Origin of the sequence: Planktotalea sp., assembly GCF_018607965.1 — a bacterium.
Lineage (GTDB): Bacteria > Pseudomonadota > Alphaproteobacteria > Rhodobacterales > Rhodobacteraceae > Planktotalea.
Map to the genome: position 1 here is coordinate 1 of NZ_JABBAM010000081.1, position 42326 is coordinate 42326.

Genomic DNA, 42326 nt, shown 5'->3' on the forward strand with positions numbered 1-42326 from the left:
GGGCAGAAAAAGCTGTTGGAACTGGGTCGTACCATGATGGTCGATGCACGGATCGTGTTTCTGGACGAGGTTGGCGCGGGTGTGTACCGCGCGTTGTTGAACACTGTTGGCGACGCGATCCTGCGTTTGAACCAAGAACGCGGTTATACGTTTTGCATGATCGAGCATGACATGGATTTCATTGGGCGCCTCTGCGATCCAGTCATTGTTATGGCTGAGGGCAAAGAACTTGCTACGGGCACGATTGACGAGATCAAAGCCAATGAGCAAGTCATCGAAACCTATCTTGGTACTGGCTTGAAGAATAAGGAAACCGCTTGATGTTTGATTGGGATGTTGGCCCCACCTCTACTGCGCGCGCGCTAGGTATTTAAGAATCAAAAAAGGAATGGAACATTGGCTGAGCCGTTTCTAATTGGTGAGAACATGACAGGTGGTTATGGTACAGGTGCGGACATTTTGCACGACTGTACGATTGCTGTCGAAAGAGGCCAGATCGCTGTGATTGTTGGACCAAATGGTGCTGGCAAATCGACGGCGATGAAGGCTGTGTTTGGCATGCTGAACCTGCGCAAAGGCGGGGTTCGTTTAAACGGCGAAGACATTACCAATGTTTACACCGCAAGCGCGTGTTGCCAAGGGTATGGGCTTTGTTCCACAGACCTCGAATATTTTCACAACGCTGACCGTGGAATAGAACCTTGAGATGGGTGCCTTCATTCGCAAAGACGATTTCGCGGATACATTGGCGCAGGTCTATGAGTTGTTCCCGATCTTGAAAGAGAAGCGTTTGCAAGCGGCCGACGAATTGTCCGGCGGGCAACGTCAGCAGGTTGCTGTTGGACGGGCCCTGATGACACAGCCACAGGTTCTGATGCTGGATGAGCCTACTGCTGGTGTTTCCCCCATCGTGATGGACGAACTGTTTGATCGGATCATCGAGGTTGCGTGCACAGGCATTTCAATCCTGATGGTTGAGCAAAACGCGATACAAGTGCTTGAAATTGCTGATAAAGAATATGTTCTGGTACAAGGCGCGAACGGGTTTACCGATACGGGACAAGCGCTGTTGCACAATCCCGAAGTCCGCAGAAGTTTCTTGGGGGGATGAGCATGCATCTTTTGAAACCCGCAGCTTTCATATGTGCCGCAGTCGTACTCGCACCACCACTTCTGGCGCAGAACATGCTCCAAACCGAAGACAGCTTCACCTTAGAAATAGCCCCCGTAAAAGTGACATTCACGCTGCAATGCGTTTTTAAGACAGAGTGTTTCGAGGGCGAGGCCTGCGCTGAAACCAACTTTGGCGCGCAATTGAATGTTGTCGCGGGCGGTTTGACGGAAACAGATATGGTCGTTCAATCAGACCTTGTGTCTGACGCGGGTGATGCAACGTTGCTCGGCGTCAGCTCCGGCAAAGCAATGTCGCTTGCGCGTGGTGGGTTTGACGCCCGTCATCTGCTGACCATCGCACAGGACGGCGCGGCGCGCTACACGGTTCACTACGCGGATGGCCCCATGTTCATTAACTACCTTGGAGCCTGCAAATGATCGATCTTCTTAACGCGATTGTCGCGCTCTCTAACTTCGTGATTGTTCCCGCGATTGCTTACGGCAGCCAACTCGCGCTTGGGGCGCTTGGTGTGACGCTGATTTATAGCATCTTGCGGTTTTCCAACTTTGCACACAGTGACACAATGGCGTCTGGGGCAATGTTCACAATTTTCGTGACGTGGTGGATGCAATCGGCTGGCATTAACCTTGGACCGCTTCCAACCGCATTGCTGGCGTTGCCTTTTGGTATCCTTGGCTGCATGGCGCTTTTGCTCATAACGGACCGTCTCGTATATCGCTTGTACCGTCAACAAAAAGCCAAACCTGTGATCCTTGTCATTGTCTCCATGGGGGTAATGTTCATCATGAACGGCCTTGTGCAGTTTGCGATTAGACCGGGCGAACAACGCTTTTCAGATGGCGAGCGTTTCATCATTAATGCACGTGAATTCAAAGAGATGACAGGCCTTCGCGAAGGTTTGGCGATCAAGACATCCCAAGGCATTACGGTAATAACGGCTGTTGTCGTGGTTATCGCTTTGTTCTGGTTCTTGAACCGCACGCGCACAGGCAAGTCCATGCGCGCCTACTCTGACAACGAAGATCTTGCGCTGCTCTCGGGTATTAATCCAGAACGTGTCGTGACCTATACTTGGTTAATTGTCGCGGTGCTGTGTACCATTGCTGGTGTCCTTTACGGCCTCGACAAAAGCTTTAAACCGTTTACGTATTTCCAGCTACTTTTGCCTATTTTTGCATCGGCCATTGTTGGCGGACTTGGAAGTCCCGTAGGTGCGATTGCGGGTGGTTTTGTGATCGCTTTCTCGGAGATCACAATCACATACGCATGGAAAAAAGTGCTGTCTAGATGATGCCAGAGTCGCTAGAACCATTTATCCTCGTTCAACTGCTCAGCACCGACTATAAATTCGCGGTATCCTTCGTGATCTTGCTCATTGTTCTCCTGTTCAAACCAACAGGTCTCTTTTCGGGGAAATCGGTATGACTTTACCTTGAAAAAACATTGGTCTCTTCGTTTGCATGGCGGATCTTGTTGATCTTCACGGGCGTGACCGAAAGCCGGAACACGTCGCTGGGCATCATCAACTACTGTTTGATCTTCTCGATCTTGTCGCTGGGAGTGAACCTGCAATGGGGCTACGCGGGCCTGTTCAACGTTGGCGTCATGGGTTTTGTGGCGCTTGGCGGTTTGGCGGCGGTCTTAGTTTCGCACGCGCCTGTTGGTGATGCGTGGAAAGCGGGCGGTCTTGGCCTAATCGTGTCGCTCCTTATGGGGATTGCAACAATCGTGTTGGCGGCGCAGGTCATGAAACGCAAACCGCATAGCAGAACACGCACAATGGTGCTTTTGATGGTGCTCGTCGGTGGTTTCATGCTGTTTCGTGCCATCTTTGATCCTTCGGTTCTGGCGATTGAAAAGATGAATCCAGCCTCAGCAGGCTTCTTAGGCGGTCTTGGACTGCCGATCATCCTGTCATGGCCTATTGGTGGCCTGCTCGCGGCAGGCGCGGCTTGGGTGATTGGCAAGACGGCTCTAGGTTTGCGCTCTGACTAATCGGCGATCGCGACACTGGGCATCGCTGAAATCATCATCGCGATCATCAAAAACGAAGACTGGATGACATGCGGTGTGAAAAACGTTCAATCAGGGCTCGGACGGATTGTCCCACGCGAGATTGATCTACAAAGCAGTGAGACGTTCCTTGAGCGTGCGGGCAGCCTCGGTGTTGATCCTGTCGTAGCTTCAACCTTGTTTGTGAAGCTCAACTATTCTTTGATCTTCTCAATCGTTCTGGTCGTACTGGTCGTCATGCTGCAACTCGCGCTCAACAGCCCTTGGGGTCGCATGCTGCGCGCAATCCGCGATAATGAGGTCGCGGCAGAGGCGATGGGTAAAGACGTCACAGCGCGCCATTTGCAGGTCTTCATCATCGGCAGCGCGATCTGTGGACTCGCGGGTGCCATGATGATCACGCTAGAGGGCCAGTTCATCCCCGGAACCTACCAACCCTTGCGTTTCACATTCCTTGTATGGGTCATGGTGATCGTCGGGGGATCTGGTAACAACTTCAGCGCAATCCTTGGCGGTTTCTTGATTTGGTTCCTCTACGTCCAAGTGGAACCTCTAGGGCATTGGCTCATGGGCATTATTACCTCTGGAATGGCGGAGGGCAGCGCGCTCAAAGCGCATCTGCTCGAAAGTGCCGCACATATGCGCCTCCTAACGATGGGCCTGGTGCTTCTCCTTGTTCTCAGGTTCAGCCCACGTGGATTGATCCCTGAAAAATAACTTGGATCTTCATCTTTCCAAATAAACTTAAACGACGAACGCCGGCCCAATTGGATCGGCGTTCGTATTTCAAGGATCCTGATTTTTCTAGAAAAATCGCAGCGCGCTCAGCTCAAAGCGCAGTCCAACCCCCGTCCACTGAAATCGTGGTTCCCGTGATTTGTGCCGCCGCGTCAGACGCAAGGAACACAGCCGTTCCACCAAGCTGCTCAACGGTTGCGAACTCTTTGGACGGTTGACGCTTTAGCATCACGTACTTGATCACGTCTTCGCGCGACATATCATATTCCCGCATCGTATCGGGGATCTGTGCCTCGACCAAAGGCGTCAACACATACCCTGGGCAGATCGCATTGGCTGTTATCGGTTCTTGAGCGGTCTCAAGCGCAACGGACTTCGTCATACCCACAACGCCATGCTTGGCAGCGATATAGGCCGATTTGAACGGTGAGGCTGTTAGGCCGTGTGCCGAGGCGATGTTGATAACCCTGCCCCATCCCGCCTTGCGCATCATTGGCAAAGCAGCGGCTGTTGTGTGAAACGCCGAGGACATGTTGATCGCGATGATCGCGTCCCACTTATCAACGGGAAACTCGTTAATTGGTGCAACATGCTGGATGCCTGCGTTGTTCATCAAGATATCGCAAACCCCTGCCTTCTCGATCAATGCACGGCATTGATCGCCTTTGGACATATCCGCCTGAATATAACGCGCCTCGACGCCATACTCTTTGGCGATGCTCTCGGCCAATGCATGATCTTCATCGCGGTCTGAAAAAGAATTCAGCACCACATTGGCCCCCGCCTTGGCCATTTCATGGGCGATTCCCAAGCCGATTCCCGAATTGGAACCTGTGATGACGGCGGTTTTATCTGCTAGTGACATAACCCACTCTTCCTTACGTTGTTGTTTGTTTGAATTCCTGCCCTCCATATCATGCTGCGATAGCAAAATAAGGGGTTAAACGGGGTTTTTCGACATCGGACATACAGATGTGAAGACCCTGCTCAGGTTCGCAAAAGCCAAAAAAAAACCCCAGCACGAAGCTGGGGTGTAGTTATTGAGGCAGGTTTCATACAGGCAAGAAACCTATCGAGCAGTGGGTAATCTATAAGCCTTAAGCCGCCGTACTCCAAGCAAAAAGTTTGATAAGCTGTGAAAGCTTCGTTACTAATTTTATCCACAGGCTAAGCACATAAGGGATTGTTTACCAAATGAGATCACTGTTTTTCGCACCTCGCATCAGACGCATCGCTTACATGCTATCGCTCTGCGCGTTGCCCATCCCAAGCTTCGCACAGCCTGCGCATGGCATAGCTATGTATGGCGACCCCGCGCTTCCACCTGATTTTGTGTCGCTCCCTTATGCGAACGCAAATGCGCCCAAAGGCGGCGACATCAATTTTGGCGAAGTCGGAGGATTTGATTCTCTGAACCCACACATTCGAAAAGGCTCGGTTCCGTGGCAATTAAGATCCTTGGCCTATGAAAGTTTAATGGGCCGTTCATACGCCGAACCCTTCTCACTTTACGGACTTTTGGCCGAATCGGTCGAAACTGGCGCGAATCGGGAGTGGGTTGAATTCACCCTGCGCGCAGAGGCCGCTTTCTCGGATGGCAGCCCTGTGACGACGGATGATGTGATTTGGTCTTACGAAACCCTCGGCACCATCGGTCACCCGCGCTATCGTGGGTTTTGGTCCAAGATCGAAAAGATCGAAGCAACAGGTCCACGTTCCGTTCGCTTAACATTCAATGAAGACAACCGTGAACTCGCACTGATCGCGGGTCTGCGTCCAATCTTGAAGAAAGCACAATGGGACGGCAAAGATTTCGCGCAATCCACATTGGATGACATCCCGATCGCGACCTCGCCATATGTGATCGCAGAATTTGATGCGGGTCGCTCTGTCACGCTACGCCGCAACCCCGATTATTGGGGCAAGGATGTGCCGTTTCGCAAAGGCACCATGAACCTTGATGAAATCAAAATGGAATACTACGGCGACGGCGCTGTCTTGTTCGAGGCGTTCAAAGCGGGCGAATTGAAGATGATGCGCGAAAACAATGCCGAGAAATGGGAAACGCAGTATGACTTCCCAGCGGTCCAGCGCGGTGATGTCGTCAAATCCTCGATCCCACATCAACGCCCCACAGGCATGACGGGTTTCGTGATGAACACACGTCGCGCGCCCTTTGATGACTGGCGCGTGCGCGATGCAATGATCCATGCCTTCAACTTTGAATTCGTGAACGACACGCTGACGGGTGGTCGCCAGCCGCGTATTAGTTCGTATTTCTCCAATTCGGTTTTGGGGATGGAAGAAGGTCCCGCAACGGGCAAAGTGGCAAACTTGCTTGAACCCTACAAAGGCGACCTGCTGGCAGGCGCGCTTGAGGGGTATACCTTGCCCGAGTCTGACGGCTCTGCGCGCAATCGCAAGAACATCCGCAAAGCGATGAAGCTGCTCGAAGAGGCTGGATATACAGTCCAAGATGGCAAGATGATGGGCCGCGATGGCAAACAGCTGACGTTCGAAGTCTTACTGCGCCAAGGCAACCAAGAAAACCAATCCATCATGGATATCTACGTCAACGCGCTGGAACGCATTGGTGTGAAGGCCGTGATCTCAGCCACCGATGATGCGCAGTTCACCGAACGCACCGCGACCTATGATTTCGACATGACTTACTATCGCATCGGTCTGTCCCTAAGTCCGGGTAATGAGCAGTATCTCTATTGGGGCTCTGAGGGCGTTGAAGCCCCCGGTCGTCGCAATTGGATGGGTATGAACGTGCCTGCCGCCGAAGCCATGGTCGACAACATTCTAGGCGCACGGACCCAAGAGGATTTCATCGCCGCAACACGTGCGCTGGACCGCATCTTGATTTCAGGGCGGTACTTTATCCCGCTCTATCAGTGGCCCTTCAGCAATGTCGCCCATGCCAAAGATCTCAAATTTTCTGAGACCTTGCCGATCTACGGCGATTGGAGCGGTTTTTTGCCAGAGGTGTGGTGGTCCGAAGCAGACTAGGCTCTGATCATCCTTACCAAGTTTGAAATAGGGGGGCGCAGTTCTGCTGCGGCCCCCTTGCTCTTTAGTACTCCTGTGCGATACCCAAATCTAACATGATTGATCTGTCGCACCCCCCTTGCCCGTCACCGTTTAACCTCGCCCAATATGTTTTAGCGGCTGGTCTAAAGACACCTGATAAACTCGCCTTAGAGGTGCTTGGAACGACGCTTGAGACATGGACTTACGCACGCCTTACAAAGGCTGTTCTTGGGGTCGCGACCGGGTTGTTAGATGCGGGTTTCAAGCCCACAGACATCGTTATGCTGCGCCTTGGCAATACGGCTGATTTTCCCATTGCTTACCTTGGTGCAATTGCGGCTGGGATGGTGGCCGTGCCAACGTCCTCTGCACTGACCAAAAGCGAAATCACGAAAATGGCAGCGCGCATTTCACCCTCTGTGATCTTGCAAGACCCTGAGATCACCGCACCCGAATTGGCAGACACACCAAGTATCGCGCTCACCCGATTGCGTTCGATGTATGACCGTCCCGCTGCACCGTTTCACATGGGTGATCCAGAGCGCTCCGCTTATATCGTGTTCACGTCTGGCACGTCCAGTTCGCCGCGCGCTGTGATGCATGCGCACCGCGCGATCTGGGCACGCAGGATGATGCATAACGGCTGGTATGATCTAAACCAGAACGACCGTCTCTTGCATGCAGGCGCGTTTAACTGGACCTTCACATTAGGCACAGGCTTGATGGACCCTTGGACCCTAGGCGCGACGGCCCTGATCCCAGAAAACGCAACGCCCGTTGAAAAATTACCAAACCTGCTGGCGCAGCACAACGCCACGATGTTCGCCACCGCACCGGGCGTGTTTCGCAAAATCTTGCGGTGTGATCTGCCCGAATTTCCACATCTGCGACACGCGTTAAGCGCGGGTGAAAAGATGTCAGAAACTCTGCACAGGGAGTGGAACGCAGCCACAGGTCTAAAAGTGTATGAGGCATTTGGCATGTCGGAATGCTCGACCTTTATTTCTTCAAGCCCCAACAGTCCCACGATTCCATCATCACTTGGCACGCCCCAAAGGGGTCGAAACGTGGCCTTGCTAGACGACGCAGGTCAGCCCATCCAACACGGCGAGATCGGCACAATCGCGATCCATAAATCTGACGCGGGCCTTATGCTGGGCTATCTGAACGCGCCCGAAGAAACCGCTGCAAAATTCAGCGGCGCGTGGTTCCTTACAGGGGATCAAGGTCGCCGCGATGAAACAGGTGCGATCCACTATGTGGGGCGCGCGGATGACATGATGAACGCAGGTGGTTTTCGGGTTTCCCCGCTTGAGGTCGAAGCGGCGTTCCTTGGCGAGGGCGCCATAACCCAATGCGCTGCGACAGAGATCACGCTCAAAGACGGCGTTCAAGTAATCGCCCTGTGTTACATCGCCGAGACGGACATTGATCAAAGCGCACTGCAAGCTCTGGCAACTGCCAAACTTGCGCGCTACAAACAGCCTCGAATTTATCATCCATGCGACACGTTCCCAAGCAGCGCCAATGGCAAGTTGCTGCGCCGTGTTTTGCGCAGCCAAATAGAGGCCCACTATGGTCAAGCTTGATATCATTTCCGATCCGATTTGCCCGTGGTGCTTTATCGGCAAAACCCTGCTGGATCGCGCATTGGAATCCGAACCAGAACATCCCTTTGAAATCGAATGGCATCCGTTCCAGTTGAACCCTGACATGCCGCTGGAGGGCATGGATCGTCGCGCCTATCTTGAGGGCAAGTTCGGCGGCAAGGCCCAAGCCGTCAAAGTCTACGGACAGATAGATGAACACGCGCGCGGAGTCGGGCTTGACCTGAACCTTGGCGACATCAAACGCACGCCCAACACTTTGAACGCGCACCGTTTGATCCACTGGGCAGGCATTGAAGAACGCCAATCGATGGTCGTGTCCGCAATGTTTCGCGCCTATTTCAAAGAAGGTCGCGACATAGGCGACAGTGAAGTCCTTACCGATATCGCGGATGAGTGCAGCATGGATGCCGCCCTTGTTCAGCGCCTTTTGGCAACTGGTGAGGATCTGGACGGCATTCGTGAAAAGGATGCATCTTTTCGAAAGATGGGCGTAAGTTCTGTGCCGACATTCATCATTGCAGGTCAGCATGCTGTGCCGGGCGCGCAGTCTGTCGACGTCTGGAAAAGCATCATCACCGACATAAAGGCGCAGATCGACAAAGGCGCATGATGCAATCCACCAAAGTCACACCTGAAACGATGCGCATGGGCACTGTTGAGTTCATCGCATTCTCTGCGATGCTCGCAGCAACGATTGCCTTTTCTATCGACTCTATGCTGCCCGGCCTGCCCGAAATCGCGGACGCACTTAGTCCAGATGACCCCAACAAAGTTCAGCTTGTTTTGACCAGTTTTGTTTTGGGCATGGGGCTTGGTACATTTGTGGTTGGCCCATTGTCAGACAGTTTTGGGCGCCGTTCTATCATGCTGATTGGCGCAATCCTGTATTGCATTGGTGCCTTCATTGCATGGCGCGCCGCCACCCTAGAGGTCCTGCTTGGCGCGCGCATGTTGCAAGGACTTGGCGCTGCTGGTCCGCGTATCGTGTCGATGGCCGTCATCCGCGACCTTTATTCGGGCCGTGAAATGGCGCGCATTATGTCCTTTGTGATGATGGTGTTCACCTTAGTGCCTGCGGTTGGTCCGTTGATTGGCGCTGGAATCATTGCAATTTCTGATTGGCGCAGAATCTTCGTTGCATTCATGTGTTTCTCAGCGATCTCTATGATGTGGATGGGTGCGCGCTTGCCCGAAACCCTAGAACGCGCTCAACGTCGCCCGTTTCGTATCAAAGCCCTGATCCATGCCACCAAAGAGCTGTTCAGCCACCGTAGTATTCGCATCTCTATTGCCTGCCAATCGATGATGTTCGCACTTTTGTTTGGCATGCTCTCCATGGTGCACCCAATCTATGACATCACTTTTGATCGCGCCTATAGTTTTCCCTATTGGTTTGCGTTGATTTCAATTCTTGCAGGCACCGCATCGCTTTTGAATGCCAACATCGTGGTTCGCTTTGGGATGCGCAGCGTCGTAACCATCAGTTTCGCCGTTCAAATCCTGCTGTCAGTCATCATGCTTGCCTTTAGTCTCTGGCCACCCTCAGACGGGCTTTACTTCGCCGTTTTCATGATCTGGCAAACCTCTGTCTTCTTTCTTGCGGGCATGACATTTGGCAATCTCAACGCACTCGCAATGGAACCCGTTGGACATATTGCGGGCTTGGCTGCATCTATCCTTGGCGGTGTCGCAACCTTGGTGGGCACGCTGTTTGCGATCCCCATTGGCCTGATGTTTTCTGGCACACCTGTCCCCCTCGCCGCCGCGAGCATTGGTCTTTGCACGATCGCAACGTTCCTTTTGCTTTGGCTTCGCTCGAAAGAAACGGACGTCGCATCCCTAAACTGATATGTTATTCCCCTGTTAACACTTCTGGGATAGAGACGTCGCAACACTATGTTTAAAAGGTATATCCCATGAGCAAGATCAAAGTAGGCAATCCGATCGTTGAAATGGACGGCGATGAAATGACCCGCATCATCTGGGATTTCATCAAAAAGAAACTGATTGAGCCGTATTTGGACATCGATCTGCTTTATTACGACCTGAGCATTCAAGAGCGCGATCGCACCGAAGACCAGATCACGATTGATGCGGCCGAAAAGACGAAAAGAAGTCGGCGTAGCAGTCAAATGTGCAACCATCACAACTGACGAAGCCCGCGTCGAAGAGTTCGGTCTTAAGAAGATGTGGAAATCGCCCAACGGCACGATCCGCAACATTCTGGGCGGCGTGATTTTTCGCCAACCAATCATTTGCTCAAACGTTCCCCGCCTTGTCCCCGGCTGGACCAAACCCATCGTTGTGGGCCGTCACGCATTTGGCGATCAATATAAAGCGACCGATATGAAATTCCCCGGTGCGGGAACGCTAACGATGAAATTCGTCGGCGAAGACGGCACAGAGATCGAACACGAGGTCTACAAAGCCGACAGCGCGGGCGTGTTCATGTCCACGTATAACATCGACAAGTCGATTTATGATTTCGCGCGCGCGTCTTTGAACTATGGTTTGAACCTTGGCTGGCCTGTGTATCTGTCCACCAAGAACACGATCCTGAAACAATACGACCGGCGTTTCTTAGAAATCTTCCAAGAAGTGTATGACGCCGAATTCGCGGATGCGTTCAAAGAAAAAGGCATCTGGTACGAACACCGCCTGATCGACGATATGGTTGCCTGCGCGATCAAATGGAACGGCGGCTTCGTTTGGGCCTGTAAAAACTACGACGGCGATGTGCAATCAGATGTTGTCGCGCGGGGCTTTGGATCCCTTGGCATGATGGCGTCCCAGTTGATGACCCCCGATGGCAAGATCGTCGAAGCCGAGGCTGCGCACGGAACCGTCACACGCCACTACCGTCAGCACCAAGCAGGTGAATCCACCTCCACCAACTCTATCGCGTCGATATATGCTTGGACAGGTGGCCTAAAGCACCGCGCAAAACTAGACAGCAACGACGCGCTGATGGGTTTTGCCGAAACACTGGAAAAGGTCATCGTTGATATGGTTGAGGCCGGTCATATGACCAAAGATCTCGCGCTTTTGGTTGGGCCAGATCAAGGCTGGCTGACAACGATGGGCTTCCTTGAAAAGGTCGATGAAAACCTGAGCGCCGCATTGGCAGGCTAAGTCCCCAATAAATTCAATTGCAACGGCGCTTTTCGAAGCGCCGTTTTGCATTCAAAAGCTATTTTTCCACACTCAGACCAAACGCAAATGATCGCCAAAAAAACGTCATAAGCGTCAACAAAACCTTAAGCGCAGTGCACATCTACGAACTCGTCTAAGTCCTTCGGTTTCTCAAGTGGATCTAAACACACATCGAAGACCTCATGTGTGACGGTGTCTGTGCGAAAGGTAGAAAAACTGTTTGGTGCGACACTTTTCCAATCATCCTGAGGCTGCAAAGGTTCAGACACGACAATCCACCCGTTGCCTGCATCGTTGCGACGATAATATAGCGACGGTGGATGGGCATCTGTCGCGTAACGCACTGTGTACAACGTTTCCCCATCACTGAAAGCAAGTGCCATGCGCAAGCGTGGCGTTACGTTCTGCGACACAGCAATATCATGCAATATACGCACGGCTTTTTGCATTGCTAGTTTGGGCGCAAGGTCAAGCCCCTGACCCAGTGCAATCAAAAATATTGCCTCGCTGTCAGTTGCACCTTTGCGCGCATGATACAGCGCGTCAGGTATGGCCATATCCGCTGATTTTCGCAAACGATCAAACTGTCCGATCTGACCGTTGTGCATAAAACTCCAGGTTCCACTGGCAAACGGATGACAGTTATTGCGGCTAATCGCAGTTCCGGTTGAAGCGCGCACATGCGCTAGAAACATCGGCGATTTCACTTGATCGGCCAAGGCTTTTAAGTTCGGATCAGACCAAGCCGGATATACATCACGGTAAAGCCCGGGTTCAGAACGATGCGCATACCAAGCAACCCCAAACCCATCCGCATTTACCGCCGTTTTGCATTTCTGAGAAGACCGCGCTTGTTCAATCAAGGAATGTTCTGGCGCACTGATCAACTCAGATAGGAAAATCGGTGCACCAATATGCGCGGCCCAGCGACACACAGCGCCTAAGTCCCGCGGTTGTGCGTACGTGCATATAGCGTTGCAATAATTTTGCTCGCTGTTTTTTCGCAAGCAGCAGGTATGAACGCGTGGATCAACGCAGCACCCGCAGCCAGTATTAAACACCCCGCAAACCGAAGTGCAAAGGCCATGTGCTCAAAGTATCTCTCGTCAACGCTTTCGGGATGATCCATAAAAATTCGACGTAGCATGTACAACTCTCTTCGGTGTTTGATCTTGATACCCTTGAAGGACAGAACCAAATCCCAAAATGTTATAAAGTTTGATGTTTTATTGTGAAAATATCCCACGTATAATGTTTATTATGGAAATGGATCAAACAGACCGTCGAATACTGCAACAAATGCAACTTAACAGTGATCTTTCGTTGGATGCGTTGGGGGAAGCTGTCAGCCTATCGCGCAATGCGTGCTGGCGCCGAATAAAACTGCTAACCGAAGCAGGCATCATCAAACGCAAGGTCGCACTACTGGATGCAGAAGCGGTTGGCCTGCCCTTATCAGTCATAATCCAAGTGCGCACTGATCAGCATGACACAAATTGGTCCGCAAAATTCGCCAAAGCAACACGATCTATCCCCCAGATCCAAGGGGTTTACCGCATGTCGGGTGATCTTGATTATCTGATCCGCGCACGCGTGGCAGATATGAAAGATTACGACAGGCTCTATCAAAAGCTAACAGCATCTGTTTCACTTGCAGATGTCTCGGCCAGTTTTGTGATGGAAGAGATCAAGGAAACGACAGCCCTTCCGCTTTAAAGGACAACACACGTGCCAATTCACTTCATCGTTTTGTTAGTTGCAGTCGCGTGCGAAACGATCGGCACCGTGGCCCTACAAGCCAGTGAGCAATTCTCCAAATTCTGGCCGTCTGTTATCGTTGTCATTGCATATGGGATCAGTTTTTACATGCTCGCACTCGCGCTACGTTCGCTCCCACTTGGCATAGCTTACGCGCTCTGGTCTGCGCTTGGCATCGTCTTGATCGCGGGCATCGGGTATTTGGTTTACGGGCAGAAACTCGACCTGCCCGCAATCCTTGGTATTGGAATGATCCTTAGCGGAATCGTTGTGATCCATCTTTTCTCAAACACTTCAACGCACTAGCGTAGATTTAGCCCATTGCGCGCAAACGCTTGAGCAGGCTCGACGTATCCCAGCGTCCCCCACCCAGCTTTTGCACGTCCTTATAAAACTGATCGACCAAAGCGGTTACAGGTAGGCTCGCCCCGACTTCATCGGCGGCATCCAGGCAAATGCCCAGGTCTTTACGCATCCAATCGACCGCAAAGCCGTGCTCGAATTCACCGTCGATCATCGTCTCATAGCGGTTCACCATTTGCCACGATCCAGCGGCACCTTGCGAAATCACTTCAACCACTGAACGCCCATCAAGACCCGCTTTTTCTGCAAAATGCAGCGCCTCGGACAGACCTTGCACCAAACCCGCAATTGCAATTTGGTTGCACATCTTAGTCATTTGACCGGCACCACTGTCGCCAATGCGACGACACATCTTGGAATAGACCTTCAAAATAGGTTCAGCGCGCGCATAGGCACCTGCATCACCGCCGCACATGATCGACAACGCACCGTTTTCGGCACCCGCTTGGCCACCCGAAATAGGCGCGTCTACAAAACTGATTTGTGCCGCGTCCGCCGCTTTATAAAGCTCTGCTGTCACTTCGGCTGAGACTGTCGTGTGGTCGACAAACACAGATCCGCTGGCCATGCCCGCGAAGGCGCCATCTGGACCAAGGCAAACAGAGCGTAGATCATCGTCATTGCCAACACATGACATAACGAGATCCGCGCCTGTAACAGCCTCGCGTGGGGTTAGCGCAGATGCACCACCATGCGCGTCGGCCCACGCCTTCGCTTTCGCGCCAGTCCGGTTATAAACCGTAACCTCATGTCCCGCTTTCGCAAGATGCCCTGCCATCGGATATCCCATGACACCAAGCCCTAAGAATGCACATTTTGCCATCGGCTTTTCCCTCTCATTCAATTACCCTAAACAAGTGCCGAGTCTGCGACACAAAGACAAGAAGTTTGCTGATCTCTTCCGGCAAGGCTCAAGCGACACGCAACGGGGTGACTAAAAATGCTGATGATCTTTCAGTGGGCGTTACGCCTGACGGGTGGCGCAATTGTTGCGGCCGTTCTCGTCACGTTGATGGCCTATTTCCTCGCCGCGCGGTCGCTTCCAAATTACATGAAAACACTTGAAGTAACGGGTATCAGCGAACCTGTTGAGATCGTGCGCGACAATGCCAATGTTCCCCATATCTTTGGTGAAACGGACGGCGACGTTTTCTATGGCCTGGGCTATGCACATGCCCAAGATCGCTTGTGGCAAATGACTATGCTGCGTCGCACGGCCCAAGGGCGATTGTCAGAAGTCTTTGGCAGCCGCACAGTCAGCATCGACACTCTGATGCGCCGCTTGGATATTTACCGCCTTGCCAGCCTCTCGACTGGCAGCCAAGACGCGCGCACGACCCAAGCCCTAGAGGCCTACGCCGCTGGTGTAAATATGCGCATTAATGAAATTAACGAAAGCGCATTGGGACGTGGCGCACCCGAAATGTTCTTGTTCGGATCGGCCATTTCCCCTTGGCGTCCTGCAGATTCACTTGCTGTGACAAAGCTTATGGCGTTGCAACTATCAGGTCATTTGCAAGACGAAGTTTTACGCGCGCGCACCTCTCTCATTCTCCCAGATGAAGCGCGATTGTCTGATATCCTTCCCGAGATGCCCGGAACAGGTGTCGCGGCACTGCCGAAATACGCATCCCTGATCGACGGCCCTCTCCCACGTTACGCCGCAGTTACAGATCGCCGAGACCCTCTGCATCCAGCGCCTCAGCGCGGCCTTGCAGGGGCATCAAACGCGTGGGCCGCAGCGCCCGAACGGTCGGCTTCGGGGGGGACGCTGATGGCAAACGACCCCCATCTTGGATTCACAGCCCCAGCGATTTGGTACCTGACGCGTCTTGAGTTGGCCGCAGGCGGTGTCATCGGTGGAACCATCCCAGGCATGCCGGTTGTCCTCGCAGGGCGTAGCGCCTCAATTGGCTGGGGGATCACATCATCCTACCTTGATGATCAGGATCTCTACATTGAAAGACTGAACCCTGAAAACCCAGAAGAATATGACACGCCAGACGGTTTCAAACCGTTCGTGACACGCAAATCAATCATAAACATCAAAGACGCCGATCCGATCACAATCACCCTGCGTTGGACAGACAATGGGCCCGTTCTATTAGGCAGTGATTTTAATTTGGCGACGATCACACCGCAGGGCCATGTGGCCTCGCTCGCATGGACTGCCCTTAGCGCGCGCGACACGTCAATGAGTGCTGCAATGGGCATTATGCAATCAGCCGACGTCCAAAGTGCACTGGTCAGCGCCGAGTCTTATATAGCGCCGTCCCAAAACCTGACCTTGGTGGACAAAGACAAAATCGCGTTGAAATTAATCGGCGCAATGCCCGAACGTGACCAAAACCATCAAAGCAAAGGCCGCCTACCCAGCCCGGGATGGATCGCCGCCAATCGCTGGAAAGGCATGTTTCCCGTCGAAACCAATCCTGAATTCAAAGACCCCGAAGGTGGAATTCTCGGCAACACCAACAACAAACTCGTCCAGCGCCCGTTCCCCGTTCACGTCAGCTATGAGTGGGGTGACAGCCAGCGCATTCAGCGTTGGAAATTGTTGATGCAAAACCGCCAAGTCCACACGCGTGACAGCTTTATTGAAGCACAACTGGACACGGTTAGCTTCACAGCGCGCACGATGTTGCCTCTGATCGGAGCCGATTTGTGGTTCACAGGCGAAGCAACACCAAACGGCACACCAGAGCGTAAACGCCAAATCGCTCTTGAATTATTGGCCAACTGGACCGGCGAGATGAACGAACACCTGCCTGAGCCATTAATCTATTCCGCATGGCTGCGCGCGTTGCAGGATCGCTTGATCAAAGACGAACTTGGCCCCCTCGCAAGCGAATTCAAACATGTGGAACCTTTGTTCATCGAGCGCGTTTTCCGCGATATCGACGGCGCGGCCGAGTGGTGCGATATCCTGCAATCGTCCCCAAAAGAAACGTGCGCCGATATTGCGCGCCTCTCACTCGATGCGGCAATCCTGTGGCTAGAGGAAAACTTCACAACCGATCTCGCCTCTTTGCGCTGGGGCGATGCACACCAAGCGACCCATGATCATGCTGTACTGGGCGACGTGCCTGTGCTGCGCTATTTTGTGAACATCCGCCAATCTACATCAGGGGGTGACAACACGCTCATGCGGGGGCGTACCAAGGGCGGTCCAGCCAAAGATGCGTTCAACAACGTGCATGGTGCTGGCTATCGTGGTGTCTATGATTTTACGGATCCTGACAGTTCACTGTTTATCACGTCCACAGGCCAGTCAGGCCATCTTTTCTCTCGTCACTACGATGATCTCGGCGCACTTTGGCGTCGCGGTGAATACATCCCAATGTCACTTGATGAAGGCCTCGCGCGCGCCGCAGCAGTCGGCATCACTACTCTCATACCCAACGAAAACGAACGATGACCCTCGTTTCCTCTCTCTAAAAATATCCCCGCCGGAGGCAAAAATACTTTAAAAAGACTGAAACTGCGCGCGGTTTTTAGCTTTCCAGCGCAGGTCCAATTCGAACCCGTGCTCGGTCTGACGTTCTGCCTCAACAAAAGAACGCTCAAATAACCAAGCCCGCTTTTTACCATCTGAGTACGGCAGCACCATCGTTTCCACGATGATGTCACCTTCCAACGCCTCTTCAACAGCCGCAATAAATTCTGGGATGCCATTGCCTGTGATGGACGAAATCGCCAACACATCATCGTGACGCGCTGCACGCGCGAGAACTCCGTCTTGCGCATCTGCGTCAAGCAAATCAATCTTGTTCCAAACCTCGATCTGCTTGGCGTTTTCGCCAACACCCAAGGACGTTAAGATCGTACGCACATCCGCGGCTTGCTCTTCGGTGCCCTCATGCGAAATATCACGCACGTGGATAATCAGATCAGCGGCCAGAACTTCCTCTAGCGTCGCGCGGAAAGAGGCGACCAATTCAGTCGGCAGATCAGAAATAAATCCAACCGTGTCAGACATGATCACATGCGGACCATCGGGCAGCTCGACCGCGCGCATTGTCGGATCAAGCGTAGCAAACAACATGTCTTTGGCAAAAACGTCCGCACCTGTCAGGCGATTGAACAAGGTCGATTTACCCGCATTGGTATAGCCAACAAGCGCAACAATCGGAAACGGCACTTTTGCGCGCGCATCACGATGCAGGGCACGAGTTTTGACAACTTTAGAAAGCTTACGACGCAAACGCACCAGTTGGTCATCAATCGCGCGGCGATCGGATTCGATTTGCGTCTCACCTGGGCCACCAACAAATCCAAGTCCGCCACGTTGGCGTTCAAGATGGGTCCAAGCCCGCACCAAGCGCGTGCGCTGATAGCTAAGGGCGGCCATCTCGACCTGCAAAACACCTTCGCTGGTGCGCGCACGGTCCGAGAAAATCTCGAGGATCAACCCTGTGCGATCGAGCACTTTAACGCCCCACGCTTTTTCAAGGTTACGTTGTTGAACGGGTGTGACGGGACCATCGATCAGCACAAGATCAATCTCGTGCTCATCAAAAATCTGATGCATCTCTTCGATCTTGCCCTTGCCAAACAACATGCCCGCATGGGCCTTTGGCAAACGCACAATTGTGTCACTGAAAACGTCTAGACCCGGCAACGCTTCAGCCAAGGCGACAGCCTCTGCCAACGCCGGCTCAGGGAGACGCCGATCATTGTTGCTTTTGATGTCCGGATGTAGGACCCAAGTTCGGGTTACGATTGGATCATGATCCATCAATTAGCGTCTTCACCCTCGTAGAGGCTGATAGGCTGGCTGGGCATAATCGTTGAAATAGCATGCTTGTAGACCAACTGAGATTGTCCATCGCGGCGCAAAAGAACGCAGAAGTTGTCAAACCAAGTAATAACACCCTGCAATTTCACACCGTTAATGAGGAAAACTGTGACGGGGACTTTGGTTTTACGAACATGATTCAGAAATGCGTCTTGTAGGTTTTGTCTATCGTTGGCCAATGGGGCATGCCTTTATTCTTGTGTGTTTTTTTAGGGCGCAGCAGAATGCCCTGTGATCAGAGCATTACTTAGTTTCAAAAGTATGTAGGCAAGCGGCTGGAGTTTCCAGCGGTTTTTTCAACCCGTCCGCCATTTAACGCAGGCGTGTTCTATCTGCGCCAAAGTTCTGGCGTCATAAGTGCGATGATTGCGAGCGTCTCGAGACGTCCTAGAACGGTCGCAGCCGCAAAGCAAAGCTTTGCCGCAACAGGTAAATCCGTCAGTAAAATAGGCTCTGCACCTGCTGCATTCAGCAAAGGCCCTGTTGTCGACAGAGCAGCGACAGACATCACCAAGGCGTCTGAAAAACTAGCCCCGAATGCGGTCAGCGCAAGGGTTACAAAGGCCAGTGAAAGCGCGAACAACATAAAGAAAATCCATGCTGTATACGCACCTTGGCGCCGAATACGCCGATTCCCTGCCCCTTTTCCACTAACAGATGACGGATGGATTAATTTCTGCATCTCACGCAAGCCGTTCAAATATAGGGTGAAAACCCGCAACAGCTTGACACCACCCGCCGTCGTCGCAACACCACCGCCCATCAAAGCAAGGCCCATCAGGATCATCCCCGGTGTGGACAAGCCAGACCACCCCTGTGCCGCGTCCCATTCAGAACTGACAAACCCCGTTGTGGTGAGGAAGGACAAAACGGTGAACATTCCACCCCAAAGGGCTTTCAGCGCCAGCAACAGGTTTTCTTCTTCATCAACCTCAAACGCACCAAGCCAGTGACGTATGAACAACAGGAACGGCACTCCCAGCACCAATATCAGGCCAATGCGGAACTCTGCGTCTTCATGCAAACCGCGGGTGTTGCCCCTAATTGTATCCGTCGAAAACGTGAGGCGAGACAGTGCAAAAAGCAAAAAAACGAAGATCAGGAATTCTGAAGCGACGCCGACAGTGCTTTCTTGAATGCCTCCGACGGCAGAAATTCCGCTGGTCGACAGCGTCGCCATCGCATGCATCGAACTGCTGAGAGGAGTTTCCCCTGTCAGGATCAAACAAAACCAAAGCGCCACCGTCAGAATTACGTAGATCGGAAACAGGCTTTTGGTTGCACGGATCAAACGCTGACCTGGCGAGGCCGCGCGCATATCATAGCGGCGCAAACCACCCTGCCCGGGTTCTGCGCTGGTCGTGACTTCAAACCCCCCAAGGTTCAACGGCGCTAGGATCGCAGCCGCCGCAATCCACATCAACAACCCTCCTGACCATGCAACAATCCCGCGCCAAAGATGCAAGCTAGGGTGCAAACGATCAGGGTCCGGGAACAATGTCGCGCCTGTTGTTGTCAGCGACGACACCATTTCGAAATAAGCATTCACAAAGCTGGTCGTTTGCACCGCTTCATAAAATGGAACGGCAAGAACGATTGGTAAAATCGAGAAAACGGCAAACAATGCGAGCAAATGTTCAAGCGCGTTATGATGCGATGGTCGTCCAGACATCGCGATCCCAATCAGCGCACATAAGATCAACCCAAGCGTCGCAGAATAAAAGAAACTACGCGCGATATGGAAGGCCTCTAGTGTCAGGGCGTGTATCGCAGGAACATACATCGCCGCACAGGCCATCATAACGAAAAGCAGAAAAACAGGCAGATCAAGGATACGCGCAAGCATTACGTCAACTCAAAAGAAATCGATGGAGACTTGCAGCAATCGCTCTACTTCAGGAACATCTGCGGTCATTGCAAAGAGCGCAATCACATCGCCTTCTTCGATCCGCAATTTACCCGTTGGCCGTTGAACTTTTCCATCTTTCAAGATCGCACCAACAAGCACACCTTCTGGAAACGCGATGTCGCGGATCAACTGCCCTGCAAGCGGAGAGGTCGACAGCACTTCCGCTTCGATCAATTCTGCCTCGGCATCACCGATAGAATAGACCGCACGAACACGGCCATGGCGGATGTGACGCAAGATTGAACTTACAGTTGTTGCCCGGGGGTTGATGTAGGCATCAATTCCCAATGGTCCCATAAGCTGCACAAGAGACGGGTCATTGATCAAAGCCACGGCCATCGGACACCCAGCCGCCTTTGCGCGCACAGCAGCAAGCATGTTGGTCTTGTCGTCGTCAGTCACCGCCAAAACAGCGTCCGCGCGGTTAATATTGGCCTCTGCCAACAAAGCGGCGTCTAAGCCATCGCCATGAAGAACAATTGTACGCTCTAAAACATCTGCCGCGTGTTCCGCAATTTCACGGTTCTTCTCAATAACTTTCGCGCGCACCCGCGTCGTGCGCTTTTCTAATGCCTCAGCGACGGCCAAACCAACATTACCACCGCCAATCAGAACAACACGTTCTTGGACCTTATGGGTCTTGCCGAAAATTTCCATCGTGCGGCCAACGTCTTCGACGTGGCAAAAGACATAACATTCATCGCCCACAAAGAGTTGATCGCCCGCTTCTGGCGCAAACAACGTACCCTCTCGTCGAATGCCAACAACGATTGAACGCAGCGTCGAAAACAGATCAGTCAGCTGACGCAGGGGCGTGTTGACGATGGGGCAGTTTTCGCCAATCGACAATCCAAGTAGCTGCGCTTTCCCGTCTAGAAACTTTTCAGTGTCAAAAGCAGATGGCGCAGAAAGACGTTGCAAAGCTGCATCCGCGACCTCTTTTTCAGGGCTGATAACCACGTCAATCGGCATGTGGTCTCGACGATAAAGATCAGAGTAGATCGCATCCAAATAGGACTGACCGCGCAGACGCGCAATCTTGCGTGGGATCGCAAACACCGAATGCGCCACTTGGCACGTGACCATGTTCACTTCATCTGAATGGGTCGCAGCGATGATCATATCTGCATCACGCGCGCCGGCTTTTGACAGGACATCGGGATAGCTGGCAAAACCAGCAATGCCCTGCACATCAAGCGAATCCGTAGCACGGCGCACCAGCTCGGGGTTGTTATCAACCACCGTTACGTCGTTACGCTCACCTGAAAGATGTCGTGCAATCTGCCAACCCACTTGGCCAGCGCCACAAATAATGACCTTCATGATTGGCCTCTGCTAAAATCACGTTTCGCTTGAATGACAGAGCCGCCCGAGCTGGTCAATGGTAGCCACAATCCCTGCAAGCTTCACCCAGCCTTCGCAGCCTCATCCTCTTCGACCTGAGCGATCCGCGCACCTGCCTTGTTTGTTGTGACAACGCCCAAAGATTTCAGTTTGCGGTGTAACGCAGAGCGTTCCATTCCAACAAAATTCGCCGTTCTTGAAATATTGCCGCCAAAGCGATTGATCTGTGTCAGTAGATATTCGCGTTCAAATGCTTCGCGCGCCTCGCGCAGTGGAAGTGTTGCAAGTGAACCTGACAGCACAACACGGCCCTCTTCATCGCTGCTTGCAGGTTCATTGGGCAATTCACGCGCCTCAATCGGGCCAGTGTTATCCCCAAGGATCAGAACGCGTTCAACGAGGTTCTTCAACTGGCGTACGTTGCCTGGCCAAACCATCGTTTGCATCAACGCCGCCGCTTCATCTGAAAACGCGCGCGCAGTCAGACCTTGGCTTTTGTTGCACTCTTCAACGAACTGGGCCGCAAGCAATGGGATATCTTCACGACGTTCTTCCAAGGATGGGACTGGGATCGGCACGACGTTCAAACGATGGAACAGCTCTTGGCGGAACCGCTCGGCTTCGATTTCGGCTTCTAAATCACGGCTGGTTGATGAGATAACACGCAGGTCAACCTTCACCTTTTCAGCGCCACCAACCCGCGCGAATTGCTGGTCCACGAGAACACGAAGAATTTTGCCCTGTGTTCCTAGCGGCAAGTCAGCGACTTCATCAAAATAGATGATACCCCCGTTGGCTTGCTCAAGCAGGCCAGGTTCAATTCCTTGATCCTTTCCCTCACGCCCAAACAACATTTCTTCCATGCGATCAGGTTCAACACCCGCACAGTTCACCGTCACAAAGGGCGCGTCAACACGACCAGAGTTGGCATGAATATAGCGCGCTGCAACTTCTTTTCCCGATCCCGCAGGGCCCCGCAGCAAAACCCGTCCATTAGATTTCGTGACCTTATCAAGTTGGGAAATGAGCGTTCTATAGGACGCGCTGTCACCGATCATTTCGGTGCTTGGTGCGTCGCGACGCTTCAGCGTTTGGTTCTCACGACGCAAGTGCGATGTTTCCATTGCCCGTCGTATCACTACCAAAAGCTGGTCAATATTGAACGGCTTTTCGATGAAATCATAGGCACCTTGCTTAATCGCAGCGACGGCAATTTCAATATTGCCATGGCCGGAAATGATGACGACAGGCACATCGGGGTAATCTTTTTTGATGACTTTCAGGATATCAATCCCGTCCATCGCACTGTCTTTTAGCCAGATGTCGAGGATCATTAACGCCGGTTGCTCTGCCGCGACTTGTGCCATGCACTCGTCTGAGGTTCCCGCAAGCCGCGTCGTAAAGCCTTCGTCTTTCAAAATATCCGAAACAAGCTCACGAATATCGCGTTCGTCGTCTACTATAAGAATGTCGCCCATCATTCACTCCACCAATTAACTTTCAATGTTATCAAGGCCCGCATCACCCGTGCCGAGTAGCGGTAAACGTACCACTGCCATCGCACCGGGGCGTCCTTGCCCATTCGTCAGCGGCGCATCAGTTAAAATCAATGTGCCCCCATGTTCTTCGATAATTTTCTTCACGATCGGCAGGCCTAGTCCCGTGCCTTTGTCGCGTGTTGTTACGTACGGTTCAAACAAACGCCCACGATCCTCGGGCAGTCCAATCCCGCTATCAGCAATCGTAATAAGAGCCGCGCCCGCGTCCGCACTAAGTGCAATCGCAACTTCGCGAACCATGCTGTCAGATCCGAATTTTTCTTCATAGCTTTCGATGGCTTCGCCCGCGTTCTTAATAAGGTTGGTCAAAGCTTGCGAAATCATCGTCGCGTCGAATTCCGCAACCAATTCACCCTCTGGCAAACTGCTTGAGAACACGACATCCGGCTGACCCGCTTCCTGCAACAGGACGGCATCGCGAACCATTGCAATCAGATCACCTGTTCGGCGATCAGGTTCAGGCATGCGCGCAAACTTGCTGAACTCATCCACAATGCGACGCAGATCACCCGTTTGGCGAATAATAACACCAGTCATCTGATCTAGCTTCTCAGCGTCATCGCCAACAAGTGGCGTAAACTTGCGTTTGATCCGCTCCGCAGAGAGCTGAATGGGTGTCAAAGGGTTCTTAATTTCATGGGCAATACGGCGCGCGACATCGCCCCAAGCAGCCATGCGCTGCGCAGTCACAAGGTCCGTTACATCGTCAAACGCAACAACATAGCCCTCAAGGGTGCCATCTTCGCGCCGTCTGCGAGACATGCGCACAAGCAAATTCTCTAACTGACCATCGCGACTTACTTTTACTTCGTTTTGCAAAGTTCCCATCTGGCCATTGCGCAACTTTTCCAAAAGCGGCCCAAATTCAGGAACCGCAACGGATAGATCGACGTCCTGTTTGTCTTGATGCCAGCCCAGCAAACGTTCCGCAGAGCGGTTCACAAACGACACCCGCCCTTCGGGATCAAGGCCAACCACGCCCGAGGTCACAGACGACAGAACGGAATCAAACATACGACGGCGACGATCAATCTGACGGTTGTTTTCCATCAACGTGTCGCGCTGCCTCTTCAATTGTCGCGTCATTTGGTTGAAATAACGCCCCAGCATCGCAATCTCGTCGTCACCTTCTTCTTCCAGAACTTGCACATCAAGATTGCCCGAACCTACCCGTTGCGCCGCACCCGCCAAACGCCCAACGGGACGTGACAGACGCTCGGCAAACCAAAGGCCAAGCCAGACTGCGGCCAGAATTAAGATCAAAGCAAAGCCGATATAGACCAAACCAAATTCGAACAACCGCCGGCCTCGTTCGCTTTCTTGTTGTTGATAGAACAGTGCGGTCTCTTGCGTTTCATCAAGCAATTGCAAAAGAGACCCATCCACATCACGGCTTACATAAAGGTATCGATCCAAATACCCATCTAGATTAACAACGGCTCGGAACTCATTGTTTTTCCAGTCTTCAATCATGTGGATCTTATTCACACGTGCTGACTCAATCTCGATTGGCGCAAGGGCCTCAAAATCAAACATATACGAACGTTCACCCCTTTCGCGGATCGCACCTGTTCCATCGATGACAAACGCCTCGCGCAATCCCCTTTGGATTTGCAACTGCCCTTCTCGCAAGACCTGTCGCAGACCAATCGACCCCGCAAAGCGCACTTCATTACCGCGAAAATTCAGGTATGCCGCCAAAGCCATTGCATCTTCTCGAAGATCGGCACGTTGTTCGTTTTCATAGGCCTCTGCGGCAGCAAGCGAATTTCCGACAACGCGCTGAACACGCTGCGAAAACCAAGCCTCTAAGCCCATGTTAATGGTCAAACCCGCAAATATAGCGACGGTCACAGTAGGTATAAGCGCCATCAGTGCAAAAACGCCCGTCAAACGCAGGTGCAATCTAGATCCAGCAGAGCGCGCCCGCCGAGCGGCGACCATCTGCGCGACACGCTGCAAAACCAAGGCGGCAACAACGAGAACGTAAACAAGATCCAGCAACAAAACCAAACGTAGACCCGGGCCACCGACATTTTGATCAAGCGGTCCAAGAACAAGGAACGTCGCAAAGGCCAAGGCGGGACCAAGCACGACGACACCCAAAGTAATCGCATTTTGGACCCGTCGCTGTCGGCGCAGATACGACAAGCGCGCCCACAAGGATACTTTGCTGCGCCACGCAAATCTAGCGGGCTCAGGTTGTGCTACAGGCTGGCTCACGCGCTGCCCTCGATCTATGGGAGCAAGTGCTCCACCGCCAAATACTGTGGCTCTCGTTTAGGAAATCGCAAAGCGATGCCATTGGGCCACGTTTATGTTGCGGTTTTACATCAACTTGCGCCGCCTTGTCACGCTAATATCGAGGTCAGTTATCTTCTTACGCAAAGTATTGCGGTTAATACCTAATAAATCGGCACATTTAGCCTGATTTCCACCTGTCGCTTCAAGTGAAATTTCTATCAAAGGTTGCTCGAACTCGCGTAAAATACGCATATAAATCCCTGCTGGCGGCAAAGCACCGCCGTGCAAATCGAAATATCGACGCAAATGGCGCTCTACTGAGGCCGACAATTTTTCGGTTGTGGTCCCCCCTGTGAGAATTGGTTCGAGGTCTGGTTGGTTGCCCAAGATCATCGCAATCTCAGCGCGCGTGATGACGTCCGTTCGCGTGCCAAGTCCCAAACGGCGCATCGCATTTTCAAGCTGACGCACATTTCCCGGCCAGCTGTAATCGTGGATCAGTTTGGCCGCCTCGGGCGACAAAGGGCGCGCAGAGGTTCCGTGCGCCTCCGCCTTGCCCAGAAAATAGTGCGCGAGCAATTCAATATCCTCAACGCGTTCGCGCAGCGCCGGCACCGTCAACATCGCACCATCCAAGCGGTAGTAAAGGTCCTGACGCAGCGCCCCACTTTCCAAGCGACTAGCCAAATCGACCAGCGAAGTCGCCAAGAAGCGCGGCACGTGATCACCGGGTGCATCCATCATCCGCACCAAGCGCGCTTGCGCCTCCAGATCAATGTCCGCGATCTCTTCGATCAACAGCGTGCCACCTTTAACCCGCGCAAGAACACGCGCAGGTCCTTCGATATCTTGCAGATCAGCCGTGGTGACGGTGACAAACGGCAACGTGCGTCTATCCGAAAAGTCATGGATTGCACGCGCAATAACCGTTTTTCCCGTGCCAGATTCGCCCGTGATCAAGACTGGAATATCCGTATTCATCACCCGCGCCATCAACGTATAGAGCGCTTGCATGACAGGTGTTTGACCCACCAACGGCAGTTCATCACCCGCCGCCGCGCCATCATCGCGTGCAGGCTTGGCACGCACGCTGTGCGAATCCAGCGCGCGCGCCGTGCGTTTCATCAGATCAGGTAGGTCGAAAGGTTTGGGCAAATAGTCATGTGCCCCCGCCTCATTGGCCTTGATCGCCGTCATGATCGTATTTTGTGCTGAAATGATAATCACAGGCAACCCGGGGCGATCTTCTTGGATCTTGGGGAGCATTTCCAAACCGTTGCCATCGGGCATCATCACGTCTGAAATCACCACATCACCACGCCCCTCAGCGACCCATCGCATCAAAGTTGTCAGCGAAGAGGTCGCGTGCACCTTGCACCCTGCGCGCGTTAACGCTTGGGTCAGAACCGTTCGAATTGTGCGATCATCATCAGCGACCAGAACCGTACCATCCATCAGAGATCATCCTTGTTTTTATGTGCGCCATTGGGTGCATCTGTGGGTGCGTCTGTGGGTGCGTCTGCTGGCGCCACAGGTAGTGAAATTCTAAACACCGTTTTACCGGGAACCGAATCTACGGACATCCAGCCGTCGTGGTCAGAAATTATCTTGGACACGAGCGCGAGGCCAAGCCCTGTGCCATTCTCACGCCCTGACACAAATGGCTCAAACACGTCCTCGGCCAGTTCAGGCGGAAACCCGGGTCCATCGTCGATCACTTCGATTTGCAACGGCAAGGCTTGGCCCAACGCCCCCGCGCGGCGCAAGCGGAACGAGTGTTCATAGAACGTACGCAGCCAGACTGTACCACCCTTTTGCCCCGCAGCTTCAGCCGCGTTTTTGAGCAAATTCAAGATGACTTGTAGCAATTGATCCCCGTCCACATGCGCGTGCGGCAAGGACGGGTCATAGTTTTCGACAATCTTCATTTGTGTGCCCGCACCCAGCAGTGTCGAGCGGCGCGCACGATCAAGCACATCATGAATATTCACCGCGCTCATATCAGGTGCGCGCAGGTTTCCGAATTGTTCGACCTGTTCGAGAAGCTTCACAATGCGACGCGATTCCTCAACGATCAGATCGGTCAGTTCCAAATCCTCAGAGGCAAGGTTCATCGACAGCAATTGCGCAGCACCCGTGATCCCCGCCAAAGGATTCTTGATTTCATGCGCCAACATTTCCGCCATGCCAATCGCGGACTTTGCAGAGGATTTCACCCCTTGGCTTTGATTGATCCGCCCCGCCAATTCACGCGGGGAAATCATCAAAACCATCGTGCCGGGGTGATCTAACAATGGCGCGATTTGCAGGTTGCATTGAACAGGCGCGCGATCCCCTGTGCCGATGTCCACATCGTTCACAAACAAGGGCGATGAATTGCGGCGCGCACGTGCGACAGCGTCCCCGATCGGGGCATCCACCGCCAGTCTGTCCCAGATCGGCGCGCCGTTCAGCGCTTTGGCTGAAGAATTGAAAAACCCTTCAGCCGCAGGATTAATGTCGGTGATTTTGTCATCCGCATCGATCAAAACCGTCGGAACCGGCAGCGACATCCAAATCGTCGTGTTGCTGTTCATGCCGCCACCTCTTGGTTTTGTACGGGGTCCAGCGCGCGCCCGAGCAGCGTTTGCACATCGGACGGATCACGCGCGGTCAAGACCGCTTTGCGCAACACAGTCGACGTTCCAGCGCTGTCCATATACCAACCCAAATGTTTGCGCGCGACGCGGCTGCCAAGCACGCTGCCATAAAAATCAAGCATGGCGCTGTAGTGATTTTGCACCATTTCTATCAAGTCTGCGCCGTGGGGGATCGTTGGTTTAGCGGTGCCATAAAGCTCAGCGGAAATGTCCGCCAACGCCCAAGGACGACCTTGGGCACCACGCCCAATCATCACACCGTCCGCACCGCTTTGCGACAACGCTTGGCGCGCAGTGGTCGCATCAACGATATCGCCATTGGCAATCACCGGAATGCGCACCGTGTCCTTAATGGCGCGGATCGCACGCCAATTCGCATGGCCTTTATAAAACTGACAGCGCGTACGCCCGTGGATCGTGATCATCTGAACGCCCGCATTTTCCGCGCGCCCCGCAAGCTCAGCTGCATTCAAAAGCGCGTCATCCCATCCAAGACGGGTTTTCAACGTCACAGGTACATCTACCGCGTCCACAACTGCCTCGATCAAGCCAAGCGCATGATCAAGGTCTTTCAGCAAAGCCGAACCAGAATAGCCGCTTGTCACCTTCTTGGCAGGACAGCCCATATTAATGTCGATAATCTTGGCACCGTTGCCCGCCGCAAGGCGCGCCGCTTCGGCCATCCAATAGGCTTCACGCCCTGCGATCTGCACAGATGTATGCGACGCCCCGAATCCAAGCTCTGCACGCTCGCGCACACCAGGTTTTGCTTGCACCATTTCTTGGCTGGCAACCATTTCACTGACCACAAGCCCCGCACCGAAAGAACTAACCAAATCGCGAAACGGCAAATCTGTGATACCTGCCAAAGGGGCAAGTAAAACAGGGGGCGAAAGAGAGACGTCGCCAATATGAAGTGTGGATGTCATGCTGTTTCATACTAAGCCTATGCAGTAGGCTCAATGAAGAGATGTGTAAAAAGGCAGCAATTCTGAAAAGTCGCACATTATTTAGGCATACGCCCTTTGATTGCGCCAAGGGCGTTGCAGGTTTATGCATCTCTCATGAGCACACAGAACCCAGATATGCGCATCGGCGCAGTGATTGTTGCCGCAGGACGCGGAACCCGTGCTGGCGGTGATTTACCCAAGCAATGGCAGGTGATCGCAGGCGCACGCGTTGCAGCATGGACCTGTGCGCGTTTTACAGCGCGTAGTGACATTGCAGAAGTCATCTTGGTGGTTCATCCCGATGATCAAGCGTTTGCGCAAGAAATTGCTGGCGTGCGTATCGTCCATGGCGGTGCAAGCCGTGATTCATCTGTGCGCCTTGGTCTAAAGGCGCTGGGGAACGATTTGACCCATGTTCTGATCCACGATGTTGCGCGTTGCACGGTCCCCACGCAAGTGATCGATGATGTGATTGCCGCCCTAAATCGCAGCGATGCCGCCGCACCTGCGCTTGCCGTCACAGATGCGCTTTGGATCGCCAAAGACGGCAGCGTCAGCGGCACACAGGATCGCACAGGACTGTACCGCGCACAAACGCCACAAGGGTTTGCCCTGCCTGCGATCCTGAACGCCCATACCAAACACACAGGCGGTGCTGCGGATGATGTGGAAGTCGCGCGCGCCGCAAGACTTGACGTTGTGATCACCGGGGGCGATGAGGCTAATCTAAAGATCACCACCCCCGTCGATTTCGCGCGGGCGCAAACCCTACTGGAGCAATCTATGGATATTCGCCTTGGCAACGGTTTTGATGTGCATGCGTTTGAGGACGGTGATCATGTGATCCTATGCGGCGTTCATGTGCCCCATGACAAAGCGCTCAAAGGGCATTCGGATGCCGATGTTGGCATGCACGCAGTTACAGATGCGATCTACGGCGCACTGGCGGACGGCGACATCGGCCAACACTTCCCGCCCTCAGATCCGCAATGGAAAGGGGCCGCAAGCGAGATTTTCTTGAAGCACGCTGTCGCTTTGGCGCAGTCACGTGGGTTCACAATTTCAAACATCGATTGCACGTTGATTTGCGAACACCCAAAGATCGGCCCACATGCAGGCACAATGAAGGCAACGATGGCCGAATTGATGGGGCTGGACGCGGATCGTGTGTCTGTCAAAGCAACCACCAGCGAACGCCTTGGATTTACAGGACGCGAGGAAGGCATTGCCGCCCTCGCAACAGCAACATTGGTGAAACTATGAACTTTCTTGCGCGCATCATCGGCACGGTTTTCTTCGTTGGTAATCTTCGATCTGCGCCTGGAACATGGGGGTCTTTTGCAGCCCTCCCTTTCGCCTATTTTTTCTATCAGGTCGGTGGGGTTTATCTGTTCCTCACAGCGATCGTTGTTGGCTTTTTTAAAGGCTGGTGGGCGACCGCGCAAATGACCAAAGGCGCCGCTGACCATGATCCATCCGAAATCGTGATCGACGAAGTCATCGGCCAATGGATCGCATTGTTACCTATACTCTACGCGGCGCGGTCGTTGGAGATAAATCCAATGGTGCTTTGGCCCGGATGGATCGCCGCTTTCATTCTGTTTCGTGCCTTTGACATTCTGAAGCCAGGTCCAATCGGTTGGGCGGACAAGCGCGATGATGCGTTTGGTGTCATGTTAGATGATGTCCTTGCGGGCGTGTTTGCAGCCATTGGCGTCGTCGCTTTGGCAGCCTTCTTTCACTTTGTACTGATGTGAGCACTGTCGCCCGAATTCTGGAAGTGAGCCGTGCGCAAAGCGTCATGATCGCGACTGCAGAAAGCTGCACCGCAGGCATGATTGCAGCCGCTTTAACCGATCTAGCTGGCAGCTCGAACATGTTTGAGCGTGGCTTTGTGACCTATACTAACGCCGCCAAGCACGAGATGTTGGGCGTGAAGCCAGAAACGCTCGATGCTTTTGGCGCAGTCAGTGAAGACGTGGCGCAGGAAATGGCACAGGGCGCGCTGAAACACTCCAAAGCACAACTCGCCTTGTCAGTAACGGGCATTGCAGGCCCGGGTGGATCAGATTTCAAACCCGAGGGTCGTGTGTGTTTCACGATTGCACAGGCTGGCATCTGTCACACGCAAACCATCGAATTCGGGGCCTTGGGGCGTGACGCGGTACGCAAAGCAGCGCGCGATCATGGGTTAGATATGATTCTTAAGGCGCTTTTGCAAAACGCCTAAATTTCAGGCAACCCGCATCCTCCAACGCTCATTCATCGGGCAGTTCTCAAATAGCATGTCCTTTGGGCGCTCAGAACCAAACCCGCCTCTTTTTTGAACATGCTTTGCGCGTCACTAACTGCGCGACAGTTTCTCATTGAAAGGAGGCCCGCCATGAACGGTGCCGATACAGCTTGGATTATGGTGGCCACCGCGTTGGTCTTGTTTATGACCCTTCCCGGTCTTGCGCTTTTTTACGGTGGTCTCGTGCGCGCGCGCAACGTGTTGAGTGTTTTCATGCACTGCTACGCGATTGCGTGCTTGATGAGCGTGCTCTGGCTCGCGTTTGGTTATTCCATCGCATTCGGTGACGCCAATGCCTATTGGGGCGGATTGGGGAAGATGTTCTTGATCGGTGTAACCGCTGACACTTTGGCGGGTACAATCCCAGAAGTTCTGTTTTTTGCGTTCCAAATGACCTTCGCGATCATTACGCCCGCACTAATTGTGGGTGCCTATGTTGAGCGCGTTGGCTTTGGTTTTGTCATGCTCTTTTCTGGCCTTTGGATGCTTCTTTGCTATGCACCTGTAGTGCATTGGATCTGGGACGGTGGCTTCCTCTCCGACGGTGGTATCTTCGGTGAGACTGGCGTGAAGGACTTCGCGGGCGGTATCGTTGTTCACCAAACAGCGGCAATCGCAGCGCTGCTGATTGCAGTCTTCCTTGGACCACGCAAAAACCAGACAACACCGCCGCACAACCCCGGCTTCGTGATGATCGGTGCCGCGATGCTTTGGGTTGGTTGGTTCGGCTTTAACGGTGGATCTCAATTGGCCGCAGACGGTGGCGCTGCAATGGCGATCACGGTCACGCATATCTCTGCCGCAACGGCATCCCTGACATGGGCGCTTTGGGAAAAGATCAAGTTCGGAAAAGCCTCTCTTGTGGGGATTGTCACAGGCACGATTGCAGGTCTGGCCTCTATCACGCCAGCCTCTGGTTTTGTTGGCCCCGTTGAGGCAATGATCATCGGCGCGATCGCGGGCGTGCTGTGCCAAGAAGCGGTCGTCTTGATCCGCAACAAGCTGAAGATTGACGACACACTCGACGTGTTCGCGGTTCACGGTGTTGGTGGTATCTTTGGAACAATCATGATTGCGGTCTTTGGTGCAGGCACATGGGCAGCACAGCTTGGCGGCTTGACCGTTGTCGGTGTCTACACGGTCGTCGTAACGGTTGTTCTGATTTATGTTGTGAAGGCTATTTCGCCCCTGCGCGTCGATCTGGAAACAGAAACCAGCGGTCTTGATCTGGTGGTTCACGGTGAACGCGCTTATGATATGTCGTCGTAATCGTTCAACATTTCTATGTTTTAGGCGGGTCCAATGCGGCCCGTCTTTTTTATTGCCCTCGGCTTAATTTTCCCACTGCGCCACACGCGGATCCATGATGCGACGCCACAGCGGCGGCATCAGAGCGATGATCGCCATCATGGGCAAGGGATAGGGAAGCATGGGTATCGTTCCCTCTACAAGTTGTAGCGCGGGGTAGTGACGTTGTGGATGCGTGTGATGATCCGAATGGCGCGGAGCGTTCAACATCATAGCCCCAGAAAAGCAGTGCGGCGTGTTCCAGCTGTGTTGCGGACCCACAGGTTCAAATTTGTCATTATCGGACATTTTGCGTCTTAAACCATAGTGTTGCACATAGTCGCTTAGGAAGATTTGCAGCTGCGCATAGAGCCCAATCGCGATGCAGATCACCACGCCCAAGAGTCCACCAATGGCGAAAGCCCCCAGCAGAGTACACGCCGCACCAAGATGATAGGACGTGTAGGGATGACGGCCCTGCCCCTTCATGCGCTAAGCCTCGGCTGCGTATCCTGCGCGGTAGGATCCTATCCAAGCACGTGCAAAGAAACGCCAAAATCCACGACCCTTCGGCGCGGACACAGGATCGCGTGACGTGCCGCAATGGACGTGATGCACCAAAGGATGGGCAGACGCGTGATGCCCCATAAGGATCGACATATAAAGCGCTTTACCCAGACGGCGCAGGTTACGGTTCGGGCGATGGATCAATGCATGCGCATTTGGGTGACCGATCTGGCCTGCAAAAAGCGCTGTTGCGATGAACAATGCGACCTTCTGCGCGGGCCCGATGTCAGGGTTGGATGCCAGCACATAAATCACCACGCCCAGCACTATGAAATGAGCGATGGCAAGACCGGCACTAAGAGTATCAGACGCTGGAAATTCCACGTCTGGGTCAGCATTGCCATCGGCCAAGGGCCAAGACGGTCAAACCCATAGGCAAAGACAGTGATGTAGATCAGCGCGGCCCATATCCACACACCGCCAAGCAATGCACCCGCAAGTAAAAGCACGACGATCATCAGCGTTGCGATGGTAAATTTCAGCATACTTAAGGCCGATAGATAAACACGTGGGCCGTGTACCACTAACCCTTCGGTGAATATAGCTCGTCAGCGCGGCCTTCAAATGCGCGCACGATACGTTGCATGGCCTCGTTGAATACCAATCCAATGATGCCTTGGAGGATAGCGTTCTTGAATTCGAAATCCACGAAGAATTTCGCCGTGCATCCCCCGCCCGCGACATCCTCAAACGCCCAATTGGATTTCATGTACTTGAACGGCCCATCCAGATATTCGGTGTCGATCTTCTTTTCGTGTGCAAACAACACAACGCGGCTGCCGAACTTTTCGCGAAACACTTTGAAGCTGATGACCAGATCGGCCAACATTTCCTCTGACGCGCCATGATCCGTGCTCGACCGAATGCGCGCAGCAGCGCACCATGGCAAAAACTGCGGATACGAGGCCACATCAGCCACCAGCGCATACATCTGATCAGCCGAGTACGGCATATGGCGGTTTTCAGAATGGGTTGGCATCGGCGCAGTTTTCCCGTTAACTCAGGTGTGCTGCATGTGTGTCGCATCGGCCGAAAAATCAAGGGGCAGCCATGCCACAGCGTCCATATGTCATCGACCAAATGATCTCTGCCAAGTCCATTGCCGCGCGCATCGAGGAACTCAGCAACGAGATTGAGCAGGAATTCAAAGGCACCGACAAGCTGGTTGTCGTCGGGCTATTGCGTGGATCGTTTGTTTTTATTGCTGACATTGTGCGTGAATTGGATTTGCCAGTGGAGGTCGATTTCTTAGAAGCATCTTCTTATGGTGACGGTATGGAAAGCAGTCGAGAAGTTCGTATTCTCAAAGACTTACGCGGCGCAATCGAAGGGCGTGATGTGCTGGTTGTTGAAGACATCGTTGACACCGGTCACACGCTTAATCACGTCACGCACCTACTGGAATCGCGCAACCCCGCACGTTTGAAATCGATTGCATTGCTCGACAAACCGACCCGGCGCGAAGTGGATTTCAAGTCTGATTGGATTGGCTTTCAGATCCCCGATGAATTCGTCGTGGGATATGGTATTGATTTTGCGCAACGCAATCGCAACCTACCCTACATAGGCAAAGTACGCTTTACAGACGGACCAGTCTCCGAATGATAAACCCACGCCACTTTTTGCACATGTCACGTTGGGCGCTTAACCCGCCCTCGGCAGCGCGTGTGAAAATGGGGATAGTTGTGATTGTGATTTGTGCCGTGATCTTTCTGATCGAGCGTTACGTCGGTTGGCCCGACGCCCTGACGCCCAATACATTCAAACTGCGCGGCTAACTAGCCGCAGCAGCCGTTTCGCGCACACGTACGATCATCGCTGTTAGACCGTTTGATCGCTGCGCAGACAAATGTTCATTCAAACCCAAGCGCCCAAGTTCGGATTTTGCATCAATCGCCGTTACCTCGGACACAGGCATGTCATTGTAAAGAATACGTAAAACCGCAATCAAACCGTTCACGATCATCGCATCACTTTCGCCATCAAAGCGAAATACACCACCCTCGATCTTGGGATGTAACCAGACTTGGCTGGCACAGCCATCAACCTTCGTTGCTTGCACTTTCAGCGCATCCTCAAGCGGCTTCATCGCCTTGCCCTGCTCAATCACATGGCGATAGCGCTCTTCCCAATCTTCGAGAAATTCGAAATCTTCGACAAGCTCTTCAAATGCTGCGTTGGCCATGATGCACCTCTCTTTTGTGTTGCACTTGAGGTAGTCAGCAACGCGCCAAAGGTCCAGTGCGCTCTTGCCGCTTTTCAAGTTGCAGGATGTAAGATAAATCATATCAAAACAAAGACGAGGTATTCACATGGCATATTCACGCACTTTATTGCTTTGCGGTTCGCTGGCATTGGCAGGTTGTGGCGGCGGATTGGCGAACAGTTGGGTCAACCCTGGGAATTGGTTTGGCAAGTCAAGCAATCAAGCGATTCCTACGGAAGGAACAGTCAACCCACTGATTCTACAGAAAAATGTGTTTGCGCGCAAAGAATTAGAATACCAAGGCTTTGCCGTAGACCAAATTAAAAGCCTGCGCATTGAACGTCGTCCGGGCGGTGCAATTGTGCGGGTCGTTGGGGTCGCAAATGCGATTGGTTCTTATAATGTGCGTCTGGAGCCGGACGCAGAAAACGGTCCCAATAAAGGCGTTCTAAGTTTCACATTGAACGCCGAACAACCCAAGACCGTAATCCAAGGCGGCAGCGATAATGCGCGTCAAATTACAGCGGCTAAAATCCTGAGCGACCAAGACCTTGCTGGCGTACGCTCAATTGTCGTTAAAGGTGCGCGAAATCAATTAAGTACACGCCGACGCTAAAGCAGAAAAAACGGTGGAACTAGGACCCTACACCGGGACTAAAACCACATCATTGCCTTTGGCGGAAAGCGCAATTTTTCCATCGCATAGCTTGAGTGCGTCTTCACCGAAGACCTCGTACCGCCAGCCCTCAAGCGCGCCCACGTCACGTTCACCAGCCGCAATCGCATCCAAGTCAGATGCGGGTGCCACCAATTTTGACGCAACACCAACCGCACTCGTTTTCGCTTTGAGCAACACGCGCAAAAGATCAGCCAAGGCGGGATTCACTTGCTGACGTTCATGCTTGCGCTCAACGCGCGGCAAATCTGCTTCAGGACAGGCCAAACCAACCTTGATTGCATTCAAGATACCGTCAGCGATGTCACCACGGCGGGCTTCGCGCAGCAGCAAACGGGAATTACCAAGGTCAGCGATATTTTTCGGCTTTGTCGCGGCAATTTCTGCAAGCGCGTCGTCTTTGTAAACACGGCTGCGCGGCACATTCTTGGTTTGTGCATAATCTTCGCGAAAGCGTGCAAGTTCGCGCACGATCGACAAGAAACGTGGGCTGTTGTTACGGGTTTTCACACGCTTCCATGCATCTTCTGGCTTGGTTGTATAGGTCGCAGGGTTGTTCAGGATCGTCATTTCTTGATCGACCCAATGCGCGCGCCCCGCATCCTTAAGGCGCTTGGCGAGATACTCATAAACCTGACGCAAATGCGTCACATCAGCAAGCGCATACGTGGACTGCGCATCGCTTAGCGGGCGGCGTGACCAATCGGTAAAGCGCGAGGACTTGTCGATCTCTTCCTTGGCGATTTTACGCACCAACGTTTCATATCCAACCTGTTCACCGAAACCACAAACCATTGAGGCAACTTGCGTGTCGAACAAGGGCGTTGGGATAACGCCAGCATCGACTTGGAAAATTTCAATGTCTTGGCGCGCGGCGTGAAACACTTTTACGACGCTGGTATCACGAAACAAATCATACAGCGGCTCTAGTGAAATGCCGGTCGCCAGCGGATCAACCAAACATCCATTGCTGTCATCGGTTCCAGGCATTGCAAGCTGCACCAAACAAAGCTTTGAATAATACGTTCGTTCACGCAAAAATTCTGTGTCTACAGTGACATAATCGTGCTTTGCAGCTTCGAGGCAAAATTTAGAAAGCGCGTCGGTTGTGGTGATCGTTAGCATATATCAGAGCTCATTCGCGTGTTATCCTTTGGTGCCTTACGCGATATCGCCCATGAAATAAAGACTATCGTCGGTGCCCCTAATATCGATTGATGAAATAAGTTGCAAAGCGTTGTAAAGCCATAGGATAAATCCGGTGTTCTTGGATCAAAACACGCGCGGCTAAGGTGTCTGGCGTATCATCCGCAAGGATCGGCACGCTTGCTTGCATGATGATCGGACCGTCGTCCAATTTGGCCGTGACTTCATGCACTGTGCAGCCTGCCTGTGTATCACCCGCATCTATCGCGCGGGCGTGCGTGTGCAACCCTTTGTACTTGGGCAAAAGCGACGGATGCACGTTAATCATGTGCCCCTCGTAGCGTGCAATGAAATGCGGTGTGAGAACACGCATGAACCCTGCGAGACAGATGATGTCCGTTTTGGCCGCGTCAAGTTGCGCCATAAGCGCGTCCTCAAACGCAGCGCGGTCTTTGCCGTAGGGTTTGTGATCAATCGCAGCGGTCGGCACGCCATGCGCCGCAGCTTTGGCCAAACCACCAGCCGAGGCGCTGTTGGCCATCACAAGGCACGGTTCAGCTAGATGATCCGCCCCCATGCTTTCCAGCAGCTTCACCATGTTAGAGCCGCCACCAGAAATCAAAATGGCAACGCGTAGCTTCAAAGCAGCGATCCTGTGTAGCGCACCTCGCCCGTGTCGGTGACGTGGCCAAGCTTGGCGACTGTTTCGCCCGCCGCCTGAAGCAAGGCGATCAATGCGTCCGCACGGGCCGCATCCACGCTTAGCACCATACCCATACCGCAGTTGAAGGTCTTGAGCATTTCGGATTCAGCAATATCGCCTGTCTTGGCCATCCATTGAAACACAGGCGGCAAATCCCAAGCGTTCAAATCAATCTCTATTCCACAGCCGTCAGGCAGCACACGAGGGATGTTTTCCGTCAAACCGCCACCCGTGATATGGGCCAGCGCGTGAACGCCCCCTGCCCGAATAGCCGCCAAGGATTGTTTTACATACAGACGTGTTGGCGTCAGCAAAGCCGCGCCAAGATTACCGTGCGCGAACGGGCAATCATCGTCCCAGCCAAGGCCGGACATTTCGACCAGTTTGCGCACCAAAGAATAGCCGTTGGAATGCACACCGTCAGAGGCCAGTCCCAGCAGAACATCGCCCAATTGCACGTTTGCAGGCAGTTCGCTGCCACGTTCCATCGCGCCAACAGAGAAACCCGCAAGATCGAAATCGCCCTTGGGATACATGCCCGGCATTTCCGCCGTTTCGCCGCCAATCAATGCGCAATTAGAGCGCACGCAGCCCTCTGCAATGCCTTCAATGATACGCGCAGCCACGTCTGTTTCCAGATGACCCGTCGCAAAGTAATCCAAGAAGAACAGCGGCTCTGCACCCTGACATACCAGATCATTGACGCACATGGCGACCAGATCAATGCCAACGCCGTCCACGTTGCCTGTATCAATCGCGATGCGCAGTTTGGTGCCAACACCGTCTGTCGCGCCCACAAGGATCGGGTCGCTATACCCCGCGCCTTTTAGATCGAAGAGCGCGCCAAATCCACCAAGACCGGACATAACACCGGGGCGATTGGTGCGCTTGGCCGCTGGTTTTATCCGCTCCACCAGCGCGTTGCCCGCGTCAATATCAACACCCGCATCTGCGTAAGTGATGCCGCTCTTAGCTATTTGGTCGCTCATGGAAATCTCCGCGCAAAGGGTGGTGTTAATCGCTTTGCGCGTCCGTTATCGCATCGCGGGTTTAAGTGCAATCTTGCGGTCGTGCTAATGCAGCGGTTGACCTGCGATATCTGATCCCTAATGGTTACAGCGAAGTTTAGGAATCCCACAATGGCCGACCATCAAGGCAAATGCTACTGCGGCGCTCTGCGCTTTGAGATGAACGCAGAGCCCGTCATGCAAGCGCAATGTCATTGCCGCGAATGCCAGTATTTTTCGGGTGGCGGTGCGAATTACTTCATGGTGATCCCTGAAGCAGGTTTCAAATATACCTCTGGTACGCCAAAATATTTCACGCGCTCTGATCTAGAGGCCCCCGTCACACGCGAGTTTTGCAGTGATTGTGGTACACACATCGCGACATGCCGACCAAACCTGCCGATGGTTATCCTAAAGGTCGGGACATTGGAGGCGCCAAGCAATGCCTACACGCCCCAATTGGCAATTTTCGCCAATGACAAGCAGGCGTTCCATGTGGTTCCCGAGGGCATGCCATGCTTCCAAGAAATGGCGCCACGAAAATAGCTGGTGCAATCGGGGTGCGTTTGCCTTGACGCGGACAAACCGTCTGCTAATCAGAGGGCAAGGTAGGGCCTGTAGCTCAATTGGTTAGAGCAGCGTGCTCATAACGCGTTGGTTGCAGGTTCAAGTCCTGCCGGGCCTACCAGTTTTATTCGCAGATATTTTCTTTGATGAAGCAATTGGACCCAATACAGCCGTTCCAGCCTTCGTCTTTTGCGGATTGCGATTTTTCACCGAAATCCCCGACGACCAGCTCAACAGCTTTCACCTTTTCAAGCTTAAAGATGCGCTTTGCTTCAAAATCGCGCCCCTTGGTGCAGCCGCGGCTTTGCCAGCCGTGCATGTAGAAACTGCCATTGTTGCCGATTGCCACTTGATGCACATCGATGATGCGCGGCGCGCAGCCTTTACTGGCGTCTTTGTCATAGACCAACTCGACGACGCGGCCTGTTTTGGCGGCTTCGCACAAAGATGCTTCGAATTTGGATTGGGCAAATGCGGAGGAAGCAAGCCCGAGGCTAATCAGCATTGATGTTGTTACAAGCTTCATTCCTCGTCCTCCTCATTACTTTCACGTCGCCCCTTAAACCCTGTCGCCACAACGAATTTTTCAGAACTGTCTTGGCGTGAACTGGGTGGCTTCATATGTGCGACCTTAGTGAAATTCTGCTTGAGAACCTTCTGCAGCTCTCCTTCTGCGCCACCCGCCAGCACCTTGGCAACAAACGTTCCGCCATCCGCAAGGACGTCGAACGCGAAATAAGCAGCGGCTTCACAAAGGTGCATAATGCGCAGGTGGTCGGTTTGCTTGTGCCCAGACGACGAGGCCGCCATGTCAGAAAGAACCACATCCGCCTGCCCGCCAAGCCAGCCTTTGACCAGATCATCCGCGCCTTCATCAAGAAAATCGAGCACGTGGAATTCGGCGCCCGCCATGGTTTCGACCTCTTGCAGATCAATCCCAAGGATCGTGCCCTGCGCTTTGCCGCGACGATCCCCAAGCGCGTTGATGCGTGGGACCGCGACCTGACACCAGCCACCAGGGGCACAGCCGAGGTCAACAACGCGTGCACCAGGCACCAAGAAGCGATATTTATCATCCACTTCCATGATCTTGAATGCAGCACGTCCACGATAGCCTTCGGCCTTGGCGCGTTTGACGTATGGATCATTCAACTGACGTTGCAGCCAAAGTGTCGAGGACATGCGCCGACCGCGCGCTGACTTAACCTTAACAGTTAGATCACGCTGGCCGCGGCCTGAATTATTTTTGCCGTCTGGGGTCTTTGCCATGTCACTTAACTTTCTGAACATCTGTGCGACGCGGGATACGATTTTTGCCGGAAAAACTTTCAGCAATATCGCGCCCTCTAGTATACGCTGTCTTCTAAAACACCATCTGCGCTCATTTGGGCGTAGAGTAAACCTTCGCGAAGACCTCTGTCAGCAACGGAAAGCTGATCTGTTGGCCAACAGCGCAAAAGCGCTTGCAGGATTGCAGCCCCTGACATGATCAGCGCTTGGCGATCTTGGCCAATGCGCGGATCGCGACGTCGGCCATTCGGGCCTAGTTTGAGATACATGTGGATCACCTTGTCGATCTGATCCGACGTCATGCGCAATCCATCAACTTTGTTGCGATCATAACGTTTAAGCCCAAGATGCGAGGCCGCAACAGTCGTGACAGTCCCAGATGTGCCAACGATCTGAAATCCTTCGCGGGTCTGTTCGTCCTTATAGGGCGCAAACTCGGCCAAATGTTCTTCGAAATACCAGCTCATCAACGCAAAGCGTGCAGAATCGTCTTCAACGTCATCGAAATGATCGCGCAGCGTCACAACGCCCAAAGGAACGGAAATCCAATCAACCACTTTTGCCGCAGCAAACGGACTATCTTGCGTGTGAAATCCAGCATGAAGCCGCATAATCGCTTTGGGCCGTTCGCGCATTGGAACCGCCGTCAGATCGATCCAGACCAATTCAGTCGAGCCACCACCAATATCAACCACCAACAATTGTTCTGTCTTGGTCGACACCAAAGGCGCGCAGGAAATAACGGCGAGGCGCGCTTCTTCCTCTGGTTTGATGATATCCAGCGTCAGCCCAGTTTCACGGGTGATTTGCTTCATAAAGCCCGCGCCATTGCCTGCACGACGACAGGCTGCTGTCGCCACAAGGCGCATGTGCTTTACTTTGTGGCGCTTCAGTTTTTGCTGACAAATGCGCAGCGCTTGGATCGTGCGCGCCATTGACGCACGACTTAGCTTGCCCGTGCTTTCCAGACCCGCCCCCAATTGGACGGATTTAGAAAAGCTATCGATCACATGAAACTGACTGCCCTTTGGCTGGGCAATCAACATGCGACAACTGTTCGTACCCAAGTCCAGCGCCGCATAAAGCGCAGCTGAATCAGGCGGTTTCGGCGCGGGGCTCTCTACCGGTTTCAGGAATGCGCCCGCACCTTTGGGACGCTTGGGCGTCATAATACGCCCTCCATGTATCGTGTTACCCCTAGCCTACGCCCGCCGCAGCGCTCTCGCAAGGGGCTTGTCAGGCCGCCGGCCTTCATAATCACCATGAATATTATGACCCTCTTGCCCTGTGGCTAAATGTGCTGCGCTGCGGCTAAGATCAGGCGTCGCTCAGGCG

At 53.2% G+C, this 42326-nt stretch carries 40 protein-coding genes, 1 tRNA gene and 5 pseudogenes; 22 read left to right on the plus strand and 24 right to left on the minus strand.

The genetic code is table 11. From position 1 onward, the window contains the following. From QZ279_RS07595 to QZ279_RS07615, 5 genes and pseudogenes are all read left to right on the plus strand, one after another. Positions 1-321, plus strand: a pseudogene (locus QZ279_RS07595) (ABC transporter ATP-binding protein); the annotation flags it as partial. A 75-nt stretch (positions 322-396) separates the two neighbouring features. Further along, positions 397-1111, plus strand: a pseudogene (locus QZ279_RS07600) (ABC transporter ATP-binding protein). Further along, on the plus strand, positions 1108-1551 hold the full coding sequence (locus QZ279_RS07605) for a hypothetical protein (RefSeq protein WP_293449706.1): 444 nt from the start codon (positions 1108-1110) through the stop codon (positions 1549-1551). The pseudogene QZ279_RS07600 and the gene QZ279_RS07605 overlap by 4 nt, the downstream one beginning before the upstream one ends. Beyond that, a pseudogene (locus tag QZ279_RS07610) lies at positions 1551-2560 on the plus strand (branched-chain amino acid ABC transporter permease). Before QZ279_RS07605 ends, QZ279_RS07610 begins: the two are co-directional and overlap by 1 nt. An 18-nt stretch (positions 2561-2578) precedes the next feature. Beyond that, positions 2579-3865, plus strand: a pseudogene (locus QZ279_RS07615) (branched-chain amino acid ABC transporter permease). Between the two features lie 112 nt (positions 3866-3977). Here QZ279_RS07615 and QZ279_RS07620 read toward each other — a convergent pair. Next, complete coding sequence (locus QZ279_RS07620) at positions 3978-4751, minus strand: 3-hydroxybutyrate dehydrogenase (protein ID WP_293449708.1); 774 nt, start codon at positions 4749-4751, stop codon at positions 3978-3980. 329 nt (positions 4752-5080) lie between these two features. Between QZ279_RS07620 and QZ279_RS07625 the strand changes: the two genes are divergently transcribed. The 5 genes and pseudogenes from QZ279_RS07625 (at position 5081) to QZ279_RS07645 (ending at position 11664) form a co-directional block, all read left to right on the plus strand. Continuing rightward, positions 5081-6901, plus strand: coding sequence for an extracellular solute-binding protein (locus QZ279_RS07625; protein ID WP_293449709.1), 1821 nt, complete (start codon positions 5081-5083; stop codon positions 6899-6901). Positions 6902-6996: 95 nt separating this feature from the next. Then, positions 6997-8511, plus strand: a complete 1515-nt coding sequence (locus QZ279_RS07630) for a class I adenylate-forming enzyme family protein (RefSeq protein WP_293449711.1) — start codon at positions 6997-6999, stop codon at positions 8509-8511. Further along, a complete protein-coding gene (locus tag QZ279_RS07635) occupies positions 8498-9142 on the plus strand; it encodes a DsbA family oxidoreductase (protein WP_293449713.1) in 645 nt (214 codons plus the stop codon). The genes QZ279_RS07630 and QZ279_RS07635 overlap by 14 nt, the downstream gene beginning before the upstream one ends. After that, positions 9139-10380, plus strand: a complete 1242-nt coding sequence (locus tag QZ279_RS07640; protein ID WP_293449715.1) for a multidrug effflux MFS transporter — start codon at positions 9139-9141, stop codon at positions 10378-10380. The genes QZ279_RS07635 and QZ279_RS07640 overlap by 4 nt, the downstream gene beginning before the upstream one ends. Before the next feature lie 68 nt (positions 10381-10448). Continuing rightward, positions 10449-11664, plus strand: a pseudogene (locus QZ279_RS07645) (NADP-dependent isocitrate dehydrogenase). A 125-nt stretch (positions 11665-11789) separates the two neighbouring features. Here QZ279_RS07645 and QZ279_RS07650 read toward each other — a convergent pair. Then, entirely contained in the window at positions 11790-12620 is an 831-nt protein-coding gene (locus tag QZ279_RS07650) for a class II glutamine amidotransferase (protein ID WP_293449717.1), read from the minus strand. A gap of 5 nt (positions 12621-12625) precedes the next feature. After that, positions 12626-12832 carry a DUF6356 family protein gene (locus tag QZ279_RS07655; protein WP_293449719.1) on the minus strand — a complete coding sequence of 69 codons (207 nt, stop codon included), beginning with the start codon at positions 12830-12832 and terminating at the stop codon, positions 12626-12628. Positions 12833-12945: 113 nt separating this feature from the next. Between QZ279_RS07655 and QZ279_RS07660 the strand changes: the two genes are divergently transcribed. Continuing rightward, complete coding sequence (locus QZ279_RS07660) at positions 12946-13401, plus strand: Lrp/AsnC family transcriptional regulator (RefSeq protein WP_293449721.1); 456 nt, start codon at positions 12946-12948, stop codon at positions 13399-13401. A gap of 12 nt (positions 13402-13413) precedes the next feature. Continuing rightward, the gene (locus QZ279_RS07665) at positions 13414-13749 is read left to right on the plus strand and encodes an SMR family transporter (RefSeq protein ID WP_293449723.1); all 336 of its coding nucleotides are present in this window, start codon (positions 13414-13416) and stop codon (positions 13747-13749) included. Between the two features lie 7 nt (positions 13750-13756). On the opposite strand, the gene QZ279_RS07670 is transcribed toward QZ279_RS07665, so the two are convergent. Further along, positions 13757-14629 (minus strand): NAD(P)-dependent oxidoreductase, encoded by an 873-nt coding sequence (locus QZ279_RS07670; RefSeq protein ID WP_293449725.1) that lies wholly within the window; start codon positions 14627-14629, stop codon positions 13757-13759. Positions 14630-14746: 117 nt separating this feature from the next. Between QZ279_RS07670 and QZ279_RS07675 the strand changes: the two genes are divergently transcribed. Further along, on the plus strand, positions 14747-17224 hold the full coding sequence (locus tag QZ279_RS07675) for a penicillin acylase family protein (RefSeq protein ID WP_293449727.1): 2478 nt from the start codon (positions 14747-14749) through the stop codon (positions 17222-17224). 48 nt (positions 17225-17272) lie between these two features. Here the strand turns inward: QZ279_RS07675 and hflX are convergent, their stop codons facing one another. The 9 genes from hflX to dusB form a co-directional block, all read right to left on the minus strand. Then, a complete protein-coding gene (gene hflX / locus QZ279_RS07680; RefSeq protein WP_293449729.1) occupies positions 17273-18544 on the minus strand; it encodes a GTPase HflX in 1272 nt (423 codons plus the stop codon). Continuing rightward, positions 18544-18783, minus strand: a complete 240-nt coding sequence (hfq, locus tag QZ279_RS07685; RefSeq protein ID WP_009828195.1) for an RNA chaperone Hfq — start codon at positions 18781-18783, stop codon at positions 18544-18546. The genes hflX and hfq overlap by 1 nt, the downstream gene beginning before the upstream one ends. Before the next feature lie 149 nt (positions 18784-18932). Beyond that, positions 18933-20450 (minus strand): potassium transporter TrkG, encoded by a 1518-nt coding sequence (locus QZ279_RS07690; protein ID WP_293449730.1) that lies wholly within the window; start codon positions 20448-20450, stop codon positions 18933-18935. A 9-nt stretch (positions 20451-20459) separates the two neighbouring features. Beyond that, entirely contained in the window at positions 20460-21836 is a 1377-nt protein-coding gene (gene trkA / locus QZ279_RS07695) for a Trk system potassium transporter TrkA (protein WP_293449732.1), read from the minus strand. A gap of 83 nt (positions 21837-21919) precedes the next feature. Further along, positions 21920-23335, minus strand: a complete 1416-nt coding sequence (locus QZ279_RS07700) for a sigma-54 dependent transcriptional regulator (RefSeq protein WP_293449762.1) — start codon at positions 23333-23335, stop codon at positions 21920-21922. A 15-nt stretch (positions 23336-23350) separates the two neighbouring features. Continuing rightward, positions 23351-25579 carry a PAS domain-containing sensor histidine kinase gene (locus tag QZ279_RS07705; RefSeq protein ID WP_366513904.1) on the minus strand — a complete coding sequence of 743 codons (2229 nt, stop codon included), beginning with the start codon at positions 25577-25579 and terminating at the stop codon, positions 23351-23353. Between the two features lie 165 nt (positions 25580-25744). Then, on the minus strand, positions 25745-27115 hold the full coding sequence (locus QZ279_RS07710) for a sigma-54 dependent transcriptional regulator (protein WP_293449736.1): 1371 nt from the start codon (positions 27113-27115) through the stop codon (positions 25745-25747). Continuing rightward, positions 27115-28236, minus strand: coding sequence for an ATP-binding protein (locus QZ279_RS07715; protein WP_293449738.1), 1122 nt, complete (start codon positions 28234-28236; stop codon positions 27115-27117). Before QZ279_RS07715 ends, QZ279_RS07710 begins: the two co-directional genes overlap by 1 nt. Next, positions 28233-29228, minus strand: a complete 996-nt coding sequence (gene dusB, locus QZ279_RS07720; protein WP_293449739.1) for a tRNA dihydrouridine synthase DusB — start codon at positions 29226-29228, stop codon at positions 28233-28235. The genes QZ279_RS07715 and dusB overlap by 4 nt, the downstream gene beginning before the upstream one ends. A 156-nt stretch (positions 29229-29384) precedes the next feature. On the opposite strand from dusB, the gene QZ279_RS07725 reads away from it, so the two are divergent. From QZ279_RS07725 to QZ279_RS07740, 4 genes are all read left to right on the plus strand, one after another. Then, positions 29385-30512, plus strand: coding sequence for a bifunctional 2-C-methyl-D-erythritol 4-phosphate cytidylyltransferase/2-C-methyl-D-erythritol 2,4-cyclodiphosphate synthase (locus QZ279_RS07725; protein ID WP_293449763.1), 1128 nt, complete (start codon positions 29385-29387; stop codon positions 30510-30512). After that, positions 30509-31006, plus strand: a complete 498-nt coding sequence (locus QZ279_RS07730) for a phosphatidylglycerophosphatase A (RefSeq protein ID WP_293449740.1) — start codon at positions 30509-30511, stop codon at positions 31004-31006. Before QZ279_RS07725 ends, QZ279_RS07730 begins: the two co-directional genes overlap by 4 nt. Next, positions 31003-31479 carry a CinA family protein gene (locus QZ279_RS07735; RefSeq protein WP_293449741.1) on the plus strand — a complete coding sequence of 159 codons (477 nt, stop codon included), beginning with the start codon at positions 31003-31005 and terminating at the stop codon, positions 31477-31479. The genes QZ279_RS07730 and QZ279_RS07735 overlap by 4 nt, the downstream gene beginning before the upstream one ends. Positions 31480-31632: 153 nt before the next feature. Further along, the gene (locus tag QZ279_RS07740; RefSeq protein WP_293449742.1) at positions 31633-32811 is read left to right on the plus strand and encodes an ammonium transporter; all 1179 of its coding nucleotides are present in this window, start codon (positions 31633-31635) and stop codon (positions 32809-32811) included. A 63-nt stretch (positions 32812-32874) separates the two neighbouring features. Here the strand turns inward: QZ279_RS07740 and QZ279_RS07745 are convergent, their stop codons facing one another. Genes QZ279_RS07745 through QZ279_RS07760 form a run of 4 tightly spaced genes read right to left on the minus strand, consistent with a single transcriptional unit; the run spans position 32875 to position 34375 of the window. Continuing rightward, positions 32875-33318, minus strand: coding sequence for a fatty acid desaturase (locus QZ279_RS07745; protein ID WP_293449743.1), 444 nt, complete (start codon positions 33316-33318; stop codon positions 32875-32877). Between the two features lie 3 nt (positions 33319-33321). Then, positions 33322-33642 carry a hypothetical protein gene (locus QZ279_RS07750; protein ID WP_293449744.1) on the minus strand — a complete coding sequence of 107 codons (321 nt, stop codon included), beginning with the start codon at positions 33640-33642 and terminating at the stop codon, positions 33322-33324. 20 nt (positions 33643-33662) lie between these two features. After that, positions 33663-33881, minus strand: coding sequence for a hypothetical protein (locus QZ279_RS07755; protein WP_293449745.1), 219 nt, complete (start codon positions 33879-33881; stop codon positions 33663-33665). Between the two features lie 38 nt (positions 33882-33919). Next, a complete protein-coding gene (locus QZ279_RS07760; protein WP_293449746.1) occupies positions 33920-34375 on the minus strand; it encodes a type II toxin-antitoxin system RatA family toxin in 456 nt (151 codons plus the stop codon). A 71-nt stretch (positions 34376-34446) separates the two neighbouring features. Between QZ279_RS07760 and hpt the strand changes: the two genes are divergently transcribed. Beyond that, on the plus strand, positions 34447-35001 hold the full coding sequence (gene hpt / locus QZ279_RS07765; protein ID WP_293449747.1) for a hypoxanthine phosphoribosyltransferase: 555 nt from the start codon (positions 34447-34449) through the stop codon (positions 34999-35001). Then, entirely contained in the window at positions 34998-35174 is a 177-nt protein-coding gene (locus tag QZ279_RS07770) for a hypothetical protein (RefSeq protein WP_293449748.1), read from the plus strand. The genes hpt and QZ279_RS07770 overlap by 4 nt, the downstream gene beginning before the upstream one ends. On the opposite strand, the gene QZ279_RS07775 is transcribed toward QZ279_RS07770, so the two are convergent. Further along, positions 35171-35581 (minus strand): SufE family protein, encoded by a 411-nt coding sequence (locus QZ279_RS07775; protein ID WP_293449749.1) that lies wholly within the window; start codon positions 35579-35581, stop codon positions 35171-35173. The genes QZ279_RS07770 and QZ279_RS07775 overlap by 4 nt on opposite strands. Positions 35582-35708: 127 nt before the next feature. Between QZ279_RS07775 and QZ279_RS07780 the strand changes: the two genes are divergently transcribed. Then, on the plus strand, positions 35709-36218 hold the full coding sequence (locus QZ279_RS07780) for a hypothetical protein (RefSeq protein WP_293449750.1): 510 nt from the start codon (positions 35709-35711) through the stop codon (positions 36216-36218). Between the two features lie 27 nt (positions 36219-36245). On the opposite strand, the gene rnd is transcribed toward QZ279_RS07780, so the two are convergent. The 3 genes from rnd to purM form a co-directional block, all read right to left on the minus strand. Then, positions 36246-37403, minus strand: a complete 1158-nt coding sequence (gene rnd, locus QZ279_RS07785) for a ribonuclease D (RefSeq protein ID WP_293449751.1) — start codon at positions 37401-37403, stop codon at positions 36246-36248. Positions 37404-37482: 79 nt separating this feature from the next. Further along, positions 37483-38067 carry a phosphoribosylglycinamide formyltransferase gene (gene purN / locus QZ279_RS07790; protein ID WP_293449752.1) on the minus strand — a complete coding sequence of 195 codons (585 nt, stop codon included), beginning with the start codon at positions 38065-38067 and terminating at the stop codon, positions 37483-37485. Then, on the minus strand, positions 38064-39116 hold the full coding sequence (gene purM, locus QZ279_RS07795) for a phosphoribosylformylglycinamidine cyclo-ligase (RefSeq protein ID WP_293449753.1): 1053 nt from the start codon (positions 39114-39116) through the stop codon (positions 38064-38066). Before purM ends, purN begins: the two co-directional genes overlap by 4 nt. 150 nt (positions 39117-39266) lie before the next feature. On the opposite strand from purM, the gene QZ279_RS07800 reads away from it, so the two are divergent. Together QZ279_RS07800 and QZ279_RS07805 are read left to right on the plus strand one after the other, a co-directional pair. Continuing rightward, positions 39267-39680: a GFA family protein gene (locus QZ279_RS07800; protein ID WP_293449754.1), complete on the plus strand. Its 414-nt coding sequence runs from the start codon at positions 39267-39269 to the stop codon at positions 39678-39680. A 65-nt stretch (positions 39681-39745) separates the two neighbouring features. Further along, positions 39746-39822, plus strand: a tRNA-Ile gene (locus QZ279_RS07805). A gap of 3 nt (positions 39823-39825) precedes the next feature. Here QZ279_RS07805 and QZ279_RS07810 read toward each other — a convergent pair. The 3 genes from QZ279_RS07810 to QZ279_RS07820 all read right to left on the minus strand — a co-directional run bounded on the left by QZ279_RS07810 (position 39826) and on the right by QZ279_RS07820 (position 42160). Beyond that, complete coding sequence (locus QZ279_RS07810) at positions 39826-40227, minus strand: hypothetical protein (RefSeq protein ID WP_293449755.1); 402 nt, start codon at positions 40225-40227, stop codon at positions 39826-39828. Further along, on the minus strand, positions 40224-40970 hold the full coding sequence (locus tag QZ279_RS07815) for an RlmE family RNA methyltransferase (RefSeq protein ID WP_293449756.1): 747 nt from the start codon (positions 40968-40970) through the stop codon (positions 40224-40226). The genes QZ279_RS07810 and QZ279_RS07815 overlap by 4 nt, the downstream gene beginning before the upstream one ends. A 77-nt stretch (positions 40971-41047) precedes the next feature. Then, positions 41048-42160 carry a Ppx/GppA phosphatase family protein gene (locus QZ279_RS07820; RefSeq protein ID WP_293449757.1) on the minus strand — a complete coding sequence of 371 codons (1113 nt, stop codon included), beginning with the start codon at positions 42158-42160 and terminating at the stop codon, positions 41048-41050. Positions 42161-42326: the final 166 nt, after the last annotated feature.

Bases quoted from the DNA above. Each gene is read 5' to 3' on its own strand.
- QZ279_RS07775 (WP_293449749.1), bottom strand. From the start codon at position 35,581: ATGGCCAACGCAGCATTTGAAGAGCTTGTCGAAGATTTCGAATTTCTC.
- dusB (WP_293449739.1), bottom strand. From the start codon at position 29,228: ATGACATCCACACTTCATATTGGCGACGTCTCTCTTTCGCCCCCTGTT.
- QZ279_RS07730 (WP_293449740.1), top strand. From the start codon at position 30,509: ATGAACTTTCTTGCGCGCATCATCGGCACGGTTTTCTTCGTTGGTAAT.
- QZ279_RS07755 (WP_293449745.1), bottom strand. From the start codon at position 33,881: ATGCTGAAATTTACCATCGCAACGCTGATGATCGTCGTGCTTTTACTT.
- QZ279_RS07670 (WP_293449725.1), bottom strand. From the start codon at position 14,629: ATGGCAAAATGTGCATTCTTAGGGCTTGGTGTCATGGGATATCCGATG.
- QZ279_RS07820 (WP_293449757.1), bottom strand. From the start codon at position 42,160: ATGACGCCCAAGCGTCCCAAAGGTGCGGGCGCATTCCTGAAACCGGTA.
- QZ279_RS07760 (WP_293449746.1), bottom strand. From the start codon at position 34,375: ATGCCAACCCATTCTGAAAACCGCCATATGCCGTACTCGGCTGATCAG.
- QZ279_RS07745 (WP_293449743.1), bottom strand. From the start codon at position 33,318: ATGAAGGGGCAGGGCCGTCATCCCTACACGTCCTATCATCTTGGTGCG.
- QZ279_RS07715 (WP_293449738.1), bottom strand. From the start codon at position 28,236: ATGAACAGCAACACGACGATTTGGATGTCGCTGCCGGTTCCGACGGTT.
- QZ279_RS07800 (WP_293449754.1), top strand. From the start codon at position 39,267: ATGGCCGACCATCAAGGCAAATGCTACTGCGGCGCTCTGCGCTTTGAG.
- QZ279_RS07630 (WP_293449711.1), top strand. From the start codon at position 6,997: ATGATTGATCTGTCGCACCCCCCTTGCCCGTCACCGTTTAACCTCGCC.
- hflX (WP_293449729.1), bottom strand. From the start codon at position 18,544: ATGGATCATGATCCAATCGTAACCCGAACTTGGGTCCTACATCCGGAC.
- purM (WP_293449753.1), bottom strand. From the start codon at position 39,116: ATGAGCGACCAAATAGCTAAGAGCGGCATCACTTACGCAGATGCGGGT.
- QZ279_RS07625 (WP_293449709.1), top strand. From the start codon at position 5,081: ATGAGATCACTGTTTTTCGCACCTCGCATCAGACGCATCGCTTACATG.
- hpt (WP_293449747.1), top strand. From the start codon at position 34,447: ATGCCACAGCGTCCATATGTCATCGACCAAATGATCTCTGCCAAGTCC.
- QZ279_RS07815 (WP_293449756.1), bottom strand. From the start codon at position 40,970: ATGGCAAAGACCCCAGACGGCAAAAATAATTCAGGCCGCGGCCAGCGT.
- QZ279_RS07675 (WP_293449727.1), top strand. From the start codon at position 14,747: ATGCTGATGATCTTTCAGTGGGCGTTACGCCTGACGGGTGGCGCAATT.
- QZ279_RS07620 (WP_293449708.1), bottom strand. From the start codon at position 4,751: ATGTCACTAGCAGATAAAACCGCCGTCATCACAGGTTCCAATTCGGGA.
- rnd (WP_293449751.1), bottom strand. From the start codon at position 37,403: ATGCTAACGATCACCACAACCGACGCGCTTTCTAAATTTTGCCTCGAA.
- QZ279_RS07770 (WP_293449748.1), top strand. From the start codon at position 34,998: ATGATAAACCCACGCCACTTTTTGCACATGTCACGTTGGGCGCTTAAC.
- QZ279_RS07635 (WP_293449713.1), top strand. From the start codon at position 8,498: ATGGTCAAGCTTGATATCATTTCCGATCCGATTTGCCCGTGGTGCTTT.
- QZ279_RS07780 (WP_293449750.1), top strand. From the start codon at position 35,709: ATGGCATATTCACGCACTTTATTGCTTTGCGGTTCGCTGGCATTGGCA.
- QZ279_RS07725 (WP_293449763.1), top strand. From the start codon at position 29,385: ATGCGCATCGGCGCAGTGATTGTTGCCGCAGGACGCGGAACCCGTGCT.
- QZ279_RS07655 (WP_293449719.1), bottom strand. From the start codon at position 12,832: ATGCTACGTCGAATTTTTATGGATCATCCCGAAAGCGTTGACGAGAGA.
- QZ279_RS07700 (WP_293449762.1), bottom strand. From the start codon at position 23,335: ATGGGCGACATTCTTATAGTAGACGACGAACGCGATATTCGTGAGCTT.
- QZ279_RS07740 (WP_293449742.1), top strand. From the start codon at position 31,633: ATGAACGGTGCCGATACAGCTTGGATTATGGTGGCCACCGCGTTGGTC.
- QZ279_RS07605 (WP_293449706.1), top strand. From the start codon at position 1,108: ATGAGCATGCATCTTTTGAAACCCGCAGCTTTCATATGTGCCGCAGTC.
- QZ279_RS07660 (WP_293449721.1), top strand. From the start codon at position 12,946: ATGGAAATGGATCAAACAGACCGTCGAATACTGCAACAAATGCAACTT.
- QZ279_RS07690 (WP_293449730.1), bottom strand. From the start codon at position 20,450: ATGCTTGCGCGTATCCTTGATCTGCCTGTTTTTCTGCTTTTCGTTATG.
- trkA (WP_293449732.1), bottom strand. From the start codon at position 21,836: ATGAAGGTCATTATTTGTGGCGCTGGCCAAGTGGGTTGGCAGATTGCA.
- QZ279_RS07810 (WP_293449755.1), bottom strand. From the start codon at position 40,227: ATGAAGCTTGTAACAACATCAATGCTGATTAGCCTCGGGCTTGCTTCC.
- QZ279_RS07710 (WP_293449736.1), bottom strand. From the start codon at position 27,115: ATGGATGGTACGGTTCTGGTCGCTGATGATGATCGCACAATTCGAACG.
- QZ279_RS07640 (WP_293449715.1), top strand. From the start codon at position 9,139: ATGATGCAATCCACCAAAGTCACACCTGAAACGATGCGCATGGGCACT.